This is a genomic window from Glycomyces sp. NPDC047010 (assembly GCF_040644205.1).
Lineage (GTDB): Bacteria > Actinomycetota > Actinomycetes > Mycobacteriales > Micromonosporaceae > Glycomyces.
The window spans coordinates 165,675-223,345 of the sequence record NZ_JBEYVY010000003.1 but is presented as its reverse complement, the minus strand read 5'-3'; the positions used below and the strand labels follow the sequence as shown (position 1 = coordinate 223,345).

The window sequence follows — 57,671 nt, the reverse complement described above, 5'->3', positions numbered from 1 at the left end:
CCAACTCTCCCTTTACTTCCGGGCCCGCACCCGACCCGAACCGCCCGCCGCAGGGCCCGGCCTTCCAGTACCGGCCGCAGGACCCCGGGGAGGTCCAGTACGGGCAGCCGTCCGGCCCGGTCCTGCCGCCGCCGCCCTCCTGGGGGCAGCGCTGGGGCGTCCTCGCGAAGGACGACCGGCCCCGGCAGGTCACGGTGATCCTCCAGACCCTGTGGATCCACTTGGCCGCCACGGTGGTCGCCACCCTGCTCGGCCTCACCGGCTCCGTGGGGCTGAGCGTCGCCCTCGGCGTCATCGCCGCGGCGGTGAACCTCGTCCTCATCTGGGCCGTGGCCCGGGAGGCCCTGGGCCGCTTCGGCACTGACGATCCGCGTCTCCCGATCTATATCGGACTCGGGGTACTGGCGCTCCTCGCATTGTTCCGGGTCTTCAACCCGTTCACGGTGGTGCCCGCGATCCTCCAGATCACGGCCGCCCTGCTGATCCTGGTGCTCGCGTTCACGAAGCCGGTGCGCGCCTGGCTGAAGGACCGCCCCGGCAACCGCCCGAAGGGCGCCGACACCCCGCCCCCGGCCGCACCGCAGGCCCCGCCCCCGCAGTGGCGCGACCCGGCGGGCCCGGCCGCACAGCCCCCGTACGGCTACCAGCCCCCGCAGCAGCCCGGCCCTTCCAGCCAGCACAACTGGCCGCAGCCGCCGCGCTGAACCCGCCTGCGGCCCTGCGTCAGTCGCACCCGCAGGGGCAGCAGTCGCATTCGCAGCAGTCGCATCCGTCCCGGCAGCACCCTTGGCGGGGCCGCCGGGACCACGGGCCCTCGTACCGCTCGCGGCAGCACATCTGGCAGGTGCAGCACAGCACGGTGAACGCGCACAGGCCCGCGAAGAAGTTCCGCGGCTCGGGCCGGTACCGGTCGTGGTCGTAGTAGTCCCTGCGATCGCGGCGGCGCTCCCGGTAGCGCCGGTACTCGCGCCGCTCGGCGGCCGGGTAGGTCGCGCAGGTCGAACCGAACGTCCGCGACACCGCATGGTGCGCATAGCGTTCCAGCAGCAGACCCGTCATGGTCCGGTCGAGCAGCGACGCCGACTCCAGTGCCGCCCGCAGGTCGGCGAGCGCCCCGCGCACCAGGGGCCGCGCGCCCTCGACGCCGGTCCCGGTGGCGGCCAGCGGGTTCCACGCGCCTTTCGCGGCGTCCTCGTCGAAGTCCTCTGCGGCGTCGAGCAGGTGCGCCAGGCGCCCGAACGCCGCGCCCGCGGCCCGGAGCGCCCCGGCGTTCTCGGGCCGGCCGGCGACGACCGCGGCGTGTGCGAACAGTCCGGCGGTGGCCGCCTCGGTCGGGGCCGTGATGTCGGTGAGCGCGGTGCCCGTGCCGCAGGCGGCCTCGGCCTCACGCTGGCCCGCGATGGCCGCGACGAGCGGCTCGACGTCCAGTCCGATCGACTCGCCGAGGCCGACGGCCTTGGCGCGCAGCCGGTCCGCGGTCATTCCGGCGAGGCCGCGGGCGCCGGGGCGGGAGGCGATGCCGTCGCCGTCCTCGACGTGGTCGCGCAGCTTCGCGGAGGCGAGCAGCAGCGAGGCCGTCGCGGCGAGCCGCGGACCGGCGCCGGTGGCGACGGTCTGGCGCCGCATCCCGCGCAGCGCGCACGGCCCGGCGTCGCGGGAGTCGGAGGCGTCGAGCTGGGCCTCGACGAGGACGGAGAGTGCGAGCGCGTCGTAGTTGGTGGTGAGGCGGGCGAGGTGCCCGGCGTCGTCGCGCAGTTCGAGGCACAGGCCGCAGAAGTGGCCCATCCAGCGGGGTTTGAGGTCGTCGGGGGTGCGGGACGGGCAGGGGGCGAGCATGCCGAACAACGGGTCTCCTAGCTCGTCGGCAGCGCCGGCGGGGCCGGGCTGAAGGCGGGTCCTGCCCGGGGATGCTACCGGCTCCCGTCGAGGCGGAGGGCCCTCGCGTCCCGTGCGGCCGGGTGCCCGGCACCCGGCCGCATCGCCACTAGCCCAAGGGCTTCAGGTTCGTCGGCATCTCCGCCCAGGTGAGGCGGACGTGCGCGAGGGTGCCGAAGCCGAGGGTGTCGAAGCCGCCGGAGGTGGTGCCGTAGTCCCCGCCGCCGCCCTCAGGGCTGTTGGTCCCCGCCATGGAGCCGACGTTCGGCATGGCGAAGCCCTTGCGGGCCGTGTAGTGGTGGAAGACCATCTCCCAGACCGGGCGGGCCTGGCCGCGGCCGCCCGAGCCGATGACCGTCTGCTCGCTGTAGGCGCAGTTCTGGCCGGTGCCCCAGCTGTACGTCGTGTACGGCACCGTGTTCCCGAGGTTGTAGCGCGCCACGTACTCCGCGGCCTTCGCGAACGCGTTGTTGTTGGCGCCGTACAGGTCGATCCCCTGGTTCCAGGCCATCTCCATGAACGTCGCCATGAGGCCGATGCCCATGATCGAGTGCCCCTGGTCCCGCCCGGACTCCTGCCACTGGGCGAGCCCGCCGGAGTACACGAACGGGATCGCGTTCTCGATGGAGCCGTTGCCCTCGCCGTTCCAGAAGTAGTCGATCGCCTGGTCCCGGATGGCGTTGTCGTCGCAGATGAGGCCGATCGCGAGCTTGGACGCCATGTTGCAGAGGTCCCAGTTCGCCCAGTAGTTCGTGATGCACGCGTCGTTGTGGTTGGTGAGGAACGAGTTGTTCATCGGCAGGAAGATGCTCGTCATCATGTCCTGGAACGCGCCCAGGTCGAACCCGGACTGGCCGCGCACGATGTCGGCCGCGCAGCACAGCTGGTACCCGTAGATGCCCGCCGCGAGGAACCGGTCCGCGTTGCCGTTCACGGCCGTCAGGGTGTTCGACCATCCGTTGAGGATCTCGATCGCCTTGTCGCGGTGCGCGGTCGTCCCGGCGACCCGCCACCGCAGCGCGTTCTGGTACGCCGCCGCGATGTCGTTGTACAGCTGGGGGTAGTTCTGGCCGTCGCCGCCGCGGATGATGACCGAGGTGGGTCGCGCGGTCCAGGTGCTCTGGGCGTGGGAGTTCGCGATGAGCTTGTTCCAGCCCGAGAGCCACGGGTCCAGGCCCGCGTTCACCTTCGCCTTCATGCGGTCGAAGTCGGCCTGGGTGTGCAGCAGGCCCGGGTGGACCGCCAGAGTAGAAACGTCCTCTGTGGACGTCTCCTGCGCGGCGGCGAGGCCGAGGCCGCCCGCTCCCGCGGCGGCGAGGCCGCCCGCGGCCACGGCGCCCTTGATGAGGCGCCGCCGGTCGAGGCCCGTCCCCGCCGGGGCGGGGTCGTCGGGCCGGATGGACTTGTCACGGTTGTGGAACGACATGGTGCTCCTATGCGCCATGCGGTGCGCGATGCCGGGGAATGCCACCGCCAACCTTGCGGCCGCCGGTCCGGAGACCGGTTGCCGAGTCACATCGTAACCGACCCATCAACATATTTCAATACAAACGAACGTCTGCGGACTGTGCCGGTGCGGGACCGGGGATCGGCCGGTCCCGCACCGGGGGCCGCCGCCTGTGGGGGCGGTCGGCCGGGCCGCGTACGGCCTGCGCGCGCGAGCGCCTCGGCTGGAGGCGGCTCAGTCCTCGTTCCTGCCGCGGGGCCCCCAATGCCCCGGAGCCGCGGCGCCGCGCGCGGGCATGACCCGCCCCTAGGCGATCAGGTCCTTGAACTCGTTGTCCTTGAGCCACGCCGAGACCCCGGCCTGCACGTCGCCGCCGTTCTCGGCGAACACCAGGTTCTCCAGGTCCGCGAGCTGGTCGTCGCCCATTGCGAACGTCCCCAGCGCGCCGGCCACGTCGGCGAACTCCTCGGTGAACCCGATGCGGCCCACGATGTTGATCGTCTCGGCCTCGCCGAGCGTGGTCTGCGGGTCCGCGAGGTTCTTCAGGTCGTACTTCGCGTACGCCCAGTGCGGCTGCCACAGGGTGACCACGATGGGCTCCTCGGCGGCGATGGCCGAGTCGAGCTCGGTGAGCATCGCCGTGGTGGAGGAGGTCTCCAGCGTCAGGTCGGTGATCCCGTACGCCGGGATCGAGCTGTTCTGCACGGCCTCGGTGAGGCCCGCGCTGGCCTCGATGCCGACGATGCGGCCGCCGAAGAGGTCGGCGTTGGCGTTGAGGTCCTCCAGCGAGTCCACGTCCACATAGGTCGGCACGGCGACGGTGAGCGAGGCGTTCTCGTTCCAGGTCCCGATCTGCTCCAGCTGGTCCCCGTACGTCTCCATGTAGGTGGCGTGGGTGATGGGCAGCCAGGTGTCGAGGAACAGGTCGATGTCGCCGGTGGACAGGCCTTCGTAGAGCGGCCCGGCCTCGGTGAACTCCTGGGTCGTCACGGTGTACCCGGACGCCTCCAGGGCCTGGCGCCACAGCTCGGTGGCGACGACGGCCTCGTCCCAGTTGATGTAGCCGATGACGAGTTCGCCCTCGCCCTTGGCCAGGCCGAAGTCGACCCCTTCGGACCCGGTCTCGCCGGGCTCCTCCTCGACGGAGCAGCCCGCCAGGGCCAGGGAGGCGGTCGCGCCGGTGGCGACGGCGCCCTTCATGATCGAACGTCGTTGCATGTCTCCTGCTTTCCGGCGCACGGGCGCGCATTCTTCTGGGGGGCGTTCGGCTTTCGGGAGTGCGTTAGCGGGCGAGCCGGGCGGCGCGGGCCACCGGCGTGCGGTCGGACAGGCCCTGCGTGACGCGGTCGAGGAAGATCGCGAGGAGGACCACGGCGAGCCCGGCGTTGAACCCGGCGGCGATGTCGAGGCGGCCCAGGGACCCGGAGATGACGGAGCCGAGGCCGCCGCCGCCGACGAGCCCCGCGATGACCACCATGGACAGTGCGAGCATGATGACCTGGTTGAGCCCGGCCATGATCGTGGGCAGCGCGAGCGGCAGCTTGATCCGCACGAGGATGCGCGCGGGGGAGGCGCCGAACGCCTGTCCGGCCTCCACGACCTCGCGGTCGACTTGGCGCAGGCCGAGTTCGGTGAGCCGCACGCCCGGGGGCATCGCGAAGATGATGGTGGCGATGATGCCGGGCACGACGCCGACGCTGAAGAGCATCACCACGGGGATGAGGTACACGAACGCGGGCAGCGTCTGCATGAAGTCCAGGACCGGCCGCGCGATCGCGGAGAACGTGCGGTTCTCGGCGGCGGCGATGCCCAGCGGGATCGCGAGGAGGATCGCGATGACGGCGGCGACGAGGACCATCGAGAGGCTCTGCATCGTCTGCTCCCAGTACGGGGTCCAGGCGACGGCGAACATGCCCAGGCCGATCCCGACGCCGAGCTTCCACCCCTTCGCGGCCCATGCGGCCGCGGCGAACAGCAGCACCATGACCCCCGAAGGGAGCCAGAGCAACCCGTCGGCGAGTTGCAGGTACAGGAACTCCAGGCCGGTGGACACGGCGTCGAACCCGGCGGCCCAGGCGTCCCGCGCCCAGCGGATGAAGGTCTCCATCCAGTCGCCGAACGGCATGTCGGGCAGGGGCTTCCAGATGTAGGTCCAGAGCCAGTTGCGGAGGTACTCGATCATGCGGGCTGGGCCTCCTGCTCGGGGTTGCCGACGGCGTCGGGGTCGGGCGCGAGCGACTTGATGATGGACCGGGGGGTGACCACGCCGAGCGGGTCGGCGTTGTCGTCGACGACGAGCAGCGGCGCCTTGGAGCTGAGCACGGACTCGTACAGCTCGTTGACCGGCACGTCGGACTCGACCTTCGGGAACGCGGAGGTGTCGCGGGTGCCGCACGGCTCCATGACCGCCTCGGCGGTGAGCACGCGGGTGCGGTCGACGTCCGCGGTGAACTCGGCGACGTACTCGTCGGCCGGGTGCATGAGGATGTCCTCGGCGGTGCCGAGCTGCTTGACGCGGCCGTCGCAGATGGCGATCCGGTCGCCGATCCGCATGGCCTCGTTCAGGTCGTGGGTGATGAACACGATGGTCTTGCCGAGCTTGCCCTGGAGGTCCAGGAGCTGGTCCTGCATCTCCTGGCGGATGAGCGGGTCGAGGGCGCTGAACGCCTCGTCCATCAGCAGGATCTCGGTGTCGGCGGCGAGCGCGCGGGCCAGGCCCACGCGCTGCTTCATGCCGCCCGAGAGCTGCGCGGGCAGCTTGCCCTCGTCGCCCGCGAGGCCGACGAGCTCGACGGCCTCCCTCGCGCGCTCCAGGCGGTCGGTCTTGTTCACGCCCTTGATCTCCAGGCCGAACGCGACGTTCTCGACGACGGTGCGGTGGGGGAGGAGGGCGAAGTGCTGGAACACCATCGAGACCTTCTCGCGGCGCAGGCGCCGCAGCGACGGGTGCGAGAGCGTGCTCAGCTCCTCGCCGCCGATCCGGACGGACCCGGCGGTGGGCCTGATGAGCCCGTTGAGCATCCGGATGAGGGTCGACTTCCCGGACCCGGACAGGCCCATGACCACGAAGGTCTCACCGGGCTCGATGGCCCAGTTGTGGTCGATGACGGCGGCGGTGACGCCTTTGGCGAGCTCGTCGCGGGGCACACCGCTCTTGAGCTGGGCTACGGCGCCTTTCGCGCCTTTGCCGAAGACCTTGTACAGGGACTCCACTTCGATCGCTGGCATTGCTTCCTTTCATGCCCGCGGCCTTTGGGGGAGGGGGCACGGCGCGGGTCGTCATCCGGGGGCGGCAACCCCTGCAACGGTAGTCAACAACTGTGGTTTTTCAACCCCGAGCAGCGGGTGAGAAGATCGACACGGGACGTTGCGGCCCGATGTTCCTGCAGGTAAAAGCCGTGATAATCCGCTTATGATTGTTTCCAGTTTGATTGTCTACAAACAGACATTCGACAGAATTGAGACCGTGCGGAGACCCCTCCGAGGCCGTGCCGTGACCTCCCGCCGCGGCCCTACGGCAGCCGCGACGCCTTCGCGCGCTGCGTCAGCTCCGCCAGGTCCGCGTCGCTCAGCCCCAGTCCCCGCGCCTTCTCGTACTCGCCGGCGATGTTCGTGCCCATCCGCATCGGCGAGTCCGTCCCCAGCACCACGGCGATCCCCGCCTCCAGGAACCGCGGCAGCGGATGCGCCTCCAGCGCCGGCACCATCCCCAGCACCACCGCCGACGTCAGGCACACCTCCACCGTCACGCCCCGGTCCGCCAGCAGCCGCATCACCCCCGGGTCGGTCGCCGCCCCCACGGCGTGCCCGATCCGCCCGATCTGCTCAATCTCCGCGAGCGACGCCAGGTTCGAGGCGTTGAACGCCCCCGCCGGCACGGTCACGCCCAGCCCCGCCGCGCCCGCCGCCTCGGCCACCACCCTGCCCCGCGTCCAGTCCGCCTCCGCCGCATACGGGACGTAGATGATCTCCACCCCCGACAGGCCCGCCGCCGCCGCGTCCACGAACGCGTCGCACAGCTCCCGCAGCATCGGGTCCCACAGGTTCATGCTCAGCACCGCGCCCGCGTCGAACTCCGGGTAGTCCTCCGCCACCCGCTCCCGCGCCGCCTCGAACCGCTCCATGAACTGCGGGTACACCACCGACTCCTGCGGCAGCCGCAGCTCCGTGTACACCGCGCCCCCGCGGGCCGCCGCCGCCAGCGCGTCCACGAGGATGCCCTCGTAGACCTCCGGGTCCACCGCGTCGAGGTCGAACCGCGGCACCGCGGACATCCGCTGGAGCCGCGCCAGCCCCGGCGAGACGTCCCGCACGCTCTCGCGCCGGTCGCCCCAGTCCACCGGGGAGGAGCTCAACACCTGATCGAGGCGCGCGGGCCATTCCGTGTTCTGGTGCAGGTCGATGAGGTCCATGTTGGGATGATCACATTTGGATCACGGAGGGGCCGGGCATTCGCGCGGCGTGTCCCTTTCGGGGACTGACCGCTTTCCGACAGTCACGCTCGATGTCCCCCCTTCGGATGAATTTCCGGTGCCCGGCCGCCGACCCGGCCGGACACGTGCCGCCGTGACCGCCGCCCGTGCGGCCCGTGACCGCCCCCCGGGCCCGGAATGACTCCCTGATCACGGCCCCCGCACGCCCATGAGACACGTCCCAGCGGCCCTCGCGGAGGTTCCCTCCGGGCGGTGCCGCGGATAGACTTCCGCGTTATGAACCCGCACGACGAACCCGAGATGGGCCCGCTGCTGTCGAGCATCGGCGCACTGGCCGATTTCAAGTCGCTGGACGAGGACGACCTCCCCGAGCTCGCCGACGAGCTCCGCCGGTTCCTCGTCGACGCGGTCGCCAGGACCGGCGGCCACATCGGCCCCAACCTCGGGGTCGTCGAGCTCACCATGGCGATCCACCGGGTCTTCGACTCCCCGCACGACCAGGTCGTCTTCGACACCGGCCACCAGTCGTACGTCCACAAGGCACTCACCGGCCGCGCCGGCGACTTCACCGGCCTGCGCGGGCGCGGCGGCCTCACCGGCTACCCCAGCCAGGCCGAGTCCCCCCACGACCTCGTCGAGAACTCCCACGCCTCCACGTCCCTCTCCTACGCCGACGGCCTCGCCAAGGCCCACGCGATCTCCGGCTCCGACCGCCACGTCGTGGCCCTCGTCGGCGACGGCGCCCTCACCGGCGGCATGTGCTGGGAGGCCCTCAACAACATCGCCGCCCGCGACGACCTCAAGCTCGTCATCGTCGTCAACGACAACGGCCGCTCCTACGCGCCCACCGTCGGCGGCCTCGCCAAGCGCCTCTCCGCCCTGCGCCTCAACCCCGGCTACGAGCCCGCGCTCCGCAAGATCCAGGAGCTCGTCGAGCGCATCCCCATGTTCGGCCGCGCCGCCTACGCGGGCCTCCACGCCGCCAAGACCGGCCTCAAGGACGCCCTCGCCCCCCAGGGCATGTTCTCCGACCTCGGCATCAAGTACGTCGGCCCCGTCGACGGCCACGACCTCGGCGAACTCACCGTCGCCCTGGAGCGCGCCAAGGGCTTCGGCGGCCCCGTCATCGTCCACGCCCTCACCGAGAAGGGCCGCGGCTGGGCCCCCGCCCGCGCCGACGAGGCCGAGCAGATGCACTCCCCGCCCGCGTTCGACCCCATCACCGGCGAACCCGTCGGCTCCTCCAAGCGCCGCTGGACCGGCGTGTTCGCCGACGAGCTCGTCGCCCAGGCCAACCTGCGCCCCGAACTCGTCGCGATCACCGCCGCGATGCCTGGCCCCACCGGCGTCGACAAGCTCATGAAGCTGCACCCGAACCGGGTCTTCGACGTCGGCATCGCCGAGCAGCACGCCGTCACCTCCGCCGCGGGCCTCGCCATGAACGGCATGCACCCCGTCGTGGCCGTCTACTCCACGTTCATGAACCGCGCGTTCGACCAGACCGTCCTCGACGTCGCCATGCACAAGCTGCCCGTGACGTTCGTCCTCGACCGCGCCGGGATCACCGGCCCCGACGGGCCCAGCCACTACGGCATCTGGGACACCTCGATCTTCCGCGTCGTCCCCGGCCTGCGCATCGCCGCGCCGCGGGACGCCGCCACCCTCCGCGAGGAGTTCGCCGAGGCGCTCACCGTGGACGACGGGCCGACGATGCTGCGCTGGCCCACTGGTGCCGTGCCCGAGAAGGACATCACCGCCGTCGACGTCCATGAAGGACTCGACGTGCTCGTCAAGCACGAGGACGACGAGCTCCTCCTCGTCGCCTGCGGCTCCCTCGCGGGCACCGCGGTCGAGGCCGCGGCCCTCCTTGCGGCCCAGGGCATCCGCGCCACCGTCGTGGACCCGCGCTGGATCTCCCCGGTCCCCGAGGCGCTCGTGAAGCTCGCGGGCCAGTACCCGCTGGTCGCCACCGTCGAGGACGGCATCCGCACGGGCGGGTTCGGCGACGCGCTGGCCCAGTCCCTGCGCGACTACGCCTCGGCCACGGGCGACGAGATCCCGCTCGTGGACTTCGCCGTCGAGCGCGGCTGGCACCCGCACGGGTCCCGCGCCGAGCTGCTCGAAGACCTGGGGCTCACGCCCGCGGCGATCGCCGAGCGCCTGGCCGCCGAGGTCCACCGCCGCGGCGAGGACGACGCGCACCACCACCACTAATGCTCTGAGCACGAAAGCGGCGCGGCGGTCCTGGTGGAACCGCCGCGCCCGGTGCTACTCATTCAGACGCCGCGGGGCGCCCGACGGTTGCATCCTCACCGCATCGCTTTCAGACCCTGCCTGATCCGGGCGAGGTCGCGGCGGCGCTTCTCGAACGTCGCGCCCGCTCCGATGAGGACCACGCCGCCGATCGCGGGCGGGATCCACACCGGGATGTAGTGCCACACCAGCGTCAGCTCGTTGATCGTCAGGACCGCGAGCGCGATCGACCCGAGCACCAGCGGCGCCTGCCAGCGGCGCCCCAGCCCGGCGATGATGACCGCGATCGCGGCGGCGCCGACGCCGACGCGGCGGGCCGGCTCCCCGTCCCCGAGCGCCAGCAGCAGCGAGGGCCCGATGCCGACGACGATCGGCGCGGCGAGGGCCGCCCACGACCCGGCGTTCGGGCGCTTCTCCAAGCGCCACAGGCCGATGGCGAACAGGATCGCGGCGGGCGGGCCGGTGAAGAACTCCAGGGTCGTCACGCTCTCCGCGGCCAGCAGCGCCCACCAGCCGAGCGTGCCGGTGCACAGGGCCGCGATCACGTAGCCCCACTTGCGGACCGGAGCCATGAGCGCCGCGCCGACGAGCGCGAGCGTGTACACCCCGATCTGCGCGGACAACAGGTACCGGGTCGGCGAGGAGCCGATGAGCCCCTCGACCCACGCCCACAGCCCCGCGAAGGCCGCGATCCCCGCGAGAACGTGCGCGAGCACGACCCCCAGGACCCGGTCGGGCCTGGAGCGGCGCGGCGCGCCGATCGCGACGACCAGCATGGCGGCTGCGGTGACGGTGAGCCAGAACGGGATCGCCCCCTCCCCAGGATCGAGGCTCGCGGTGTCCACTGCGGTCAGTGCGGCGACCCCCGACCACACGGCGATGGCGACCCAGCCCGCGCACCGGCCGCCGAGCGTGCGGGACGCGAACGCCGCGACGAGCCCGATGACCGCGCACAGCACGAATCCGGCGAACGGCACGGCGTCCCACCGCTCCGGGTCCCCGGCCCACACCAGGATCGACGCGGACACGACCGCGAACGTCACCGCCAGCGCCGCCCCCTCGGCCCGGAACCGGGCCGGGAGGAGCACCGAGGCGAAGCCCAAGGCCACCAGGACGATCGGGACCTCCCACGTGAACAGGCCCGCGGGCTCGTCCCCGGACCACAGGACCCCGATGCCGGTGATCGCCGTGATCGACGCGGCCAGCGCCGTCCCGGCGCCGGTGAGGTACGAGGCGAGCTTGAGCGGTTCGCCCAGCGGCTCGCCGAGGAGCGGCGCGACCAGGCGCGCGAGGAGGAACGCGACGAAGTAGGCGCTCAGGTCGGGGGCGCCGAACGCGACCGCGGCGATCGCCGCGAGCGAGGCGAGCCCGGCGGCCTGCGCGAGCGTGAAGGCCCACGTGTCGTCGCGGGACCCGAACGTGGCCAACGGGATCACGGCGGCGACGAGGAGCGCCAGCGACGGCACGATCAGCTCCGGGGAGCCCGAGCGGATCGCGAGGGTCCACGCGCACAGCACGAGCGACCCGGCCGCGGAGGCCGCGATGAGCATCGGCGTGCCGGTGACCCGCAGGCGGCGGGCGAAGCCGATGCCCACGAGGTTCGCGGCGGCCAGGAGCGCGACGACCGCCGCGGCGGTCGGGACCACCGGGTCGTCGAGCCCGAACGCGGCGCGCAGGCCGGCCGAGCAGGCGGCGACGACCGCGGCGCACGTGAGGAGGCGCGAGGCCCACAGGTCGGAGCGGGTGAAGCGCCCGGGGAAGCGGGCGGTCAGCCACGCGGCGAGGCCGAGGGCGAGGGCGATGGTGAGCATGAGGAGCACGGCCAGGCCGAGGCCGCTGGCGGCGGCGTACGAGGCGCCGATGGCGGCGAGCGGCAGCATGGCCCAGCTGGTGGCGCTGAGCCGGGAGGCGCCGCGGTAGGCGGCCAGGACGGCGAGGACCCCGGCGGTCCAGGCCGCGACGGTGTCGGGCCCGAAGTCGGTGCCCGGCGGGCGGTACAGGTAGTAGCCCGCGAGCGTGGTGCACCACAGGGCGAGTGCGCCGAGCGCGCCGAACGTCTCGGCGGTGGCCCACAGCTTGAACCGCTTGAACGGGAACGGGATCGCCAGGAGCAGGATCGTCGCGACGCTCAGGACCGCGGCGCGGCCGCCGTTCCCCATGTTCCGCCACGCCACGGCCGTGAAGATGATGAGCGCGGCGGCGACGAGCAGCCCGCCGAGGCTCAGCAGCACGGTCTGCACGGTCTTGTTCCCGACCTCCCCGCGAGGGGAAGGAGGCGGCGGGAGGTAGGACGCCACGGGGGCGCCGCCGGGCGGCGTATGCGGCTGCGACGGCTGGGCGGTCGGCTGCCCGTGCTGGGGCGTACCGGGCGCGGGCGAGCCGGCGGTGGTCGGCGCGCCGGGAGCGGCCGGGCTCGCGACCGGGGCGGCCTGCGCCAAGCCGTTCGCGGGCGTCTGCGCCACTTGCGGCGTCTGCGGCATCGGCGATACCGGTGACACCGGCGGCGCCTGCGGAGCCGGAGCGGCCTGGGCCTGCCGCTCGGCCTCGGCGAGGTACCCGGCGGCGACGTCGCGGAGGCCGTCGAGGACTTCGATCCGCTCGGCTTCGACGGCGGCGCGGCTGGTGAGGGCGGTGGGCATCGACGCCAGGACCGCGTCGAGGTCGCCGAGCCGCTGAAGCAGCGGCTCGGGGCCGCGCCCGCAGGCCGCGCACCCGGCGGCCGTCGAGGGGCGCCCGCAGCGGGGGCAGTTGTACGTCGTCATGTGCACAGTGTGCTGGGCCTGTCAAATCCTGTACCGAACAAAACCGGCATCAGTTGTGCACGTCCTACAACGCACCCGCCCCACCAGCCCGCTCCAACCCCCGGATTTCTCAGGTTTCCTCCAAACGGACCACCGTCGGCATCACCGCTGAATCCGAAGGACCGCAGCCTGAACTGCGCAGTCCGGGCAGCCGATGCCACTCGGTCGGGCATGCGCCGCCGGAGGCGGTGGTCGTGGTCGCCATGGTGTGTCACCTCCTGGAGGGTGTGGTCCGGATAGGCCCCTGGCTGCGGTGTGCGTGCGTGTGCGGAGGTGGTGTCGCGGTGCCGGGTCCTCAAATGCCCGGCCGGTTGCGGCACTGCCCACTCACCCGCGCTCGCACGGTGCGGCGTGTCTCGGCCTGATGGGTCGCGATGGCGTTCCGGTCATGTGCCTCGTAAGGAGCACTGCCTCCGGTCGGGGTGATCCCTCCCGGGGGTCTGCCGCCCGATCACCGTCTCCCCGAAGGGCGGTCGACTGCTGCGGGTCCCGATAGCACTTGAGGTTGAGATGAACAGTCCCTCAGCAGGGCCTGCACGCCTCGGAATCGGTATGGTCTGCCGGTCGGCCAGAGGCTTGGCTCAGTCTGCTTACACCGCCCGACACCTGTACGATTTCCATATCCTTGTGCGTACCACAATTCTCTCTCGCACCAACCCCACTGTCATCACCCACAAGCTGACAATGCCCTCACATTCCGCCCCGCGGCCCGCGCCCCAACCACCCACCGCCCCAAGGCAACCGACCCAACCTCACCCGGCCACCCACCCCATCGTCGCCGCCCGCACGAACCCCACCCACCGCCCCACCCCAACCCCGAAAGGCCCCCGCACCAATGGGAACGGGCCTCGCGATGTGGAGATCGCGAGGCCCGTTCCGTCGGGAGGAGGAATAGCTTTTAGGACGCGCTCTCGTAGGCGTCGATGATGGACCAGGCGAGGTCCTCCCACTGCGCGTAGTAGTCCGGGAAGGCCGAGACCTGGACGGCCTGGGCGGCGGAGGCGATGGACATGCTCTCCCAGCCGTCGACGTCCTCAAGGGTCCCGTAGAACTTGCTCGCGGAGGTCGAGACGTCCATGAGCTCCTCGACCGAGCCCCAGCCCATCGAGGTGCGCTGCTGGAAGATGCCGACCGAGTCGTGGTCCTCGTAGTGGACCGAGGAGTCGGTGTAGTCCCAGGACTCGGGGACGGAGTCGGAGGCGGCGTTGTAGAGCTTCGCCTCCTGCATCGCGGTGGCGAGGGCGACGGCCCAGCCCTGCTCGTCGAAGCCCATGTCCTTGCCGGTCTCGATGATCGTGACGGCGTTGGCCTCCTGCTCGTCGTCGATGTCGGAGACGTCGATGTCGACGGGCCCGGCGGGCTCCTCGGTGGTCTCCTCCACGACGGGCTCGGGGACGGGCTCGGTGGTGGCCTCCTCGGTCGGCTCCTCGGTCGCGGGGGCCGCTTCCTCGGTGGTCGCCTCCTCGGTGGTGGCCGGGACCTCTTCGACCGCGGCGGTCTCCTCGACCGGCTCGTCGGTGTTCGAGATCGCCCAGGCGGCGGTGGCGCCCGAGCCGGTGAACACGGCGGCGGCGAGGCCGACGGTGGCGATGCGGCGGAAGCGGTGGTGCTCGCCGGTCTCGTCATGGAAGGACAGCCGCTGGGAGAGCGCGGCGGCGGCGCTCCGGACCGGACCGGTCACGCCTTCGATGATCTTGCGAAAATGCACTGGGCAAACCTAGGGGCGAAAATCCCCAGGTAAAACCGGGTCCGATCCGCGGAAACCCAGGTGGCAAGGGGTTTCCTTACTCGCCGGTAGCCTCTATGGCATTTGCCCGGTACCGGACCTATCGTCGCCCCCGTCCGAGCGCGTCACCGCTGCCGTCCGGCCCTCTCGGTACACGGGACGAGCCCGGACTCGTCCTTTCGGAGGAGTCCGGGCTCGCCGCAAAGATAATGTGACCGGGCACACCTGACGCTACGAGGCGAAGGGCTTTCCGGTCACATCGGTAGAAATCCCCTCGCGGTCCAGGTACGGCGTGAGCCCGCCGAGCCAGAACGGGAAGCCCGCGCCGAGGATCATCGCGAGGTCGACCTGCTTCGCGGAGGGCACGACGCCCTCGTCGAGCATGAGGCCGATCTCCTCGGTCAGGCCGCGCAGCACGCGCTGCTTGACCTCCTCGGCGCTCTGCGGCGAGTCCCCGAGCGCGATCTGCGCCTTGGCCTCGTCCGTCAGCTTGCCCTTGCCCTTGGCGGCCGGGTCGAACACCGGGAAGCCGGCCTCCGCCATCCGCCGCAGGTTCTCCGAGGCGGGGAAGCGCGGCCCGAGGTCCTCGTTCAGGTGCTGGCACAGGTGCCAGGCGACCTGGAGGCCCACGAGCTCCAGCAGCGCGAACGGGCGCATCGGCAGGCCCAGCTCGTCCAGGGCCACATCGGCGGTCTCGACGGGCGTGCCCGCGTCGACCGCGCCGGTGACCTCGGCGAGCATGCGGCCGAGCAGGCGGTTCACGATGAACGCCGGCCGGTCCGCGGAGCCCACGGCGGTCTTCTTGAGCTTCTTCGCGACCGCGTAGGCGGTCGCCAGGGTCTCGTCGTCGGTCGAGGCGGTCGCGATGACCTCCACGAGCGGCATGACGGCCACCGGGTTGAAGAAGTGCATGCCCACGAGCCGCTCGGGGCGCTTCAGCTGCGAGGCCATCGCGGTGATCGACAGCCCCGAGGTGTTGGTGACGAGCAGGGCCTCGTCCGAGACGATCGACTCGACCTCGGCGAACACGGCCTGCTTGACGCCCAGCTCCTCGAAGACCGCCTCGATGACCAGGTCGCAGTCGGCGTACACCGACTTGTCCGAGCTGGCGGAGACCAGCGCGCGGAGCTTGGCGGCCTTGAGCTTCGAGGTGCGGCCCTTCGCTTCGAGCTTGTCGATCTCGGCCCGCACGTACGACAGGCCCTTCTGGGCCCGCTCCTCGTCGAGGTCGGTCATGACCACGGGTACTTCGAGGCGGCGCGCGAACATGAGCGCGATCTGCCCGGCCATGAGCCCGGCGCCGACGACGCCCACCTTCGTGACGTCCTTCGCGAGCCCGGGGCTCGGGGCGCCCTCGGGGCGCTTGCCGAGCGAGCGGACCAGGTTGAACGCGTAGATGCTGGCCTGGAACTGCGGCCCGGCCTCCAGGTCGGCGAGGGCCTCGTCCTCGGCGAGGGACCCCTCCTCGAACGTGGCGTGCTGCGCGAGTTCGAGCAGGTCCAGGGCCCGCACCGCGGCGGCGGAGGCGTTGTGGACCTTCTCGTCGACGAGCTTGCGCGCCCCCGCGATGACCGCGGGCCACGCGTCGCGGTCGACCGGCTCGCGCTCGACGGTGATCTCACCGGTGGCGACCTTGACGGCCCAGTCGAGGGACTCCTCCAGGAAGTCGGCGCCCTCGAACTGGGCGTCGGCGATGCCCAGCGGGACCAGGTCGGCGCCCTTGAGCATCCGGTTCTGGTTCAGCGGGTTCCCGATGATGACCTGCGCGGCCTTCTCGACGCCGATGAGGTTGGGGAGGATCTGCGAGCCGCCCCAGCCGGGGATGAGCCCGATGGAGACCTCCGGCAGGCCCAGCCCGATCGCGGTGGTCGAGACGGTCCGGTAGTGGCAGTGCAGCGCCAGCTCGAAGCCGCCGCCGAGGGCCGTGCCGTTCACGAACGCGAACGTGGGGACCGCGGAGTCCTTGAGCCGCTTGTACAGCGCGTGCCCGGCCTGCGCGAGGGCGAGGCCCTGCTCGCGGGTCTCCAGGCTCGGCATGAGCTTGATGTCGGCGCCGGCCAGGAAGATGAACGGCTTGCCGGTGACCGCGATGAGCTTGACGCCCTCCTCGGCCTCGACCTCGTCGATCGCCCGCCACAGGGCCTTGAGCCCGCCGGGGCCGAACGACGACGGCTTGGTGTGGTCGTAGCCGTTGTCGAGGGTGATGATCGCGGCCTTGCCACCGAGCCCGCGGGGCTCCAGGAAGCGCACGTGGGACTCGGTGACGACCTCGGACTCGAAGTCGGGAAGGTCGAGCGGCGTCGCGGACATTACTTGGCCCCCTTGAAGTTCGGGTTCTCCCAGATGACCGTGCCGCCCTGGCCGAGGCCGACGCACATGGTCGTGATGCCGTACCGGACCTCGGGGTGCTCGGCGAACTGGCGGGCGAGCTGCGTCATGAGGCGCACGCCCGAGGAGGCCAGCGGGTGGCCCATCGCGATGGCGCCGCCCCACGGGTTCACCCGCGGGTCGTCGTCGGCGATCTTGAAGTGGTCGAGGAACGCGAGCACCTGGACGGCGAACGCCTCGTTGATCTCGAACAGGCCGATGTCGTCGATGGTGAGCCCGGCGCGCGCGAGGGCCTTCTCCGTGGCCGGGATCGGCCCGACGCCCATGGTCTCGGGGTCCACGCCCGCGAACGCGAAGCCGACCATCCTCATGGCGACCGGCAGGCCCAGCTCGGCGGCCGTCTCGGCGTCCGCGAGGAGGCACGCGGTGGCGCCGTCGGTGTTCGGCGAGGAGGTCCCGGCGGTGACGCGGCCGTGGGGGCGGAACGGGGTGCGCAGGTTCGCGAGCCCCTCCATGCTGGTCGACGGGCGCGGCAGCTCGTCGCCGGTGGCGATAGTCCAGCCCTCGTCGGAGCGGGCGGCCATCGTGGTGATGTCCGCGGCCAGCTTGTCGACCGCGGCGGCGTAGCGCTGCTGGGTCTGCACGGCGTAGGCGTCGGCGCGCTCGCGGGTGAGCTGCGGGTACAGGTCGTGCAGGTTCTCGGCCGTGACGCCCATCTGGAGGGCGTCCGGGTCGACCAGCCGCTCGGCGACGATCCGCGGGTTCGGGTCCACGCCCTCGCCCATCGGGTGGTTCGACATCGACTCCACGCCGCCGGCGATGGCGATGTCGTACTGGCGGGAGGCGATCGCGGAGGCCACGCTGGTCACCGCGGTCATCGCGCCCGCGCACATGCGGTCGATCGAGTAGCCGGGGACGGACCGCGGCAGGCCCGACAGGAGCGCCGCGGTGCGGCCGAGTGTGAGGCCCTGGTCGCCGATCTGCGTGGTGGCCGCCAGGGCCACCTCGTCGACCCGCTCAGGCGGCAGCCCCGGGTTGCGGCGCAGCAGCGTCCTGATGGCGCGGATGATCAAGTCGTCCGCGCGGGTGTCCTCGAAGAGTTTGCCCGCCTTGCCGAACGGGGTGCGGACCCCGTCGACGAAGACGACATCGCGGATGGTGTCGTTCACGCCAGCCCCTCCTTTGGGTATGCAGCGTCGTTGAGAGTGCAACGTCACAAGCGATGTTACCCGTTAGTAGGTTCAGTGTCACGGCCCCCCGCCGCGTGTCGGGCATCCGTCTTCCGTGAAACGTTCTCCCAGCTCGCGAACGGACCCGGGGACGGCGAAGGCCCCGCCGCCGGCGGGGCCGCTCCGTGGTGAGGGGGTCAGTCCTTCAGGGCCTCGGCCAGGCCCTCGGCGAGGAGTTCGATCTGCCACTCGCGGGCGCCGCCCTCGGCGAGGACCGTGCGCACGTGCTTCTCGGAGACCTTCTTCGGCGGCTCCCACGCCAGGCCCCGCACCAGCGCGGGCGAGATGAGGTTCTCGGCCGGCAGGCGATGCTTCCCGGCGATCTCGGTGACGACCTCGCGGGCCGCGGCGAGGCGCTCGGCCGCGACCGGGTCCCGGTCGGCCCAGCGGTGCGTCGCGGGCGGGCCGTCCTGCGGCGGGGTCGTGGACGGCAGCTCGTCGGCCGGGACGAGGCGCGCGTCCGCGAGCGCCTGGAGCCACAGCCGCGCGTTCGTGCGCCCGCCGCGGCGGCGGAACCCGGGCAGGCCCATCAGCTCCGCGAAGTCCGTCGGGTCGGCCGTCGCGGCCTCCACGATCGCCGCGTCGGGCAGGACCTTCCCGGGCGCGCGGTCGAGCTTGCGCGCCAGTGCGTCCCGGGCCTCCCACACCGCGCGCACCCTGCCCAGGGCCTTCGCACCGCGGACTTTGTGGATGCCGCTGGTGCGCCGCCACGGCTCCTTGCGGGGCTTGGGCGGGCCCGCGGTGCGCACGTGCTCGAACTCGGCCTCGGCCCACGCGGACTTCCCCTGCTTGGAGAGCTCGGCGGCGAGCTTGCCGCGCAGCTCCGTCAGCAGCTCCACGTCGAGCGCGGCGTAGACGAGCCAGTCGTGGGGGAGCGGGCGCGAGGACCAGTCGGCCGCCGAGTGCTGCTTCTCCAGCCGGTATCCGAGGAGCTGCTCGGTGATCGAGGCGAGCCCGACCTTCTCGAAGTCGCACAGGCGCGCGGCCAGCTCCGTGTCGAACAGGCGTGTGGGATGCAGGTCCAGCTCCTCCAGGCACGGGAGGTCCTGGCTGGCGGCGTGCAGGATCCACTCGGGGCCTGCGAGCGCGCGGCGCAGCGGGTCGAGGTCCTCGATCGGGATGGGGTCGACGAGGATCGTGCCCGAGCCGGCGCGGCGCAGCTGGATCAGGTACGCCCTGCCCGAGTACCGGAAGCCGGAGGCGCGCTCGGTGTCCACCGCGATCGGACCGGACCCGGCTTCGAGCCGCTCGGCCGCCTCGGCGAGGTCCGCGGAGGTCTGGACGAGCGGGGGCATGCCTTCGCGCGGCTCGGTGAGGAGAACGGCTTCTGGTTCGGGCTGGGGATCGGTCACCTGTTCACCGTACGGGCAGGTAACCTGCGCGCGCTACTGCCCCGCCGCGCAGGAGACCGATTTCCACCCGATAGTGGGTTAATCACCCTATTTCTCCTCCATGGTGGACGGCCACCCCCGCCGACCTCCCTCACAGTGCCCCTCCCGATGCGGGCCACATCGCACTCGCCGCTGCGGGCGGCCCGCCCCGCCGCGTGCAAGGATGGCCCTGTGGTCAACGCCGTTCCTTCATCGCACGAGTCCCCGTTCCTCGCGGCCTGCCGCGGTGAGGAGCCCAGCCGCACACCCGTCTGGTTCATGCGCCAGGCCGGACGCTCCCTCCCCGAGTACAAGGCCGCCCGCGGCGACACCTCCATGCTCGAAGCGTGCCGCACCCCCGAGCTCGTCTGCGAGATCACGATGCAGCCGGTGCGCCGCTACGGCGTCGACGCCGCGGTCTTCTTCTCCGACATCGTCGTCCCCCTCGCCGCGATCGGCGTCGGCATCGAGATCGTCCCCGGCGTCGGCCCCGTCGTCGCCGAGCCCTTCGCCACCGAGGCCGACGTCAAGCGCCTGCGCAACCTCGACCCCTGCGACGTCCCCTACATCACCGAGGCGATCGGCCTGCTCGGCAAGGAACTCGGCGCCACCCCGCTCATCGGCTTCGCCGGGGCCCCGTTCACCCTCGCGTCCTACCTCGTCGAGGGCGGCCCCTCCCGCGACCACGCGAAGACCAAGGCGCTCATGAAGTCCCGCCCCGACGTCTGGCACGCCCTCGCCTCCCGCCTCGCCGCCATCTGCGGCGAGTTCCTCCGCGTCCAGGTCGACGCCGGGGCGAACGCCGTGCAGCTGTTCGACTCCTGGGCCGGGGCCCTCTCCGAGGCCGACTACCGCGAGTTCGCCCTCCCGCACTCCACCGCCGCGCTGGCGGGCGTCGCCGAGTCGGTGCCGCGCGTCCACTTCGGCGTCGGCACCGGGCACCTCCTCGAAGCGATGGCCGAGACCGGCGCCGAGATCTCCGGCGTGGACTTCCGCACCCCGCTCGACGAGGCCGCGAAGCGCCTGCCCGGCAAGGTCCTCCAGGGGAACCTCGACCCGGCGCTCATCCTCGCCGACGACGAGGCCCTCATCGCCGAGACCGACAAGGCCGTCGCCGCGGGCCGCGCTGCCAAGGGCCACATCTTCAACCTCGGCCACGGCGTCCTCCCGTACTCCGACCCCGCGAAGCTGAAGCTCGTCGTGGACCGCGTGCACGAGACCACGACCCGATGAGCCCCATGACGCCCGCCCGCGTCACGGGCACCCCGGGGCGCACCCGGGTCCTCGTCGCGGGCGGCGGCATCACCGGCATCGCCGCGGCGCACCGCCTGCGCGAGCGCCTCGGCCCCGACGCCGAGATCATCGTCGCCGAGCAGTCGACGCGCCTGGGCGGCAAGATCCGCACCGCCGACTTCGCCGGGCGCCCCGTCGAGACCGGCGCCGAGTCGCTCCTCGCCGCCCGGCCCGAGGCGATCAGGCTCGCCGAGGCGGTCGGCCTGGGCGACGCGATCGTCCACCCCGCGGCCCTCAAACCCGCGCTGAGCATCGGCGGCGAGCTCGTCGACTTCCCGGCCGGGCACATGATGGGCATCCCCGGGGACCCCGCCGACGTCGCCGCCATCGCGGACGCCAAGGAGCGCCCCGACAACGGCCTCCCGATCCTCGAACCCGGCCAGGACATGTCCGTGGGCGCGCTCGTGCGCTCGCGCCTCGGCGACGAGGTCCTCGACCGGCTCGTGTCCCCGATGCTCGCGGGCGTCTACGCCGGGGACGTCGACCGCCTCTCCGTGCGGGCCGTCATGCCGCAGCTCGCCGCCGCGCTCGAACGCCATGCGCGCCTGACCGAAGCGGTCGCCGAGATCAAGAGGCCCTCCACCGGCAAGCCCGTGTTCGCCACGATCGACGGCGGCCTGGACCGCCTTGTGACGGCCACTTCCGCCGCCGCGCGCGCGGAGATCCGCCTCGGCATGACCGTGCGCGAGCTGCGCCAGACCCCCGACGGCTGGGAGGTCATCACCGGCCCCGTGCCCGACCCGATCCGGGTCACCGCCGACGCCGTGATCGTGGCCGTCCCCGCGACCCCTGCCGCCGACCTGCTCCGCGCCGTCGCCCCCGAGGCCGCCGCCGCGCTCTCCGGGGTCGCCTACGCCTCGGTCGCGCTGGCCGCGTTCGCCTTCGACGACGTGCAGCTGCCGGAGCGCTCCGGGTTCCTCACGCCCGCATCGGAGGGCAAGACCGTCAAGGCCGCGACGTTCGCGTCCAAGAAGTGGCCGCACCTGGGCCGCCGCCGCCAGATCGTGCGCGTCTCCATGGGCCGCCTCGGCGAGGAGGCGCTCCTCCAGTACGACGACGCGACCCTCGCCAAGACCGCCCTGCGTGAACTCGGCGAGCACCTCGGGCAGCGCCTGCCCGACCCCGTCGAGCAGCGCATCGACCGGTGGGGCGGGGCCCTCCCGCAGTACTCGCCCGGCCACGTCACCCGCGTGGAGGCCGCGCGCGCCGCGCTCGCCCGCCACCGCGGCGTCGCCATCGCCGGGGCCGCCGTGGACGGCGTCGGCATCGCCGCGTGCATCGCCTCCGGCCAGGCCGCGGCCGACGACATCGCTCAACAGCTTTCACTGAAGTAGAAGGGCCGCACCGTGACCGAACGCCAGTCCAACAACCCCAACGCCGCGCGGATCAAAGAGCTGAACGACACGATCCGGTACACGCTGTGGTCGGTGTTCCGCGCCGAGGAGCCCATGCCGTCGATCCGGCAGGACCTCGCCAGCGACATGGAGGCGTTCTTCAGCAAGCACTGCGGCGACCAGGGCGTCACCGTGCGCGGCACGTACGATCTCACCGGGATGCGCGCCGACGCCGATCTCATGGTCTGGTGGCACGCCGAGTCCTCCGACCAGCTCCAGAAGGCGTACGCGGACTTCCGGCGCTCCCCGCTGGGCCGCCACCTCGCCCCCGTCTGGTCGAACATGGCCCTGCACCGGCCCGCCGAGTTCAACCGCAGCCACCTGCCCGCGTTCCTCACCGAGGACCCGCGCGGCTACGTGAGCGTCTACCCGTTCGTGCGCTCCTACGAGTGGTACCTCCTCCCCGAGGAGGAGCGGCGCGACCTGCTGCGCGAGCACGGCCAGATGGCCCGCGACTTCCCCGACGTGCGCGCCAACACCGTCCCGGCGTTCTCCCTCGGCGACTACGAGTGGATCCTCGCCTTCGAGGCCGACGAGCTCCACCGCATCGTCGACCTCATGCGCGAACTGCGCGCCTCGGGCGCGAGGCGCCATGTGCGCGAGGAGATCCCGTTCTTCACGGGCAGGCGCCGCTCGATCACCGACATCATCAACGACCTCCCGTAGGGCCGCCGATGGAACAGGCGAACGCCGGCGACGGCGGCCTCCTGCTCACGTACCTCCTCATCGGCGGCGGCGTGATCCTGCTGTTCGCCTGGGGCGTCCTCGCCGTCTCAGCGCTGCTCGGGCTGACGAGCTTCTCCGTGGCGCGCCTGATCCGCGGGAAGCGCGAAGAGGAACCGGAGGACGACGGCATCGATGGGCTCTTCTAACTGGTTCTTCCCGGTCCTGCTCATCGTCGCCGCGGCCCTGGTCGCCGAGAGCGTCAGGCAGCTGCGCCGCCGCTGGACCCTCGTCAAGGTCGAGGGCCGCTCCATGGAGCCCGCGCTCAAGGACGGCGGCGAGGTCCTCGCCAAGCGCACCAGGCGGATCGCGGTCGGCGACGTCGTCGTGGTCGCCGCCCCGGACCCGGCGCTCGGCTGGGCCGAGCTCCGGCGCGCCAAGGCCCCGTGGTGGATCAAGCGCGTCGCCGCCGGGCCCGGCGACACCGTGCCAGGAACGGACGAGACCGTCCCGGCCGGGCACTACTACCTGCTCAGCGACAACCCCGAGGGGGAGGACTCGCGGCGCCACGGCCCGTGCCCCGAGCAGATGATCTTCGGCACGATGGTGCACGGTTTCTGACGGGATAGGCGATCCTAACCACCGGGCGCGTCGTCCCGGTATGCGAGACGTGGCAGACTGGAGCCATGCCAGCGCTTCGTTCTCGCACTTCCACGCACGGCCGCCAGATGGCGGGCGCTCGCGCGCTGTGGCGCGCCACCGGTATGACCGACTCCGACTTCGGCAAGCCGATCGTGGCCATCGCCAACTCCTACACCCAGTTCGTCCCAGGGCACGTCCACCTCAAGAACATGGGCGACATCGTCGCCGAGGCCATTGCCGAGGCCGGGGGCGTCTCGAAGGAGTTCCACACGATCGCCGTCGACGACGGCATCGCGATGGGCCACTCCGGGATGCTCTACTCGCTCCCCAGCCGCGAGATCATCGCCGACTCGGTCGAGTACATGGTGAACGCGCACTGCGCCGACGCCCTCGTGTGCATCTCCAACTGCGACAAGATCACCCCGGGGATGCTCATGGCCGCGCTGCGGCTGAACATCCCGGTCGTGTTCGTCTCCGGCGGCCCCATGGAGGCCGGGAAGACCGTGGACGTCAACGGGGTCGTGACGCAGAAGCTCGACCTCATCGACCCGATGGTCGCGGCCGCGAACGACGACGTGTCGGACGCGCAGCTGCTCAAGATGGAGGAGGCGGCCTGCCCGACGTGCGGGTCGTGCTCGGGCATGTTCACCGCGAACTCCATGAACTGCCTCACCGAGGCCCTGGGCCTGGCCCTGCCGGGCAACGGCTCGACGCTCGCCACGCACACGGCCCGCCGGGCCCTGTTCGAGGAGGCCGGGCGCACCGTCATGGACCTGGCCCGCCGCTACTACGAGCAGGACGACGAGTCGGTCCTGCCGCGCAGCATCGCGACGAAGGACGCGTTCGAGAACGCGATGGCCCTCGACGTGGCCATGGGCGGCTCCACGAACACGATCCTGCACCTGCTCGCGGCCGCCCGCGAAGCGGAGCTGGACTTCAACGTCTCCGACATCGACGCGGTCTCGCGCCGCGTCCCGTGCCTGGCGAAGGTCGCGCCGAACTCCGCGAAGTACCACATGGAGGACGTGCACCGCGCCGGCGGCATCCCCGCGATCCTGGGGGAGCTGCGCCGCGGCGGCCTGCTCCACGAGGACGTCGGCTCGGTCCACTCGCCGTCGCTGGACGAGTGGCTCGCCAAGTGGGACATCCGCGCCGAGGCCCCGGCCCCGGAGACCATTGAGCTGTTCCACGCCGCGCCCGGCAACGTCCGCACGACGCAGGCGTTCTCGACCTCGAACCGGTGGAAGAGCCTCGACACCGACGCCGAGGACGGCTGCATCCGGTCGGTCGAGCACGCGTACACCAAGGACGGCGGCCTCGCGGTCCTGTTCGGGAACCTCGCCGAGGACGGCTCGGTCGTCAAGGTCGCCGGCGTGCCCGAGGAGAACTGGACGTTCACCGGGCCCGCGCACGTCTTCGAGTCCCAAGAGGACGCGGTGCAGGGCATCCTCGACAAGTCCGTGGTCGAGGGCGAAGTGGTCGTCATCCGCTACGAGGGCCCCAAGGGCGGCCCCGGCATGCAGGAGATGCTGTACCCGACGTCGTTCCTGAAGGGCCGCGGCCTGGGGCGCAAGTGCGCGCTCATCACCGACGGCCGCTTCTCGGGCGGCACCTCGGGCCTGTCGATCGGGCACATCAGCCCCGAGGCGGCCGGGGGCGGCGTGATCGCCCTGGTCGAGGACGGCGACGTCATCGCGATCGACATCCCGAACCGCAAGCTCGAACTCCAGGTGGACGACGCGGTGCTCCAGCAGCGCCGGGTCGCGCAGGAGAAGCGCGAGCAGCCGTACACGCCCGTCGCCCGCGACCGGGTCGTCTCCCGTGCGCTCCAGGCGTACGCGTCGATGGCGACCCCGGCGAGCGACGGCGCCGTCCGCAAGGTCCAGTAAGGACGCAGTCACCCGCGGCGGGGTCCTCCGAACGGAGGGCTCCGCCGCTGGCGTTCCCGGGGCAGAATGAATGCCTCTCATCCCCTCGCCCCCGGAGTGTGCCCGCGTGAGCGCATTGGACGACATCGCCAGGAACCGCTGGGTCTGGACCGACGAAGGCCGCGACAGCAGGCAGGAGCAGGCCATCAGCGAGCTCGTGCTCCGCCAGCGCCGCCAGGCCCGCGACGCCGAGGAGCGGCAGCGGGAGGCGCAGCAGCGCCTCGAAGGCCGCATCGAGGCGGCGTCCTCGCACCTCTCCGAACGCATCGAGACGCTGTTCACCTGGACCGAACTGCGGTTCCGGCTCCTCGAATTCGAGGAGTACGAGGCCCGCAAGCACGTGCGGAACGCGTTCCGCGCCTTGGCGGAAGGCCGCCCGGCCCGGCTCCCGGACCTGCACGACCTGCCCGGCTACTGGCTCCTGCCCGCGGCCTCGGCGACCCTGCCGCTGGTGCTGCGCGGGCGCCCCGGGACGGCGCCCGCGGCGGACCTGACGACCGGGCTCGCGGTCGCCCGCGACCGCGACGCGGTCCGCGCCGAGCTGTTCAACCTCGCGGTCGGGCGCTGCTTCGGGCAGGCCGTCCTCGTCGACGCCGCGTTCCTGCGGCTCATCGCCGACGCGCCCGACCTGGGCGCGGTCGAGCCCGGCCAGGTCGCCGACGGCTGGCGGGGCCTGTGGGAGCAGGCCGTCCTCGGCGTGTTCGGTCCCGCTGCGGCCGTGCAGCTCACGGGGCGCCTGCGGGAGCTGTTCGCGCCTGTCGCAAAGGACGCCGCCGCCGAGGACGCCGCGACCGGTGGCACTGCCGCCGCGGACACGGCCGCCCTCGGCATCGACGAGGCCGGCCTGAAGGAGTGGGACCTGGCGATCGAGACGTTCGGGTCCGTGGGCGCCGAAGCGCCGCTCGCCGAGGCCCTGGTCTCCCTGCGGCTGCACCTGACCGCCGAGACCGCGGGCCCGCTGCCCGACCCGGACGACCGCTGGCGCCGGTGCCTCCAGGAGCTCATCGAGGAGCCCAGTCCCGCCGAGCTGCCGCTCGTGCGGCGCCTGGAGGACCTCGCCGTCGGCGAGGCGCCGCTGCGCAGCCGCCCCGCGTGGGCCGAGCCCGCCGGGACCGTCGCCGAGCTGATCCGCCGCGACCTGTTCGACCCCGGGGCCCCTGTCGCGTTGCGCCGCTTGGCACTCGACCTCGCCGCGCCGCTCATGCGCGCCCGCCTCGACCGCCTCGGGCGGGCCATGGAGGCCCCCGCGCCCGCCGTCGTCGCCGTCAAGCGCCGCGGCGGGTCCGTGGACGTCACCGCCGCCGGGCACGACGCCGACGAGGTCGCCGCCCTCGAAGACCGCATCGCCCGCGGCTTCGCCGCCGACGGCCCCTCCAAGCCCAAGTTCGCCACGGCCGGAACCGCACTCGTCCTGGTCGCCGCCGCCGTCGCCGCGATCGGCCTGTGGGGCCTCGCGATCCCCGTCGCCTTGGGCGCCCTCGTCCCGGCCCTCATGTTCCGCGCCGACGCCAAGAAGGCCCGCCAGGAGGCCGAGAAGCGCGACGCCCAGATCGCCGAACTGCGCGCCGCGCTCTTCGCCGCCCGCGCCGACGCCTCCGCGGCCGACAAGGAGCGGGCGGCCGCCCACCTCGCCGACCGCACCGCACTCGAACGCCTCATCACAGCCCTGCCCGGGGCCGACTGACCGGACGCGAACGGGAATCACGGAGGGCCCGATACGGAAACGGCGGACCATGCGGCATCCTGTAATGCACGAGGCTTCCTACGATCGGACCAGTGGATGACGCCAACCCCCCGTCGCGTCCGGCAATCGCTGTCGTGGACCGCGACCGCCGCAGTGTGGTGCTCCGTGCTCGCCGCGGCCGTCGTGGTCGCCCTCGACACCTCGCCCCAGACCATCGCCCCCGGCACCGCCGCCGCCCTCGGCTCCCTCGGCGCCGCCTGCGCCGGCTCGCTCATGTGGCGCGCCGCCAAGCGGATCGAGCCCGGCCGCCGCACCACCTACCAGCTCATGGCCGCCGGGATCCAGACCATGGCCGCGTCCTTCGCCGCCGCGTGCTGGCTCCCCGACCCCGCCGGGGACGCCGTCGCCGGGTCCGGGTTCGCCGCCGCCGTCGTCCTCTGGGCCCTCGCCCTCCTGCGCCTGCCCGACCGCGGCTGGGCGCCCCAGGCCGTGCAGCGGCGCCTCGTCGACGGCTCCTTCGTCGGCCTCTGCGTGCTCTTCTTCGCCTGGACCCTGTTCGCGCGCCCCCTGTTCGCGCAGATGCGCGGCCCCCTCGGCGAAGGCGACCTCGCGATCGTCATCCCCGGGATGATGGGCATCGTCATGCTCGGCGTCGGCTTCACCACCACCTTCCGCATCCAGCGCTGGCGCCGCCGCCACGCCTCCGCGTACCTCGCCGTGTTCGCCGTCCACTTCACCGGCCTGTCCACGTTCGTGGCCTGGCAGTGGCTGCGCCCCGAAGCACGCGTCCTCTGGTGGTCCGTCGCCTGGGTCGCCACCTGCGCGGCCCTCCTCGGCGTCACCTACCTCGCCGCCCGCCACCAGAAGCCCGCCCCCATCGACAAGCCGAACTACCCCGGCGTCCACTACACCGTCATGGCCGGGGCGGGCGCGCTCGCCGCCGCCACCGTCCTCATCAACGGCGCCACCCGCGGCGCCCTCCCGCTCGACGCGACCCTCCTCGGCCTCGCCGCCGTCGGCGCCCTCGGCGCCCGCCTCGTCCTCACCTACTTCGACGTCAGGCGCGTCACCGGCGAGGCGACGGCCCGGCAGCGCCGCCTCGCCGCCATCGTGGGCGTCGCCTCCGACACCGTCCTCGTCCTGGACGAGGACCTCACCGTCACCTGGCACCCCGAGGACTCCGCGTGGCGCCCCGCCACCGACTCCGGCGAGTGCCTCGGCGCGTCCTTCCTCGACCTGGTCCACGTGGACGACCGCCGCCACACCGAAGAGGACCTCCACTCGCTCCTCAACGGCCTCAGCCACACCGGCCAGATCTCGCTCAACGTCCGCGTCCGCGACGCGACCCGCCGCTGGCGCCACACCGAGACCGTCGTCTCCGACCTCCGCGGCCGCCCCCAGGTGCGCGGCCTCGTCGCCCGCATCGAGGACGTGGGCGCCCGCAGGAGCCTGGAGACCGAGCTCGCCCGCATGGCCTACTCCGACCCCCTCACCGGGCTCGCGAACCGCCGGGCGCTCCTCCAGAGCCTCGAAGACGGCGTCGCCGCCGAGGAGTACCAGACCGCCCTGCTCCTGCTCGACCTCGACGGCTTCAAGAACGTCAACGACACCCGCGGCCACGACTTCGGCGACGAACTCCTCGTCGAGGTCTCCCGCCGCATCAAGGAGCTCCTGCGCCCCACCGACGTCGGCGCCCGCCTCGGCGGCGACGAGTTCGCGATCCTCCTGCGCGCCAGCCGCTCCGAAGCCGTCGCCACCGCCAAGGCCCTCGTCGACCGCCTCGCCGAACCCTACGAGTTCCACGACGAGTCCACCGTCTTCGTCACCGGCTCCGTCGGCATCGCCACCGCCGCAGAGGGACTCGGCGACCCCGAACTGCTCCTGCGCAACGCCGACCTCGCCCTGCGCGCCGCCAAGCAGGCCGGGAAGAACCGCTACGCCACCTACGACGCCGAGTTCGACCGCGTCGTCCGCCGCAAGAACGAGCTCACCCAGGAGCTCCGCGGCGCCATCGACCGCGACGAGCTCCACCTCGTCTACCAGCCCGTCTTCGCCACCGCCGACCGCTCGATCGTCGGCGCCGAGGCCCTCATGCGCTGGCACCACCCCCGCCTCGGCCAGGTCAGCCCCGGCGAGTTCATCCCCGCCGCCACCGAGTCCGGCCTCACCCAGGACCTCGCCGTGTGGACCGTCAACCGCGCCGCCGAGCAGCTCGCCCAGTGGCACTCCGCGGGCATCAAGGCGTGGATCTCCGTGAACGTCTCCGTCAAGGAGCTCCACACCGCCCTGTTCGCCACCGAGGTCAACACCGCGCTCATCGCCGCGGGCGTCCCCGCCAAGCGCCTCGTGCTCGAAGTCACCGAGCACGACTTCTCCCACCAGATGAACACCCTCATCGCCCAGCTCGGGGCCCTGCGCGGCGCCGGGGTGCGGATCGCCTTGGACGACTTCGGGTCCGGGTACTCCTCCCTCGGCCAGCTCGACCGCCTCCCCGTCGACATCCTCAAGATCGACCGCGACCTCATCGCCAAGGACGACGGCGGCGTCGGCCCCCTCGCCGCCGTCACCGTCGCCCTCGGCCGCATCCTCGGCATGGAGGTCATCGCCGAAGGCGTCGAGACCGACCTCCAGCTCAACGCCATGATCGCCGCCCAGGCGCCGCTCGTGCAGGGCTACCTGCTCGCCAAGCCCATGGACCCCGACGACCTGACGCGCTGGCTCACCGAGGAGCCCAAGGCCCTCACCACCGAGCCGTACGGCGTCCCCGGGCCCCGCGACACGCCGACCGACGTCCCGGAGTCTGAGAAAAGTTGACTCACGGGCCGGAATCGTGAATCATGGGGGGCGTGCCGCAGCAGAACTACGACCAGAACGCGACCGAGGCCCTCGCCGCCCGGCCGCTCGTCGTAGTACTTACCTAGCGCACCGTCGTTCCCTGACGGTGCGCTCGCCCCGTGCGTCTTAGCACGCGGGCGATTTTTTCTGCCCGGGGAACGACGCAGCATGTCGAACCAGCCACATCTCCCTATTGGACGAAGGACATGAGCACACCAGTGAAGGCACCCAAGCCAGGGCCGCAGGCCAAAACGGCAGGGACGCAGGCTGCCAAAGCTCAGCCCGCGAGGCCGAAGGCACCCAGGCCCGCACCCCCGCTCGGCGCTCCCGCCGCCGCGCCGGTCCTCACCGGGGCGCAGGCCGTCGTCCGCGCCCTCGAAGAGCTCGAAGTCGAAGCGGTCTTCGGCATCCCCGGCGGCGCGATCCTCCCGGCCTACGACCCGCTCCTGGACTCCGAGAAGGTGCGCCACGTCCTCGTCCGCCACGAGCAGGGCGCCGGCCACGCCGCCCAGGGCTACGCCCTCGCGACCGGACGGGTCGGCGTGTGCATGGCCACCTCCGGCCCCGGCGCGACCAACCTGGTGACCCCGCTCGCCGACGCCCACATGGACTCCGTCCCGATCGTCGCCATCACCGGCCAGGTCGCCTCCACGGCGATCGGCACGGACGCGTTCCAGGAGGCCGACATCGTCGGCATCACCATGCCGATCACCAAGCACTCGTACCTGGTGACCACCGGCGAGGAGATCCCGCGCGTGCTCGCCGAGGCGTTCCACGTGGCCGCCACCGGCCGCCCCGGGCCCGTCCTCGTCGACATCCCCAAGGACATCCTCTCTGGCACCGCGCCGTTCGTGTGGCCGCCCAAGATGGACCTGCCGGGCTACCGGCCCACCACGCAGCCGCACGGCAAGCAGATCCGCGAGGCCGCCGCGCTCATCGCCGAGGCCAAGCGCCCCGTGCTGTACGTCGGCGGCGGCGTCGTCAAGTCCGGCGCCCACGCCGAGCTGCGCGAGCTCGCCGAGCTGACCGGCGCGCCCGTCATCACCACGCTGATGGCCCGCGGCGCCTTCCCCGACTCGCACCCGCAGCACCTGGGCATGCCCGGCATGCACGGCACGGTGCCCGCCGTCCACGCGCTCCAGAAGTCCGACCTCATCGTCGCCCTGGGCGCGCGCTTCGACGACCGCGTCACCGGCAAGCTCGACACGTTCGCACCCGAGGCGAAGATCGTCCACGTCGACATCGACCCCGCCGAGATCGGCAAGAACCGCGAGGTCGACGTCCCGATCGTGGGCGACTGCCAGGCCGCCATCGCCGCCATGACCGAGGCGTACGTCGACCCCGGCAAGGAGCGCCTGAAGACCTGGTGGGAGACCCTCGACGACCTGCGCGGGCGGTACCCCCTGGGCTACACCGACATCGACGACGGGCTGCTGACCCCCCAGTGGGTCATCCAGCGCCTCGGCGAGCTCGCCCCCGAGGACACCATCTGGACCGCGGGCGTCGGCCAGCACCAGATGTGGGCCTCCCAGTTCATCAAGTACGAGGCCCCCGGCACGTTCCTCAACTCGGGCGGCCTGGGCACCATGGGCTTCGCCGTCCCGGCGGCCATGGGCGCCAAGCTCGGCGAGATGGACCGCACCGTGTGGGCCGTGGACGGCGACGGGTGCTTCCAGATGACCAACCAGGAGCTCGCGACCTGCGCGGTCGAGGGCATCCCGATCAAGGTCGCCGTCATCAACAACGGCAACCTCGGCATGGTGCGCCAGTGGCAGACCCTGTTCTACGGCAAGCGGTACTCGAACACGAACCTGTCGACGCACCACTCCGAGGCGTCCCCGCGCATCCCCGACTTCGTGAAGCTCGCCGAGGCCCTCGGCTGCGTCGGCCTGCGCGCCGAGACGGCCGAGGAGGTGGACGCGGTCATCAACCAGGCCAACGCGATCAACGACCGGCCCGTCGTCGTCGACTTCACCGTCGGCCCCGACGCCATGGTGTGGCCGATGGTCCCCGCCGGGGTCTCCAACGACGAGATCCTCTACGCGCGCGACGTGCGCCCGAACTTCGACGACGAGGGGGAGATCTAGATGATGAGCAAGCACACGCTCTCCGTGCTCGTGGAGAACAAGCCAGGCGTCCTCGCCCGCGTCTCCGCGCTGTTCTCCCGCCGCGGCTTCAACATCGAGTCCCTCGCCGTCGGACTGACCGAGCACCCCGGCGTCAGCCGCATCACCATCGTGGTGGACGTCGAGGCGGGCTCGCTGGAGCAGGTCACCAAGCAGCTCAACAAGCTCGTCCACGTCCTCAAGATCGTGGAACTCGAAGCGGGCTCCTCCGTGCAGCGCGAACTGCTGCTGGTGAAGGTCCGCGCCGACGCCGCCACCCGCGGCCAGGTGATCGCCGCCGCCGAGCTGTTCAAGGCCCGCTCGGTCGACGTCACACCCGACACGGTCACCTTCGAGGTCACCGGGAACCACGACAAGATCGAGGCGTTCCTGGAAGTCCTGGAGCCGTTCGGGATCAAGGAGCTCGTCCAGTCGGGGACGGTCGCACTCGGGCGGGGGGCCAAATCGATGGCCTCGCTGTCGCGCTACGTCTCACCGAATAGCTAGTCAAGAAGGAAGCATTTGCATGTCCGCTGAAGTGTTCTACGACGACGACGCCGACCTGGCCCTCATCCAGGGCAAGAAGGTCGCCGTCCTCGGCTACGGCTCGCAGGGCCACGCCCACTCGCTGAGCCTGCGGGACTCCGGCGTCGAGGTCGTCATCGGCCTCCAGGAAGGGTCGAAGTCGCGCCCCAAGGCCGAGGAGGCGGGCCTGAAGGTGCTCACCCCGGCCGAGGCCGCCGCGTGGGCCGACGTCATCATGATCCTCGTCCCCGACACCGTGCAGGCCAAGCTGTACGCCGACGAGATCGCGCCGAACCTGTCCGCCGGGAACTCCCTGTTCTTCGGCCACGGCTTCAACATCCGCTACGACCTGATCCAGGCCCCCGCGGACGTCAACGTCGCCATGGTCGCCCCGAAGGGCCCGGGCCACATGGTCCGCCGCCAGTTCGTCGACGGCAAGGGCGTCCCGGCCCTCGTCGCGGTCGAGCAGGACCCGTCCGGCGACACCCAGGCCGTCGCCCTCTCCTACGCGAAGGCCATCGGCGGCACCCGCGCCGGCGTCCTCAAGACCACCTTCAAGGAGGAGACCGAGACCGACCTGTTCGGCGAGCAGGTCGTCCTCTGCGGCGGCACCGCCGAGCTCATCCGCGCCGGCTTCGAGACCCTGGTGGAAGCGGGCTACGCGCCCGAGGCCGCCTACTTCGAGTGCCTGCACGAGCTCAAGCTCATCGTGGACATGATCTACGAGGGCGGCCTCACCAACATGTGGTACTCCGTGTCCGACACCGCCGAGTACGGCGGCGTCTCCCGCGGCTCGCGCATCATCAACGACGACACCCGCAAGGAGATGAAGCGCATCCTCGGCGAGATCCAGGACGGCACCTTCGCCAAGGAGTGGGTCGCCGAGTCCGAGAAGCGCGAGAACTTCAAGAAGCTCCAGGCCGTCCAGACCGACAACCAGCTCGAAGAGGTCGGCAAGAAGATGCGCGACCTCATGCCCTGGGTCCAGCGCAAGATCACGGAAACCGCCTAGGTTTCAGTACCTCGACCGATGGGCCGGGAGCCGCTTCGCGGCTCCCGGCCCATCGCCGTTTCGGCTGCTAGCATGCAGACCTCATCAGTCACGAGCTTTTCCGGTCCCCCGGAGGTACCGATGAACGAATTCGACGAGCTCGGTATGACAGAACTCGCTAACAGGCTGAAGCTTGAATCGCCTGAGAAGATGTCCATAGCCGGTGCATTTGCATTCGGATACGGGGCGCTCGGAATGCAGCAGACTGACGCGCGCGAGGATCTCTCCTGGTACAACGATCTCGGTCCTCTCGAAACACTCTTCCTCGGGATGATCTTTCCCAAGCGCTTCGCAGACGTCCATGAACTGTCGAACTCGCTCGCAACTTGGCTCCGCCAGGTTCGGGGCGAAAAGATCCACACCTGGATATGCGAATTCGTGACGCTGGTGGTAGATCAGAGTTTCGATGCGGGGGTTCCGGTCGATGACGGGGATTTCCTGCTCTCCCTCAACCACTTTCTGGAGAAGCAAGGCTTTCACCGGTACCGGATTCCCGGGAGGTTGCTCCCTGGGCGAGTCCTTCAAGGAAGTCGCGTGGCGACCGGGTTCGCGGATGTCGATCTCGGCGAGATCACCGTCGGCCCTACATCTGAATCCTGGCTGCGCTGGTTCTGGGAGGAAGCGGAGGAACCACGTGACAATCCGACCGTGTTGGAGGCGCTTCGGAACGGACTTCGGAGACTTCGCGGCGATGAACCGGAAATGCACGATGCAGAACCCGACATCATCGTTCTGGGCCTGTATCTCTCCCTGGTCGCCGACTCGGACGAGACGATATCGGACCTGCCCGGTCGAGCGTTCGCGTGGAGCGCGGGTCTCCGGGAGGACTCCCCGATCTGCCGCATCGTCGACATCGCATATGCGGCCACGCGCCAGGGCTGGACACTCGACGACGCGCTCCTCGCTGCGAAGGAGGCCCCCGGAGCGAACTCGGTGGTAGAGACGGCGGATCGGCGCTGGATGAGCTCACCGCTCATCATCTTCCGTGAGATGGCTGTTGAACTGGGGCACGGCGGAATCATTGCCCGGCACGAACCTGAATGGGCATCGGCGAGTGGTGGTGCCCGAGCGAAGACGTCGGCGATGGAACTACTGGAGGAGATCGAGTCTGATCTCCGCCATGCGGACCTGGTTGTGGAGCGGTCGAATGCGCCAGAGCTGAATCAGCGACGGATAAACTACGACGGCAGCACCATGGTGTCGCTCTCCCCTCAAGCGGCGGCGAAGGTGAGGCCGATCATCGAAGAGCAGCGCAGGATGTTCGAAGCGACGTTCGGAAGAAGTCCCGGCCCAGGGGACCCGGTCTTCTGGGATCCCGACCGGTCGGACGAGCCGACTCCTATCGACCCGAAGGTCTTCCAGTCCGAGTTCCATCAGGGGCTCCGGGATTTTGCGATGCGGTCGGAGGACCCGACAGAGCGGGCGATGTTCTTGGCCTGCGCTGATGTCGGCATGCTCATTGCCGAAGAGAACCTTCATACTCTGACGACCGCAGAGCTCGCAGAGTACGACCGTCGTTTCGCGCACCACCTGACAGAAGAGCAATCGCGAGTGCTCCTTCTGGACCCGGCCGACGAGATCCGGCTGCGAGGTGTCAGTGAGGACAACATCGAGCGGAAGCAGATGAGAAAGGTCATCGAAGCGGTCAAGCGTCGGGCTTCGGAGTTCGACCGGGACAGAGTTGCGGTGCTGGCGGCGTTGCAGGCCACGGCACTCGCGGCGATCGCCAGGGAACTTCCTCAGTTCCAACGTCGTTGGGGCGATGGAACTCCCGATGAGACGCTCCGGTCGTTCGTCGACGAAGCCGTCATTGACCTGCGTGACCCCTCGATCCTCGCGCTGACGGTCGATGAGGTCGTAGCTTTCGGTTCGCGACAGCCTGCGGGACCGGTCGACGAAGAGGTGCTTGTTGACTGGATGCAGGTCCTGAACGAGGTAGTGGGATTCGATGAGGATCGATGATCCGGTCACGAGTCCCCACCTCCCAGCCCGAACCTCCGGTCGCGTGATTCGAGCGCTTCGATGAGGTCTCTCAGTTGGCCGGTCATCTCACGAAGTGTCTCCCGCTGGGTCTGCGGTGATCGCGCTACAAGTTCACGCTGGAGTCCGATTGCCGAAGTCAGGACTTCCATCGCACCGTCGAGATCACCGGTGAGAGCGAGGCCCTGAGCCAGGTTCGCCTGGATCTTGGCGTAGGAGGATCTGATCGCCTGGTCTGCTTCGACCCGATCCTCGATCAGTTGGAGGGAGCGCTCGATGACTGGAATCGCTTCCTCAAATGCCCCGGTGGCCAGGAGATCGATTCCGAGATTATCGAGCGCTCCTGCCAGCAGGCCGACATATGCATTCGCATTGAGGTCATGAAGTTGCTGCGCGTGTCCGGCTGCCTCCTTCGAGGCTTCCAATGCGTCCGTCCGACGGCCCAGTCGACTGTACGTCCCGCTGAGGTTCTGAAGGACTTCCACCAAGAGCTGGCGATGTTGTGCCAGTCGTTGTCCGGCGAGGATGCGGCACACCGAAGCCGCCGCTTCAAGCAGGGTCAGGCTCTCGTCCAGATCACCGTTCTGTTGATGAAACAACCCGCGGTTGTTCAAGAGCTGAATGCGGTGCTGTGGGCTCTCCGCCTCAGACTCCTCCTGCAGCAACTGGAGCATCTCCAATGCGCTTGCCGCATCCCCGGTCTCGGACAGTACTCGTGCCAGATTCGCTGACAGCTCTACATGAATTCCGTCGAACTTGTCAGGATGATCGGCACGGTGCTCAGCGGAGATTTCGAGACCGGCCTTCAACGCGGACGCGGCTTCTGCGGGCCGATCGAACCTGCAGAGGCCCGCTCCGAGCAGATTCAGATTCAGCGCCTTCATCTGAAGGTGGTCGACATCGTGCTCGGGAAGGTCGTCGACGATGCCGATCGCCCTGCGAGCGCTCATCATGCTCCGACTCCATTCCCCGCAGTCGGCTTGGAAGAGGCCCAGCCGATGGAGCATCGCCACGATCGCCTTCCTGTCGGGAACCGTCTCGGCGTACTCGATGGAACGCTCCGCCAGCACCAATGACAAGTTAGAAATCTCCGGATTCGGCCTTGGCATCCAGATCGATGCCTCCGAGCATCGCTCGGCGAGATCCGGATTCGCGTCGCAGTACTGGATCGCGCTGGCAAGGTAGTTGGCGACTTGATTGCCTTCATTCTTGCGGATCTTGACGGCTGCCCCTTCGATGAGCTGGGGCATCGAGGCGACCAGCAGTTCCCCAACGGTCAGCTTGTCCGCATCCTCATCGTCGACCAGGCTGGACAGGATGCTCCCGATGTAGTTCTGGAAATCGCCCTCCACGGACGGATAGTGATCCCGGGTGAGCGCCAGGACCTGCAGGAATCTTGCTCGATGCGGGGCGCGAAGCGCCTTGTGGTCGTGCAGCTCCCTCAGTAGCCGGTTCCGGTCGGGGAACGTCGCCAGCAGGTGTTCCAAGAGCAGGTCGGGCTCGAGAGCACCGATACGGGTCTCGTTGGACGGGGCGGTGATCGCCGGAGTCTCAGGGGACGGGTACAGGTGGCTGGTGGCTTTGGCGGCATCGCGGCGGTCCAGGACACTTGCGCCTTCCCAGCTCGGGCTGGCAGACAGGAGTGTGCCGGCCTCCTCGATCTGCGGCCGGGCGAGCGAGAGGATCAGCACGGCAGCGGAAGCCTGCTCCCGGGAGCGAAACGTCCTGTCGCCGTATTTATTCGCGAGTTCGAGCCAGATGTCCCCCTCCCTCTGGAGAAGCTGGGTGAGCAGCGTGGACTGGATGTCGGAGCTTCCGGGGCGCGGAACGGAATCACCCTGCGATCCGAAGTACGCGGCGATATGGACGAGCAGCGGACTGCTGTACTGGGCGTCCTCGACATCCGGCAACGTCGGGGTCGATGCAGGACCGAACTCAGGCGAGCAGAACATCCGAAACGCGGCTTCGAGATGGGCCCGCCGCCGGTCGCCGGTGAAGCCGGAAGTCTTGAGCTCAAGGGTGAACCCGAGGTCGCGCTGGCGGAGCGTCGCCAGAACACTGCGGTGATCACAGCGCTCGATGAGATCGCCCGTAGACCGCGAGAGCAGCAGGACCCTGACCTTCGACCTCAGCCGACCCTCGTCCAACAGCGTCGTGATCTGCCTCAGAAACGCCTGGATCTCCTGCTCCCACTGCTGCGCGTAATCGAAGACGATCAGCAGGTGCCGGTTCGGCACGTAGACGTCCCAGTGTTCTTGCGCCCCCTCGTGGCTGAACCCGGCGATCCATCCGGACTCGTGCTCCATTCGTTGACAGAGCTCTGCTGCGAGACGGGTCTTGCCCGAACCCGCGGTCCCGACCAGGTGTTTCACGCCGAGTGGCTCCGCTGCCTCGCACCATGAACGCAGTGCGTCCATGGTTTCGGCCTGTCCCTCCTCGACGAACGGGACTACTGCGCGACGAGACTGGAAGTACCAGGAAACAGGCACATGAGGTGCCTCCAGGTCAGTGGCGATGTGCGCGGGCTTGACGATCGGGCAGTCGAAGGACGCCTGAGGTGCCGCGTCCGCTTCGGCGAGGACCTGAGCGACTTCGGGACGAAGCACGGCCTGAGCCGGAATGGCCTGGAGCCGGTCGTGTCTCCAACCCGACTTGGTCCTGACGAGCATGCCCGCGACTCTCCCGTCGGCTGAGAGGAGCACGGCACCTGAGAGCCCTTCCCATCCCGCCGGTGTGAGCGGCAGCGAACCTTGGACGTCAAGCTGGAGAAGACCTGGCTCGTTTTCAGTGAGGAGGATGGCGTCGGCGTCGATCGCTTCGAGTTCGCTCGAACGCAGAGTCCCGTCGGAGGATGCCGATGGAAACCCGAGCATCCGGACCTGCAGCCGCTTGTGGGCCAAAGGTTTGACCCACCGAACATGATGTCCGGGAGACTTCTGGGCATCGAACGAGAGCACGGCGATGTCTTCCAGTGGGCCGCCTTGCTCGAAGTCTCCGCACCACACCAGGCGGGCCGGGTCCGAGGTCGACTCCCCGGGGCGGCGGATGCTGACCTCAGTGTCCGGATCAATGCCGTGTGCTGCGGTGATGACCACCCCGGGCGCCGCGATGAATCCGCTTTGCGTCTTCTGCGATGTCACCTGGACGGGAATCAATGATTCGAAAGCGGTCAATCTTCCCCCACGTCAGATCCGGCGCTCGTCGGAAAGGAGCAACTCCTGCGGTCGGCCGGAGTCGTCGATCCCGACGGGTTCCAGGACGAGCCGCACCTTGTGCGTCTGTGCAGTGCTGTCGGAGCCGGAGGCCCTGCCGGTCACGACGCTCCAGATGCTGACCCCGGCTTCTGCCGCGGTGCTCGCAGTCACCTGCAAGGTCAGCTCAACCTCGATTTCTTTGGCACGGAACCGAATCTGCGAATCGGACGAGTCGTAGACGGCTTGTGCGACTTCTTGCCTGAGGGATTTCAGCGCTTGGCCGAGTGTTACGGGGGACTCCATCGACCGATGGTATTCGTGAAGTCCGACATCGGGGGTACTGCGAAGCGTGACTCTGCCGGTGCGTCCAGATTGTCGGCCCGCAGGTTCACGCGCCTGGCAAGTATTATAGGTCTATAGTTTTGTAAACTGCAGACCTATAAAACGGAGGCGACGTGCGGAAGCCGAAGGAGATGTTCGACCGAGAGGTCGAATGGGCGGCGCTGGAGCAGTTCGTGTCGAGCGAGCGGGAAGGGGCGACGCTCGGGGTGGTCTCGGGGCGCAGGCGTCAAGGGAAGACCTTCCTGCTGGATGCGGTGGTACGCGCTGCCGGTGGGTTCTACTTCGGGGCTACTGAGGCAGCCGACGCCGAGTCGCTCAGACGATTCAGCGACTCGCTCACCCGGTACGTGAGCCCTCCGAGCGCCTACCATTTCGCTGACTGGTTCGAAGCCGTGGACGCGGTCCTCGCACTCGGGCGCGAACGCCCCGTCCCGGTCGTCATCGACGAGTTCCCGTACCTGGCCCGTGCGAACCCTGAACTCCCATCGATCCTCCAGCAGGCGTTCGGCCCGCTCCGACCTGAACGCACCGGCTCCCGGACCCGCCTCCTGCTGTGCGGCTCCGCGATGTCGTTCATGGGCCGACTCCTGTCCGGCGGCGCGCCGCTCCGCGGCCGCGCTGGACTCGAACTGCTCGTCCCGCCACTCGACTACCGAATGGCAGCCGAGTTCTGGGGGATCGGCGACCCTGCGCTGGCAGTGCGGACGCACGCCATCGTCGGCGGCACCCCCGCCTACCCGAACGAGTTCCTGCGCGGCGACACCCCGCAGAGTCTCGACGACTTCGACGACTGGGTCGTCCGAACCGTCCTCAACCCCCAGACGCCGCTGTTCCGCGAGGGGCGCTACCTGCTCGCCGAGGAAGCCGACGTGCGCGACCCCGCGCTCTACCTCTCGGTCCTCTCCGCCGTCGCCGATGGCAACGCCACGCGCAGCGGCATCGCCTCCTACCTGGAACGGAAGGCTGTCGACATTGCGCACCCGATCCAGGTCCTGGAGGACATCGGGCTCCTGCGCCGCGACGCCGACGCCTTCCGCCGCAACCGGTCGGCCTACCGCATCGCCGAACCGCTCATCGCCTTCTACGCCGGGGTCATGCGACCCGTATGGGATCAGCTCCAACGCCAGGGCATGGCTGAGCGCGTCTGGGCAGCCAGCCGTCACCGGTTCGCCAGCAAGATCCTCGGCCCGCACTTCGAGGAACTGTGCCGGGAATGGGTGCTGTACCACGCCGACCCCGACCTGTTCGGCGGTCTGCCCACGACCGTCGGCAGCGGTGTGGTCAACGACCCCGCAGCGAGAACCTCACATGAAGTCGACGTCGCCGTCATCGCCGCCGCCGACCATGGACCGCCTCGCCTCCTCGCGATCGGGGAGGCCAAATGGCAGGACGTCATGGGCCGCGGCCACTTGGAGCGGTTGGAGCGGATCCGGGCGCTCATCGGTGCCGCCGGCACGTTCAACACTGACGAGACCCGGTTGATGTGCATGTCGGGCAACGGCTTCAACGAGCACCTGACCGCACTGGCCGCTTCGCGGGATGACGTCCTCCTGGTCGGGCTCGCCGACCTGTACGGCTGAGGCGCTAGCGAAGAGGCCGGGCCCCGCGTAGTGCGGGGCCCGGCCTTCTTTGTGCGGGTCAGCGCTGCTGGTACTGGGCGGCGTACATCTGGCGGGCGGCCGGGGTGAGGGCCGGGCCGACCTGGTTGATGAGGTTGGCGAGCTCGTGGCCCACCTGGCCGATGTCGCAGTTGAGGCCGGCGAGGGCGAGGATGCTCGCCCCGCTCGACACCGACATCGAGAACATGAAGCCGCCGTTCATCTCGGTCAGGTTGCTGATGACCGGGTCGGCCTGGAGCGACCTGGCCGCACCGGCGAGGAGGCTCGTCAGACCGGACGCGATGGCCGACAGGCGCTCGGCCTCATCGCGCGGCAGCGTGTTGTTCGAGGCGATGAGCAGCCCGTCCGCGGCCACGGCGATCACGTGCGTCACGTGGGGCACCCGGCCGACGAAGTCGTTGAGAAGGAAGTCCAGTTGCGCACTAGTGGTGTTCATGATCGTTCTCCGGGTCATTTCTCATTTTGGGGTCCAGCGGTCCTGCTGCTCGAAAGGCCGCGGGCGTACGCGGAGTACGTCGCGCCGATGCTCCGGGGATTGCGCTCGATGACCATCCCGTCCTGACCCGGGCTGGGGGCGACCGCGCCGGGGACCAGATTCGTCATCGGGTCCCGCCGCGGCAGGCCGTTCGGCCCGAATGTGGGGGGCTTCTTCGGTTGGGGGAGTGCGTGACCGGCCCGCAGGGACGGGTCGGCGTGCACCACGGTCACGTCGAACTTGATCTCCGGGAGCTCGGAGAGCACGGCCGTCGTCGATGAGGAGAGTACCGGGAGCGGACGGGTATCGTCCACAGCGGATACTCGCGGGCTCGGACCCGCAGGTAGCGCCTTCGGTTCGGGCGCAACGTGCTTGGCGGGCTGGCGCTGCCCCGGGACCTGGGCGGCCTGCGGGTCGGCGCCGTCGGCGCGGCCGAACAGCGGGGCGTTGCGCCGCGGGCGCGGCACCGGGACGGTCCGGGCCCCGGCGGTGCCGCCCATCAGGCTCGCCTGGCGCTGGCTGCGCGGCGGCGGCGTGAACGACAGCAGCGTGCCGGGCACGGCGATCTCGGCGACGACGCCGCCGCCGATCGACGGCCGCAGCTCCACCTCGATGCCGTGCCGCCCCGCGAGGAACCCGACCACGGTGAGCCCCATGGCCTGCATGGCCTCCAGGTCCACCGGGGTGTCGCGGCGGAGGCGGTCGTTGAACCGCTCCATCCGGTCCGGCTCGATCCCGATGCCGTGGTCGCGCACCTGGATGATGACCTTGCCGGTCAGCACCCGCGCGGTGATCTCGGCGGCCGACTCCGAGTAGCGGGTCGCGTTGTCCATGAGCTCGGCGAGGAGCTGCACGACGTCGTCCACGTGGTCGGCCTTGACCCACGCGCCCTCGTCGGCGGCGGCCTCGATGCGCGTGTAGTACTCGATGCGGCTCTGGGCCGCGATGAGCACGTCGTCGAGCGAGGCGTCGGTGGTGCGGACCTTCGCGGCCGAGGAGCCGCCGAGGACCAGCAGGGAGTCGTTCGCGCGCCCGATGAGCGAGGCGAGGTGGTCCAGGCGGAACAGCCGCTGGAGGCGCTCGGGGTCCTGCTCGTTCTGCTCGGCCGCGTCCAGTTCGGCGGTGAGCCGCCCGGTGAGCGAGTGGCCGCGGCGGGCGAGGCGCACGAAGATCGCGCCGACGTGGTACCGCAGGAGGGCCTGCTGCGCCGAGACGCGGATGGCCTCGCGGTGGACGATGTTGAACGCCTCGCCGACCTCGCTGAGCTCGTCGTCGCCGCGCACCTGCATGGGCGGGGTCGTGCGGGCGGCGTACTCGAACGGGCTGAGCCCGCCCAGGCCCTGCTGCTGGTCGACGCGCTTGACGGCCTGCGGGAGGTCCACCATGGCGATCTGCCGGGCCGAGCCCGAGAGGTCGCGCAGACCCCGGGTGACCGAGCGGCCGATCGTGAACGCGATGAGGAACGCGATCGCGAGCGCCACGACGGCGATGATCGATTCCGTTGCGAGCCTTCGGATGGCGGCGGCGCTGACGGCCTGGGCCTCGGCGGTCGCCTCGTCGAGCGAGGCGGTCACCAGCTCGGCCGTGGCCGAGTGCCGGGCGTCGTAGGCGGCCATGAGCGCGTAGTGCTCGACCTCCTGCTCCTCGTCGGAGCGGGAACCCGCGATGGTGCTCTCGAACGCGTTGGCCTCGCGGGCGTCGGCGGCGCCGAGCCCGCCCACCTCGAAGACGGCGGCGTCGGGGTCGGTCTGGGCCGCGATGCGGCGGTACTCCGCGAGCGACTCCTCGCGGGCGGCGGTGAGCCGCATGAAGGTCCGGTGCTTGCCCGCGAGCGGCTTGCCGTCCTCCAGCGAGAGCACGAGCATGCGGATCTGCTCCGACGACTCGTCGATGGCGGCCAGGAGCGCCGCGGTGCGCACGATCCGGGTCAGCTCCGAGGTCCCGGCGAGGTCGACGGCGTGGTCGAGGACGGCCGCGAGACGCGAGACCACGGAGTTGTACACCGTGAGGTGGACCGCGGCGACGGAGCCGTCGTGGACGGCTTCACGGGCGATGCCGAGCCGCTCCAGGGGCGCGTCGGCGCGGTGCAGGAGCGCCTGGGACTCGGCGTCCAGGCTCAGCGCGGCGCGGGTCGCGGCGAGCGATTCGAGCGCCGCCCCGGTGTCGGTCTCGTTGCCGCTGAAGGAGTTCTGGATCGACTCGACGTCGGTGACGCCGGTCTGCTCCTGGTACACGAGCCGGGCGGCGTCCTTGCGCTCGGCCTGGATCGCGACGATCACGTCGTTGACGTCGCGGGCGAGTTCGACCGCGTCGGCGGTCGCCCCGATGTCGCGGGCCTCGTCGGCGGACTCGACCAGACGGAGCGCTACCATCCCGGCCAGGGTGAGCGCCGGGACGAGCAGCATGATCGTCAGTTTGGTCCGGATTCTCATGCGGGACCAGGGACCGCCGCGCTGGCGCCGCTTGGACTGCGACGGCGGGGACTCGGCTAGCTCATCGTTCATCTCAGGGGTTCCTTCGGCGGGCGCCGGCGCTATTCGACGCCCAGATAGGCTTTCACGACTCGGGGGTCTTGCAGGAGTTCGGAGGCGGGGCCGCTGTGCGCGATCTCCCCGGTCTCCAGGACGTGTCCGGTGTCGGCCGCGCGCAGCGCCCGGCGGGCGTTCTGCTCGACCAGGACGACGGTCACGCCCGAGGCGCGGATCTTCTCGATGACCGTGAACACTTCGTCGACCATCTTGGGGGCCAGCCCCATCGAGGGCTCGTCCAGGAGGACGACCCGCGGCCTGGCGATCATCGCGCGTGCGATCGCCAGCATCTGCTGCTCGCCGCCGGACAGCGATCCGGCGGGCAGGGCCCGCCGCTCGGCCAGGACGGGGAACAGGTCGTACATCTCGGATTCGGGGGCCGCCTGGCGGCGGCGCCGGTGCGCGCCGAGGAGCAGGTTCTCGGCGACGGTGAGGGTGCCGAGGATCTGGCGGCCCTCGGGGACGAGGACGAGTCCGGCGGCGACGCGGCGGTGCGCGGGGCGGCGGGTGACGTCCTCGCCCTCGTAGCGGATGCGGCCTGAGGAGGGGCGGACCAGGCCGGAGGCGGCGGCGAGCACGGAGCTCTTGCCCGCGCCGTTGGCGCCGACGAGCGCGAGGAGGCCGCCTTCGGGGACGCTGAAGGACACGTCCCTGACGGCCTGCACGCGCCCGTAGGCGACCTTGAGCGACTCGACTTCGAGGATCGGTTCAGACATGTTCGGACTCCTCGTGCTCTGCCTCGGTGCCCAGGTACGCCTCGATGACCCTCGGGTCGGCGGCGACCTCGCGCGGCTCGCCCTCGGCGATGACCTCGCCGAAGTCGAGGACGACGAGGCGGGTGCAGGCTTCGAGGACCATCTTCACGTTGTGCTCGATGAACAGGACGGTGACGCCGTCGTCGGCGAGGCCGCGGATGAGCGAGGCGAGCTCGGCCGCCTCGACGTGGTTCATGCCGGCCGCGGGCTCGTCGAGGATGAGCAGGGTCGGGTGGGCGGCGAGGGCGCGGGCGATCTCCAGGCGGCGGCGGTCGCCGTAGGAGAGGGCGCTGGGGCGCACGGCGGCGCGCTCGGCGAGGCCGACGCGCTCCAGCTGGGCCCAGGCGAGGGCGAGGGCGCGGCGCTCGTCGCGGCGGGCCGAGGGGAGCCACAGGAGGCGGCGCAGGTAGGTCGGGCGGCTGACGACGTGCGTGCCGACGAGGACGTTCTCCAGGACGGTGAGGCGCTCGAACAGCTTGGAGTGCTGGAAGGTCCGGCTCACCCCGGCCTGCGCGAAGCGGTGCGGTCGCGAGCCGATCGGGACTCCGAGGACGGTTCCCTCGCCGGCCGTGGGGGGTTCGAGGCCGGAGACCATGTTGACGAGGGTGGTCTTCCCGGCGCCGTTGGGGCCGATGATGCCGAGGACCTCTCCGGCGCGGATCTCCAGGTCGACGCCGCGCACGGCCTTGACGGCGCCGTAGGTCTTGGCGAGGCCGGTGACCGACGCGAGCGGCGTGCCGGGGTCGGGCAGCGGGTCGAGGGCGTCGAGCGGGGCGTAGTCGGGGCCGGGCCGCTCGGGCGCGCGGCGCAGGCGCGCGAACAGGGTGGAGAGGCCGCCGGGGAGGAACAGGATCACCGCGAGCAGGAGCACGCCGGTGACGAGCGGGTGGATCCAGCCCGCTTCGAGGCCGAGGAGGTTCTGCACCTCCGGTACGGCCCAGAGGAACCCGGCGCCGAGGATGGGCCCGAAGAACACCAGGTAGCCGCCGAGGACGGCGGTGACGAGGCCGTTCACCGTGAGGCTGAAGTCGAACGTGACGGGCGTGATGCGCCCGAAGAAGTACGCGAACATGACGCCGTAGACGCCCGCGATGGCGCCGGAGGCGACGAACGAGGCCATGCGGGTGCGGGCGACATCGACGCCCATGGACCCGGCGGCGAGCTCGTCCTCGCGGACGGCGGCGAACGCGCGGCCCGAGCGGGAGGGCCCGAGGCGCCAGAACAGGTACGCGAGGACCGCGACGACGGCCCACGCGAAGTCGAAGGTGACCCACCGTTCGAGGCGCATGCCGAGCGCGCCGTTCGTCCACTCCGCGTTGTTGATGAACACGCGGATCATCTCGGCGGACGCGATGGTCGCGATGGCGAGGAACACCCCGCGCAGGCGCAGCACGGGCAGGCCGACGACGAACGCGGCGGCGGCGCCCACGATCGCCCCGAAGGGGAGCCCCACGAGGACGGGGGAGATGGACCCGGCGATGGGCTCGGTCGGGACGACGAGCGTGGAGGCGTAGGCCGCGAGGGACGCGAACCCGGCCTGGCCGAGGCTGAGCTGCCCGGCCATGAGGACCACGTGGAACGAGTAGGCGAGGATCGCGCCGAGCGCGATCGTGGTGATGAGGGCCTCGTATCCGGCGAGCATCAGACCTCCCTGACCTTGACGTGGCCGAAGAGGCCGCGCGGGCGCAGCACGAGTACGGCGAAGAGCAGCGCGAACGCGACCATGCTCTTCCATGTGGAGTCGAACAGGTGGATGGTCATGGCCTCGGCGATGCCGAGGACCACCCCGGCGGCCATGGCGCCCCACAATGAGCCGAGGCCGCCGAGGATGATCACCGCGAATCCGACCAGCTCGATCGAGGCGCCGAGGTCGCGCCCGGCCTGCCCGAGGTTGAGCGCGAGGAGGGCCCCGGCGACGGTGCCGAGCGCCGACGAGAGCGCGTACGTCCCGGCGGTCACCCGCCCCACGTTGACGCCGAGGACCTTCGCCGCGGTCGGGTTCTCCGCGACGGCCCGCATGGACCGGCCCAGCGAGGTCGCCGAGACGAGCCACGCGAGGCCGAGCATGAGGACCAGCGCGAGGCCGAGCGTCACCAGCTGCGTCAGGGTGACCCTGACGCCGGCGAACTCGAAGAGCCGGTTGGGGAAGTAGTCCGCCGCGAAGTGCTGCGGGTCGGTGCCGTACCGCGCCTGGAGGAGCGCGATCACGATGCCGCCGAGCGCGACGGAGGAGATGAGCCCTGCGAAGTGCTCGTCGTCGCGGCCGCGCAGCGGCCGGAACGCGATGCGCTCCACCAGGACCCCGGCGAGCGCCCCGAACAGCGCCACCACCGGGAACAGGATCCAGATCGGGATCGCGGTCCGCGCCGCGACCTCGATGCCGACGAACGCGCCGGCCGTGAACACCGCCGGATGGGCGAGGTTCAGGTGCCTGAGCACGCCGAACACGAGCGTGAAGCCGATCGCGAAGAGCGCGTAGATCGAGCCTGCGAACACGCCGTTCGCCAACTGTTGCAGCATGTCTGGATTCCTGTACGGGGGATGGGGACGGGGGTCCGCCGGGGTTCCGGCGAAGCGGTTACAGCAGGGTGAAGGCGCCGTCGTGGACGATCTGGACGACGGCCTCCTGGGTGACCTCGCCGTTCTCGTCGATCGAGATCGGGCCGAGGATGGAGTCGTATTCGAGGATCTGGCCGAGGTTGTCCTTGATGGCCTCGCGGTTCGCGTCGCAGTCGGCGCGGATCGCCTGGTCGAGGAGGTACGCGGCGGTGTAGGCCTGGGCGGCGAACTGGTCGGGCGCGCGGCCGTACTTCTCGGTGTAGTTGGCGATGAACTCGGCGTTGCCGGTGGTGTCGGAGGCCGCGCTCCACGCGCCGCCCACGATCAGGCCCTCGGAGGCGTCTTCGAGCGCGCCGACCAGGACGGGGGAGTTGAAGGCGTTGCCGCCGACGATGGGGGCCTCGATGCCCAGGTTGCGGGCCTGCTTCACGAGCGGGACGGTCGCGCCGGGCAGGGCCGAGAGGATGACGGCGTCGGGCTCGGCTTCGAGCACCGTGGTGAGCTGCGCCGCGAAGTCGGTGTCGGCGGTCTCGAAGGTCTCCTCGGCGACGATCTCGATGCCCTCGTCGTTCAGGACGTCCTTGATCGTGTTGGCTGCGGAGGTGGTGAACTCGTCCGCGTTGTCGTAGAGGACGGCGACCTTGGTGAGGCCCAGGGCCTCCTTGGCGGCCGGGATGGACGCGGCGAGCGCGACCTCCTCGGGCAGCGAGGCGCGGAAGATGTAGTCGCCCATCTCCGGGATGCCCTCGGCGGTGGTGGAGACGCCGAGCGCGGGCACGCCGGCGGACTCCGCGTCGGTGTAGGTCGTGAAGGCCATGTTGGAGAGGGTCGGGCCGACGATGGCGCTCACCTCGTCGCGGTCGATGAGCTTCCCGAAGGCGGCCACGGAGTCCTCGACGCTGGTCTTGTCGTCCTCCTGGATCACCTCGTAGGTGATGCCCCCGGCGGCGTTGAGCTCCTCGAAGCCCATCGCCAGTCCCTCTTGCTGGTAGGTGCCGGCGAATGCGGCTGCCTCGGTGAGGCTGAAGACGGCGCCGATCTTGACGGTCTCGTCGATGGTGCAGTCCGCTCCCGTGCCCGAGCCGGAGAGGGCGCTGTCGGAGGAGGCTTCGTTCGTGTCTTCTGAGACACAGGCACCGGTCGCGAGCAGTGCGGCAGCGGCCAAGACCGCGCCGGTGGTGGATTTGAGGCGCATGTTCTTCCTTGAATGGAAATGATGATGAGAGAGGCTCGTGGGGTCTTTGGTGGGGAAGCCACCGTCTCGTGGGGGATCAGGCGGCACGCAGGCCACCTTATAAGGACGGTGGGGGCCGCACAAGACCGGACAAGGATAAGTTTGGGCGACTAGCGGGCTTTACCGTGAACAATCAGGGTGAACATCGCGCACTCTGTGAAAGGTTGTGAACGGGCGGACGAACGACAGTGCACTGTGGGCGGTGTGGCGACTGCGCAGCGTCACCGACCGGTCGCGCTCCCGGCCCTGATCGTGTGACCGGCCTCGCGTCTATCCTGGGGGAGTGGTTGCGAACGGTGTGAAGACGTACCAGGTGAAGACGTACGGCTGCCAGATGAACGTGCACGACTCCGAGCGCATCGGGGGCCTGCTCGAAGCGGCGGGCTACGTCCCGGTCGAGGGGGAGTCGGCGCCGGACCTCGTCGTGTTCAACACGTGCGCGGTGCGCGAGAACGCCGACAACAAGCTGTACGGCAACCTGAGCCACCTCGCGCCCGCGAAGCGCGCCAACCCGGACATGCAGATCGCCGTGGGCGGCTGCCTGGCGCAGAAGGACCGCGGCGAGATCGTCAAGCGCGCCCCCTGGGTCGACGCGGTCTTCGGCACGCACAACATCGGCTCCCTCCCGGTCCTGCTGGAGCGCGCCCGCCACAACCGGGCCGCCGAGGTCGAGATCCTGGAGTCCCTGGAGACCTTCCCCTCGACGCTGCCGACCAAGCGCGAGTCCACCTACTCCGGGTGGGTGTCGATCTCCGTGGGCTGCAACAACACCTGCACGTTCTGCATCGTGCCCGCGCTGCGCGGCAAGGAGAAGGACCGCCGCCCCGGCGAGATCCTCGCCGAGGTCGGTGCGCTGGCGGCCGAGGGCGTCTCCGAGGTGACCCTCCTGGGCCAGAACGTGAACACGTACGGCGTCGAGTTCGGCGACAAGCTCGCCTTCGGGAAGCTCCTGCGCGCGTGCGGGGAGATCGAGGGCCTGGAGCGCGTCCGCTTCACCAGCCCGCACCCGAAGAACTTCACCGACGACGTCATCGCCGCCATGGCCGAGACCCCGAACGTCTGCCACTCGCTGCACATGCCGCTCCAGTCCGGCTCCGACCGCGTCCTCAAGGAGATGCGCCGGTCCTACCGGTCTGGGAAGTACCTGGAGATCCTCGACAAGGTCCGCGCGGCCATGCCCGACGCGGCCATCACCACCGACATCATCGTGGGCTTCCCCGGCGAGACCGAGGAGGACTTCCAGGCCACCCTCGACGTGGTCGAGGAGGCCCGCTTCTCCAGCGCCTTCACGTTCCAGTACTCGATCCGCCCCGGCACGCCCGCCGCGACCATGGCCGACCAGATCCCCAAGGCCGTCGTGCAGGAGCGGTACGAGCGGCTCGTGGCCCTCCAGGAGCGCATCTCCTGGGAGGAGAACCGCAGGCTCGAAGGGACCGAGGTCGAGGTCCTGGTGACCGCCGGGGACGGCCGCAAGGACGAGGCCACCGGCCGCCTCTCGGGCCGCGCCCGCGACGGCCGCCTCGTCCACTTCAACGTCACCCCTTCCGAGACGGACCCTGCGGGGAACGCGGAGGGCGTGCGCCCCGGCGACGTGATCACCACCGCGATCACCTACGGCGCCCCGCACCACCTCGTCGCCGACGGCCCGGTCCTGAGCCACCGCGCGACCCGCGCGGGCGACGCGTGGGCCTCCGGCAAGGCCACGAAGCTCCCCGGCGTCAGCCTCGGGATGCCCTCGATCGGCCGCAAGCCGCTCCCGCAGCAGGAGGCCCCCGGCTGCGGGTCCTGCTGACCCGGCGCATGATCCGGACCGCCGCCGCCCGTGCCAGAATCGGGCGATGGAACAGGAAATCGACGTACAGGCCAAGCGGGACCAGATGTACGGGGAGCTGGACCTGGGCTCGCTGACGCTCTTCTCCGGGTCCTTCATCAACTACGGGTACTGGGACGCCATCGCCCCCGACCGCGACATCACCCTCGCCGAGCGCACCGCCAGCCAGGCCGAGCTGTACCGGCAGGTGCTCGCGCGCCTCCCCACGCCGCCGGGGGTGGAGCTGCTCGAACTCGGCTGCGGCATCGGCGTCGGCACCGCCCTCGTCGCCCGCGAGTACGCCGCCTACACCACCGGCCTCGACCGCTCGAAGGCCCAGCTCGCCCGCGCCGCCGACGTCAACGCCGAAGCCCTGAAGATCCTCTCGGGCCGCCTGGAGTTCCAGGAGGGCTCGGTCACCGACCTCCCCTTCCCCGACGCCTCCTTCGACGGCCTCTACTCCGTTGAGGCCCTCCAGCACGTCGACGACCTCGCCGAAGTCGCACGCGAAGCCCACCGCGTCCTGCGCCCCGGCGGCCACTTCGCCGCCGCCACGTTCTTCACCACCGGCGACGCACCGGCCGACGCCCCGCTCGCCGACCTCATCGAGACCGTCGCCTCCGGCATCGACGTCCTCCACCCGGTCGACGCCTTCGCCGCCGACCTCGACGCGGCCGGGTTCGCCCAGGTCGCCGTCGAACCCGTCGGCGACCACGTCTGGCACCAGTTCGACCGCTGGATCGCCCAGACCGAGTACCGCAACTCCTGGGGCCGCAACTGGCTGCGCTGCTACGAGAACGGCTGGATCGACTACTACATCCTCAGCGCCCGCCGCTGAACCCGGCCGCGCCCGGACACGCCGCGGGGCCGGGCCCCCGGCCCGGCCCCGCAGCACGCCTCAGACGAGCGAGTCCTCCCACTGGCGGTGGAGGGTCGCGTACTCGCCGCCGTGGTCGATGAGCTCGTCGGGGCGGCCGTCCTCGATGATGCGGCCGTGCTCCAGGACCAGGACGCGGTCCGCGATCTCCACAGTGGAGAGGCGGTGGGCGATGATGATCGCCGTGCGGTCGGCCAGGATCGTGCGCAGGGCCCGCTGCACCAGGCGCTCCGACGGGATGTCGAGCGACGACGTGGCCTCGTCCAGGATCAGCACCCGCGGGTCCGCCAGGAACGCCCGCGCGAACACCACCAGCTGCCGCTGCCCCGCCGAGAGCCGCCCGCCGCGCTTGCGCACGTGCGTGTCGTACCCGTCCGGCAGCGCGTCGATGAACTCGTGCGCACCGACCACCTTGGCCGCCTCCACGATCCGCTCCCGCGGAGCGCCCGGCATCCCCAGCTCGATGTTCTCCGCGATCGTCCCGTTGAACAGGAAGTTCTCCTGCGTGATCATGACGACGTTCCCGCGCAGGTCCGCCTCCGACAGGTCCCGCAGGTCCACGCCGTCGAGCGACACCGAACCCGAGCCCGGGTCGTAGAACCGGCTCACCAGCTTCGCGATCGTCGTCTTCCCCGCGCCCGTCGCGCCCACCAGCGCGAGCGTCTGGCCGCCCGGGACGCGCAGGTCCAGACCCGGCAGGACCACCTGGTCCTCCCGGTACCGGAACTCCACCGCGTCGAACCGCAGCTCACCGCGCGCCGACTCGATCCGCTTGGGCTCCAAAGGCTCCGGCACCTCCACCGGCTCGTCCAGGACGCCCGAGAGCTTCTCCAGCGCCGAGGTCGCCGACTGGAGCACGTTGTAGAACTGCACCAGCTCGTTCAGCGGGTCGAAGAACCGCTTCATGTACAGCAGGAACGCCGCCAGCACGCCCAGCTCCGTGTTGCCCTGCATGACCTGCCAGCCGCCGAACAGCAGCACCACCACCGTCGCCAGGTGCCCGATGCCGCGCATCCCGCCCGACATGAACGCGTTCTGCTGGTGCCCCTTCGCCTGCGCGAACTGGTTGTCCGTGTTCAGGCCCGCGAACAGCTCCCGGTCCCGCGGCTCGCGCCGGTACGCCTGCACCGCGCGCACCCCGCCCATCGACTCCACGAAGTACACGATCAAGAGCGCCACGGTCTCGCGCGCCTTGCGGTACGCCACCGCCGACACCTTGCTGAACCACCGGCCCAGCAGCAGCATCAGCGGGAACGTCAGCAGCGACACGGCCGCCAGCAGCGGGTCGATCACCAGCATCACGATCGTGATCGTCACGACGTTCAGCGCCGCCAGCACCAGGTCGTCGACGCCGTTCTCCGTCATCTCCCGGATCGACTCCATGTCCGAGGACTGCCGGGCCGTCACGCGCCCCGACGTGAACCGCTCGTGGAACGACACCGACAGGTCCTGGAACTTGCGGAACACCCTGCCGCGCAGCGCGAACAGCATCGCGTTGCCGACCTTCGCCGACTGCGCGACGTACAGCCGCACGCACACGTACTTCAGGACCGACACGAACGCGAACACCACGCCGATCCCGATGATCATCGAGTAGTCGCCGCGCTCGGAGATCGCCGGGATCGCGTTGTCGATCCCGAACATGACCAGCAGCGGCGTCGCCATGCTCGTGAAGTTCTGCACCACCAGGATCGCGCACAGGAACGCGATCCCCTTCTTGTGCGGGCGCATCATCCACCCCAGCAGCGCGCGGCTCTTCAGCCGCAGCTCCCTGATCGACTCCGCGTCGTCCACTTCGGCGCTCGTGCGGTCCGCCTCCGCGGACTCCGCGCGACCGCGCCACGCCGCGTGCTTGTCGGGCTTCTCGGTCTCGGTGACGGTCACGCCGCAACCTCCTCGGACTCGGCCGACAGCACGTCGACGTACTCGGGACTGGACGCCATCAGGTCGGAGTGCCGCCCGAACGCCGCGATCCGGCCCTCGTGCAGCAGCGCCACCTTGTCCGCCAAGGCGACGGTGGACGGCCGGTGGACCACGACCAGCGCGGTCGTGTCCCGCAGGACCTGCGCGAGCGCCCGCTCCACGAGCTCCTCGGTGTGCACGTCGAGCGCGGACAGCGGGTCGTCGAGGACGAGCACCGCGGGCCGCACGACCACGGCGCGGGCGAGCGCGAGGCGCTGGCGCTGGCCGCCGGACAGGGACAGGCCCTGCTCGCCGATGCGGGTGTCGAGGCCGTAGGGCAGGTCGTAGACGAACTCGGCCTGGGCGACGCGCACGGCCTCTTCGAGGTCCGCTTCGCCGGCGCCGGGGCGTCCGAGGGCGAGGTTCTCGCGCACGCTCATGGAGAACAGCGTGGCCTCCTCGAACGCGGTGGTCACGACCGAGCGGAGGTTCTCCAGCTTGAGGTCGCGGATGTCGGTGCCGTCCAGGAGGATCCGTCCGGCGGTGGGGTCGTTCAGGCGCGAGGGCAGGGACACGAGCGTGGTCTTGCCCGAGCCGGTCTTCCCCGCGATGGCGACGGTCTCGCCGGGCTTGACGCGCAGGTCGACGCCCGCGAGCACGTCCTTCGTGTCGTCCTCGAACGCGAAGCGCACGCCCTCGAAGACGAGTTCGCCGCGGACCTCGCTGCGCTCGATCACCTTGGCGTTCGGGCGGTCCTTGATCGCCGGTTCGGTGTCGAACACGTCGTAGACGCGGTCGGCCGCCGTCATGGCCTCGTTGCCGTGGGCCATGACCCAGCCCGATGCCTCGATCGGCCACAGGAGCGCGAGCTGCAGCATGATGAACGCGGTCAGGTCGCCCACGGACATCGAGCCGTTCGCGACCATGACCGCGCCGAGCACGAGGACCCCGCCGACCGCGGCGGTGGCGATGGCGTCATAGCCCGACCAGGACCGGGACGCGATCATGCTCTTGAAGATCGAGCGCGACCGCAGCTCCTCGGCCTCCTTCTCGAAGCGCGCGGCCATGAGCGGCCCGCGCCCGAGCGCCTTGATGGCGCGGATGCCGAGCGCCGACTCCTCCGCGGCGCTGGAGACCTCGCCGGACTGGTCCTGCTCGGACCTGGCCGCGGGGAGGTACTCGCGGAAGAACTTGCGGCCGATGAGGAACAGCGGGACCGCCGAGGCCGCGACGATGAGGGCCAGGCGCCATTCGATGAACAGCAGCTGCCCCATGATGATGGCGATCATGCCGATCGAGGTGATCGCGAAGACCAGGCCGCCGGCGAAGAACCGGCGGACCATGCCGAGGTCGGAGGTGACGCGGGCGAGGAGCTGCCCGGTCTGCCACCGGTCGTGGAACCCGGTGTGGAGCACCTGGAGGTGCTCGTACAGGGCGCCGCGGATGTCGGCCTCGATGGCCATCGCGGTGGTGGTCTGGAAGTAGCGCCGCACGAGGTTGAGCACTGCGTCGGCGAGGCCGAGCACCGCGATCACGGCGACGATCGCCCACAGCGCCTGGACGTCCTTGTGCGCGATCGGCCCGTCGATGGCCCGGCCGACGAGCGGCGGGATCGCGAGGCCGGAGACGATGTTCAGCAGCACCATCGACCACAGCAGTGCGAGTCGGTACCGGTACGGGTGCAGGTACTTCTTCATCCGCCAGAGGTTCGTCAGCGCCGTCTGACGTTCGGGGGGATTGTCGGATTCTTCTGGAGTTTTCAACCGCTCTGAGCCCACCGTTCAAAGCTACGAGCCGCCTACGACATTGTGCAATCGATTTCCCACCTGCCGACCGGTAAGGAGCGGGCGGGGTGCGGGCCCCGCCCGCGCCCGGCCGGTGGAGGAGCCCTAGTGGAGGAGCTGCTCGCGCAGCGCCTCGGACCGGTCGAACCCGGTGGCCGTCACGTAGTCGCGCATCGACCCGAAGCGCTCCTTCATCTCCGCGATCGTCTCCGCCATCGCCTCGGCGGGGGTGGTGAGGCCGCTCTCGGCGGCGGGCTTGCCGAGGTTCGCGTCCCGCCACGCGCGCCAGCGGGCGATGCCGACGTTCGACAGCGCGTAGTCCGCGGCGATGTCGGCCTCGTCCACGCCGAGCACCGACAGGAGCGCGGCCGCGACCAGGCCCGTGCGGTCCTTCCCGGCCATGCAGTGGAACAGGACCGGTTCACCGGAGGCGATCACGTCGAGCGAGTCGCGCACCGACAGGTACCCCGACTCGAACATGCCCGTGTACCGCTGCCGCAGGAACGGGACGACGTCGGCGCCCTCGGGGTACTCGCGCCCGATCGCCTCCCACCTGACGTGCATCAGCTCGAAGTGGTGGAACTCGACGCCCGCGGTCTCGGGGAACCGCCCGGCGATGTCCCACTCCTCCGCGCGGCGCAGGTCGATGACGTGGCGTACCCCGAGCCGGTTCACCAGCAGGTCCACGTCCGCTTCGGTGACCATCCCGAGGTTGTCGGAGCGGAAGACCCGGCCGGTCCTGACCTTCTTCCCGTCCGCGGCGTCCCAGCCGCCCACGTCGCGGAGGTTGAAGACCTTCTCGGCGTCGATGAACTGGTGGGGGAGCGTTTCAAGTGCGGTGCTCTTGAACGACATGATGCCGCCTTCCTGTCTGGGGGACATGGTCGGTTGCGGGCAAAGCGAACGGCGCGGACCGGTGCGGTCCACGCCGTCGTAGCCCTGCTCCATTATCCCGACCGGTGGCGGAACGCCCTCATGCGTCCCAGCGAACCCCGGGGAAACGGCAGTAGTCGTCTACTTCGAGCCCTCGGCCAACGTCAGGAACTGCTTCTTCCCGGCCAGCTCCGACTCGGCCTTCTTGATCCGGCCGGCGTTCCCGTCGGCCTTCGCGCGGGCGAGCTTCTCCTCGGCCTCGGCGACCTGCTGGCGCATCTGGAGCAGCAGCGGGTTCTCCTCGACCGGGACCTTGCGCCACGCGGTGTCGAGCGCGTCGCGGAGCTTGTCTTCGACCGTGCGCAGGCGCCGCTGGAGCTTCGCCTGGTTCTTGCGCGGGACCGCGCCGATGTCGTGCCAACCGGCCTGGAGGTCGCGGAACGCGTTCTGCGCGGCCTTCGGGTCGGCCTCGATGTCGAGGGCCTCGGCCTGCTTGAGCAGCTCCTCCTTGGCGGCCTGGTTCGCCTCCAGCTCCGCGTCGCGGGCCGAGAAGACCTCGGAGCGCGCGTTGAAGAAGACGTCCTGCGCCGCCCGGAACCGCTTCCACGCCTTCTGCTCGGCGTCGGGCGCGAGCCGCCCCGCGTCCTTCCACTCGGCCATGAGGCCCTTGAGCGCGTCGGCCGTCGGCCCCCAGTCCTGGGAGGTCGACAGCGCCTCGGCCTGCGCGATCAGCTCCTCCTTCTTCGAGCCGATCACCTTGCGCTCGGCGTCGAGCTGGGAGAAGTAGGCCCCGCGGTGGCGCGTGAACGTGTCGCGCGCGGCGGAGAAGCGCCGCCACAGCTTCTGATCGGTCTTCCGGTCGACCCCGTGGATCGCCTTCCACTCCTCGATCATCTCGCTGAAGCGCTGCCCGGACGCCTTCCAGTGGCTGTCGCGGGACGCCAGGTCCTCCGCCTCGGCCACCAGGGCCTCCTTGGAGGCGACGGCCTCGGCGCGCTCGGTCTCCTTCGCGGCCTTGAACTCGCCGAGCTTGTCCTCGGCGTGCTTCGACAGGCCGTCGAGGCGGGTCGCCAGGCCCTCGACGTCCCCGACCACCGCGGCCGTGTCCAGGCCCTCGCGGAGCTTGCGCAGCTGCGAGGCGGCCTGCTCGACGTCGGCGGACTCCGAGTTCAGGCGGGCGGCGATGAGATCGACCTCGACCACCAGGTCGGCGTACTTGCGCGCGAAGTGCGCGAGGCCCTCATCGGTGGAGCCGGCCTGCCAGGAGCCGACCGCGCGCTCGCCCGACGAGGTCTTCACATAGACCGTGCCGTCGGCGTCGATGCGGCCGAAGCTGGTCCAGTCTCCGAGGTCACTCATCGCGGTAATCTCAAATCCTTCACACGAACTTAGGGACGTATTTCCCGTACCTTACGGTGGTCGGCGGGTCGCCGCCAGCCGGGTGGGGGCCGCGCGAACCGAGGGGGTCATTCAATTGAGGAGCGTAGTCGGCGGCAACCCAACCCTACAACCGCCGGTGATCGCCGTCGTAGGCCCCACCGCGGCCGGGAAGACCGCCCTGTCGGTCGCGCTCGCCGAGGCCCTGGGCGGCGAGGTCGTCAACGCCGACTCGATGCAGCTGTACCGCGGCATGGACATCGGCACCGCGAAGATCACCGCGGCCGAGCGCCGCGGCGTCCCCCACCACGTGTTCGACGTCCTCGACGTCACCGAGGCGGCCGACGTCGCCGGGTACCAGCGCCTCGCCCGCGAGGCGATCGACGCGATCCGCGCCCGCGGCAACCGGCCGATCCTCGTCGGCGGCTCCGGCCTCTACGTGCAGGCCGCGCTCGACGAGATGGACTTCCCCGGCACCGACCCCGAGATCCGCGCCCGCCTCGAAGCCGACCTCGAACGCGACGGCTCCGCCGCCCTCTGGGAGCGCCTCAAGGCCCGCGACCCCGAGGCCGCGAAGGCGATCCTGCCCTCGAACGGGCGCCGCGTCGTGCGCGCCCTCGAAGTCGTGGAGCTCACCGGCTCCTTCACCGCCTCGCTCCCCGAGCCGAAAGCCCACTTCGACGCCGTCCGCATCGGCGTCGACCTCGACACGGCCCTCCTCGACGAGCGCATCGAGCGCCGCGTGCGGACCATGTGGGACGCGGGACTCCTCGCCGAGGT

At 70.6% G+C, this 57,671-nt stretch carries 41 protein-coding genes (2 of these 41 cut by a window edge); 18 read left to right on the top strand and 23 right to left on the bottom strand.

Annotated features, from left to right (window positions below; genetic code table 11):
• Nucleotides 1-704: the 3' portion of a hypothetical protein gene (locus tag AB0A65_RS07435; RefSeq protein ID WP_359947799.1), read on the top strand. The gene continues 4 nt to the left of window position 1, outside the view; 704 of the gene's 708 nt are visible here — the last part of the coding sequence; its start codon lies off the left edge, out of view; the stop codon is at nt 702-704.
• 19 nt (nt 705-723) lie between these two features.
• Here AB0A65_RS07435 and AB0A65_RS07430 read toward each other — a convergent pair whose 3' ends face one another.
• The 6 genes from AB0A65_RS07430 to AB0A65_RS07405 form a co-directional block, all read right to left on the bottom strand.
• Nucleotides 724-1,836, bottom strand: a complete 1,113-nt coding sequence (locus AB0A65_RS07430; protein ID WP_359948683.1) for a DUF5685 family protein — start codon at nt 1,834-1,836, stop codon at nt 724-726.
• Nucleotides 1,837-1,984: 148 nt separating this feature from the next.
• Complete coding sequence (locus AB0A65_RS07425; protein ID WP_359947796.1) at nt 1,985-3,301, bottom strand: alginate lyase family protein; 1,317 nt, start codon at nt 3,299-3,301, stop codon at nt 1,985-1,987.
• A 327-nt stretch (nt 3,302-3,628) separates the two neighbouring features.
• Nucleotides 3,629-4,540 carry a glycine betaine ABC transporter substrate-binding protein gene (locus AB0A65_RS07420; RefSeq protein ID WP_359947793.1) on the bottom strand — a complete coding sequence of 304 codons (912 nt, stop codon included), beginning with the start codon at nt 4,538-4,540 and terminating at the stop codon, nt 3,629-3,631.
• A 64-nt stretch (nt 4,541-4,604) separates the two neighbouring features.
• Nucleotides 4,605-5,504, bottom strand: a complete 900-nt coding sequence (locus AB0A65_RS07415) for an ABC transporter permease subunit (RefSeq protein ID WP_359947790.1) — start codon at nt 5,502-5,504, stop codon at nt 4,605-4,607.
• Entirely contained in the window at nt 5,501-6,550 is a 1,050-nt protein-coding gene (locus AB0A65_RS07410; protein WP_359947787.1) for a glycine betaine/L-proline ABC transporter ATP-binding protein, read from the bottom strand. The genes AB0A65_RS07415 and AB0A65_RS07410 overlap by 4 nt, the downstream gene beginning before the upstream one ends.
• 284 nt (nt 6,551-6,834) lie before the next feature.
• Nucleotides 6,835-7,734 carry a hypothetical protein gene (locus AB0A65_RS07405; RefSeq protein WP_359947784.1) on the bottom strand — a complete coding sequence of 300 codons (900 nt, stop codon included), beginning with the start codon at nt 7,732-7,734 and terminating at the stop codon, nt 6,835-6,837.
• 297 nt (nt 7,735-8,031) lie between these two features.
• On the opposite strand from AB0A65_RS07405, the gene dxs reads away from it, so the two are divergent.
• Entirely contained in the window at nt 8,032-9,969 is a 1,938-nt protein-coding gene (gene dxs / locus AB0A65_RS07400; protein WP_359947781.1) for a 1-deoxy-D-xylulose-5-phosphate synthase, read from the top strand.
• A 95-nt stretch (nt 9,970-10,064) separates the two neighbouring features.
• Here dxs and AB0A65_RS07395 read toward each other — a convergent pair whose 3' ends face one another.
• The 5 genes from AB0A65_RS07395 to AB0A65_RS07375 form a co-directional block, all read right to left on the bottom strand.
• Complete coding sequence (locus AB0A65_RS07395; RefSeq protein ID WP_359947778.1) at nt 10,065-12,770, bottom strand: hypothetical protein; 2,706 nt, start codon at nt 12,768-12,770, stop codon at nt 10,065-10,067.
• A 937-nt stretch (nt 12,771-13,707) separates the two neighbouring features.
• Nucleotides 13,708-14,517, bottom strand: coding sequence for a hypothetical protein (locus AB0A65_RS07390; RefSeq protein WP_359947775.1), 810 nt, complete (start codon nt 14,515-14,517; stop codon nt 13,708-13,710).
• 249 nt (nt 14,518-14,766) lie between these two features.
• Nucleotides 14,767-16,845 (bottom strand): 3-hydroxyacyl-CoA dehydrogenase NAD-binding domain-containing protein, encoded by a 2,079-nt coding sequence (locus tag AB0A65_RS07385; protein WP_359947772.1) that lies wholly within the window; start codon nt 16,843-16,845, stop codon nt 14,767-14,769.
• Nucleotides 16,845-18,032, bottom strand: coding sequence for a thiolase family protein (locus AB0A65_RS07380; RefSeq protein WP_359947769.1), 1,188 nt, complete (start codon nt 18,030-18,032; stop codon nt 16,845-16,847). Before AB0A65_RS07380 ends, AB0A65_RS07385 begins: the two co-directional genes overlap by 1 nt.
• Before the next feature lie 197 nt (nt 18,033-18,229).
• The gene (locus AB0A65_RS07375; RefSeq protein ID WP_359948680.1) at nt 18,230-19,387 is read right to left on the bottom strand and encodes a ribonuclease D; all 1,158 of its coding nucleotides are present in this window, start codon (nt 19,385-19,387) and stop codon (nt 18,230-18,232) included.
• 267 nt (nt 19,388-19,654) lie between these two features.
• On the opposite strand from AB0A65_RS07375, the gene hemE reads away from it, so the two are divergent.
• The 12 genes from hemE to AB0A65_RS07315 all read left to right on the top strand — a co-directional run bounded on the left by hemE (nt 19,655) and on the right by AB0A65_RS07315 (nt 35,544).
• Entirely contained in the window at nt 19,655-20,695 is a 1,041-nt protein-coding gene (gene hemE, locus AB0A65_RS07370) for a uroporphyrinogen decarboxylase (protein ID WP_359947766.1), read from the top strand.
• The gene (gene hemG, locus AB0A65_RS07365; RefSeq protein ID WP_359947763.1) at nt 20,692-22,089 is read left to right on the top strand and encodes a protoporphyrinogen oxidase; all 1,398 of its coding nucleotides are present in this window, start codon (nt 20,692-20,694) and stop codon (nt 22,087-22,089) included. The genes hemE and hemG overlap by 4 nt, the downstream gene beginning before the upstream one ends.
• Nucleotides 22,090-22,101: 12 nt before the next feature.
• A complete protein-coding gene (gene hemQ / locus AB0A65_RS07360; RefSeq protein WP_359947760.1) occupies nt 22,102-22,815 on the top strand; it encodes a hydrogen peroxide-dependent heme synthase in 714 nt (237 codons plus the stop codon).
• Nucleotides 22,816-22,823: 8 nt separating this feature from the next.
• Entirely contained in the window at nt 22,824-23,021 is a 198-nt protein-coding gene (locus tag AB0A65_RS07355; RefSeq protein ID WP_359947757.1) for a hypothetical protein, read from the top strand.
• The gene (locus AB0A65_RS07350; protein WP_359947754.1) at nt 23,008-23,433 is read left to right on the top strand and encodes a S26 family signal peptidase; all 426 of its coding nucleotides are present in this window, start codon (nt 23,008-23,010) and stop codon (nt 23,431-23,433) included. The genes AB0A65_RS07355 and AB0A65_RS07350 overlap by 14 nt, the downstream gene beginning before the upstream one ends.
• 65 nt (nt 23,434-23,498) lie before the next feature.
• Nucleotides 23,499-25,343: a dihydroxy-acid dehydratase gene (ilvD, locus tag AB0A65_RS07345; protein WP_359947751.1), complete on the top strand. Its 1,845-nt coding sequence runs from the start codon at nt 23,499-23,501 to the stop codon at nt 25,341-25,343.
• 106 nt (nt 25,344-25,449) lie between these two features.
• Nucleotides 25,450-27,066, top strand: coding sequence for a hypothetical protein (locus tag AB0A65_RS07340; protein ID WP_359947748.1), 1,617 nt, complete (start codon nt 25,450-25,452; stop codon nt 27,064-27,066).
• A 96-nt stretch (nt 27,067-27,162) separates the two neighbouring features.
• Nucleotides 27,163-29,880: an EAL domain-containing protein gene (locus AB0A65_RS07335; protein WP_359947745.1), complete on the top strand. Its 2,718-nt coding sequence runs from the start codon at nt 27,163-27,165 to the stop codon at nt 29,878-29,880.
• Nucleotides 29,881-30,107: 227 nt separating this feature from the next.
• Entirely contained in the window at nt 30,108-31,988 is a 1,881-nt protein-coding gene (locus AB0A65_RS07330) for an acetolactate synthase large subunit (protein ID WP_359947742.1), read from the top strand.
• A gap of 3 nt (nt 31,989-31,991) precedes the next feature.
• Nucleotides 31,992-32,513, top strand: coding sequence for an acetolactate synthase small subunit (gene ilvN, locus AB0A65_RS07325; protein WP_359948678.1), 522 nt, complete (start codon nt 31,992-31,994; stop codon nt 32,511-32,513).
• A 19-nt stretch (nt 32,514-32,532) separates the two neighbouring features.
• Nucleotides 32,533-33,543: a ketol-acid reductoisomerase gene (ilvC, locus tag AB0A65_RS07320; protein WP_106364847.1), complete on the top strand. Its 1,011-nt coding sequence runs from the start codon at nt 32,533-32,535 to the stop codon at nt 33,541-33,543.
• A gap of 120 nt (nt 33,544-33,663) precedes the next feature.
• The gene (locus AB0A65_RS07315) at nt 33,664-35,544 is read left to right on the top strand and encodes a hypothetical protein (protein WP_359947739.1); all 1,881 of its coding nucleotides are present in this window, start codon (nt 33,664-33,666) and stop codon (nt 35,542-35,544) included.
• A gap of 5 nt (nt 35,545-35,549) precedes the next feature.
• Here AB0A65_RS07315 and AB0A65_RS07310 read toward each other — a convergent pair whose 3' ends face one another.
• The gene (locus AB0A65_RS07310; protein ID WP_359947736.1) at nt 35,550-38,735 is read right to left on the bottom strand and encodes a tetratricopeptide repeat protein; all 3,186 of its coding nucleotides are present in this window, start codon (nt 38,733-38,735) and stop codon (nt 35,550-35,552) included.
• 12 nt (nt 38,736-38,747) lie between these two features.
• On the bottom strand, nt 38,748-39,059 hold the full coding sequence (locus AB0A65_RS07305; RefSeq protein WP_359947733.1) for a trypco2 family protein: 312 nt from the start codon (nt 39,057-39,059) through the stop codon (nt 38,748-38,750).
• Nucleotides 39,060-39,211: 152 nt separating this feature from the next.
• Between AB0A65_RS07305 and AB0A65_RS07300 the strand changes: the two genes are divergently transcribed.
• Complete coding sequence (locus AB0A65_RS07300) at nt 39,212-40,678, top strand: ATP-binding protein (protein WP_359947730.1); 1,467 nt, start codon at nt 39,212-39,214, stop codon at nt 40,676-40,678.
• 58 nt (nt 40,679-40,736) lie between these two features.
• Here AB0A65_RS07300 and AB0A65_RS07295 read toward each other — a convergent pair whose 3' ends face one another.
• Genes AB0A65_RS07295 through AB0A65_RS07270 form a run of 6 tightly spaced genes read right to left on the bottom strand, consistent with a single transcriptional unit; the run spans nt 40,737 to nt 48,229 of the window.
• Nucleotides 40,737-41,153, bottom strand: a complete 417-nt coding sequence (locus tag AB0A65_RS07295; protein ID WP_359947727.1) for a roadblock/LC7 domain-containing protein — start codon at nt 41,151-41,153, stop codon at nt 40,737-40,739.
• Between the two features lie 14 nt (nt 41,154-41,167).
• Entirely contained in the window at nt 41,168-43,696 is a 2,529-nt protein-coding gene (locus AB0A65_RS07290; RefSeq protein WP_359947724.1) for an ATP-binding protein, read from the bottom strand.
• A gap of 29 nt (nt 43,697-43,725) precedes the next feature.
• Entirely contained in the window at nt 43,726-44,436 is a 711-nt protein-coding gene (locus AB0A65_RS07285) for an ABC transporter ATP-binding protein (RefSeq protein ID WP_359947721.1), read from the bottom strand.
• On the bottom strand, nt 44,429-46,117 hold the full coding sequence (locus AB0A65_RS07280) for a branched-chain amino acid ABC transporter ATP-binding protein/permease (RefSeq protein WP_359947718.1): 1,689 nt from the start codon (nt 46,115-46,117) through the stop codon (nt 44,429-44,431). Before AB0A65_RS07280 ends, AB0A65_RS07285 begins: the two co-directional genes overlap by 8 nt.
• A complete protein-coding gene (locus AB0A65_RS07275; RefSeq protein WP_359947715.1) occupies nt 46,117-46,995 on the bottom strand; it encodes a branched-chain amino acid ABC transporter permease in 879 nt (292 codons plus the stop codon). The genes AB0A65_RS07280 and AB0A65_RS07275 overlap by 1 nt, the downstream gene beginning before the upstream one ends.
• 58 nt (nt 46,996-47,053) lie before the next feature.
• Nucleotides 47,054-48,229, bottom strand: coding sequence for an ABC transporter substrate-binding protein (locus AB0A65_RS07270; RefSeq protein ID WP_359947712.1), 1,176 nt, complete (start codon nt 48,227-48,229; stop codon nt 47,054-47,056).
• A 322-nt stretch (nt 48,230-48,551) separates the two neighbouring features.
• Between AB0A65_RS07270 and miaB the strand changes: the two genes are divergently transcribed.
• Both miaB and AB0A65_RS07260 read left to right on the top strand, forming a co-directional pair.
• Nucleotides 48,552-50,060 (top strand): tRNA (N6-isopentenyl adenosine(37)-C2)-methylthiotransferase MiaB, encoded by a 1,509-nt coding sequence (gene miaB, locus AB0A65_RS07265; protein WP_359947710.1) that lies wholly within the window; start codon nt 48,552-48,554, stop codon nt 50,058-50,060.
• A gap of 46 nt (nt 50,061-50,106) precedes the next feature.
• Complete coding sequence (locus AB0A65_RS07260) at nt 50,107-50,916, top strand: class I SAM-dependent methyltransferase (protein ID WP_359947707.1); 810 nt, start codon at nt 50,107-50,109, stop codon at nt 50,914-50,916.
• A 60-nt stretch (nt 50,917-50,976) separates the two neighbouring features.
• Here the strand turns inward: AB0A65_RS07260 and AB0A65_RS07255 are convergent, their stop codons facing one another.
• The 4 genes from AB0A65_RS07255 to AB0A65_RS07240 all read right to left on the bottom strand — a co-directional run bounded on the left by AB0A65_RS07255 (nt 50,977) and on the right by AB0A65_RS07240 (nt 56,873).
• A complete protein-coding gene (locus AB0A65_RS07255; RefSeq protein ID WP_359947704.1) occupies nt 50,977-52,839 on the bottom strand; it encodes an ABC transporter ATP-binding protein in 1,863 nt (620 codons plus the stop codon).
• Nucleotides 52,836-54,554 (bottom strand): ABC transporter ATP-binding protein, encoded by a 1,719-nt coding sequence (locus tag AB0A65_RS07250; protein ID WP_359947701.1) that lies wholly within the window; start codon nt 54,552-54,554, stop codon nt 52,836-52,838. The genes AB0A65_RS07255 and AB0A65_RS07250 overlap by 4 nt, the downstream gene beginning before the upstream one ends.
• A gap of 192 nt (nt 54,555-54,746) precedes the next feature.
• Nucleotides 54,747-55,496, bottom strand: a complete 750-nt coding sequence (locus AB0A65_RS07245) for a tyrosine-protein phosphatase (protein WP_359947698.1) — start codon at nt 55,494-55,496, stop codon at nt 54,747-54,749.
• A 159-nt stretch (nt 55,497-55,655) separates the two neighbouring features.
• The gene (locus AB0A65_RS07240) at nt 55,656-56,873 is read right to left on the bottom strand and encodes a DUF349 domain-containing protein (RefSeq protein ID WP_359947695.1); all 1,218 of its coding nucleotides are present in this window, start codon (nt 56,871-56,873) and stop codon (nt 55,656-55,658) included.
• Between the two features lie 109 nt (nt 56,874-56,982).
• Between AB0A65_RS07240 and miaA the strand changes: the two genes are divergently transcribed.
• A protein-coding gene (miaA, locus tag AB0A65_RS07235) for a tRNA (adenosine(37)-N6)-dimethylallyltransferase MiaA (RefSeq protein WP_359948675.1) crosses the window boundary here: on the top strand, nt 56,983-57,671 show its 5' portion. The gene runs 271 nt beyond the window's last position; 689 of the gene's 960 nt are visible here — the first part of the coding sequence; its start codon is at nt 56,983-56,985; its stop codon lies beyond the right edge, outside the window.

Bases quoted from the DNA above. Each gene is read 5' to 3' on its own strand.
- AB0A65_RS07430 (WP_359948683.1), bottom strand. From the start codon at position 1,836: ATGCTCGCCCCCTGCCCGTCCCGCACCCCCGACGACCTCAAACCCCGC.
- AB0A65_RS07425 (WP_359947796.1), bottom strand. From the start codon at position 3,301: ATGTCGTTCCACAACCGTGACAAGTCCATCCGGCCCGACGACCCCGCC.
- AB0A65_RS07420 (WP_359947793.1), bottom strand. From the start codon at position 4,540: ATGCAACGACGTTCGATCATGAAGGGCGCCGTCGCCACCGGCGCGACC.
- AB0A65_RS07415 (WP_359947790.1), bottom strand. From the start codon at position 5,504: ATGATCGAGTACCTCCGCAACTGGCTCTGGACCTACATCTGGAAGCCC.
- AB0A65_RS07410 (WP_359947787.1), bottom strand. From the start codon at position 6,550: ATGCCAGCGATCGAAGTGGAGTCCCTGTACAAGGTCTTCGGCAAAGGC.
- AB0A65_RS07405 (WP_359947784.1), bottom strand. From the start codon at position 7,734: ATGGACCTCATCGACCTGCACCAGAACACGGAATGGCCCGCGCGCCTC.
- dxs (WP_359947781.1), top strand. From the start codon at position 8,032: ATGAACCCGCACGACGAACCCGAGATGGGCCCGCTGCTGTCGAGCATC.
- AB0A65_RS07395 (WP_359947778.1), bottom strand. From the start codon at position 12,770: ATGACGACGTACAACTGCCCCCGCTGCGGGCGCCCCTCGACGGCCGCC.
- AB0A65_RS07385 (WP_359947772.1), bottom strand. From the start codon at position 16,845: ATGTCCGCGACGCCGCTCGACCTTCCCGACTTCGAGTCCGAGGTCGTC.
- AB0A65_RS07375 (WP_359948680.1), bottom strand. From the start codon at position 19,387: ATGCCCCCGCTCGTCCAGACCTCCGCGGACCTCGCCGAGGCGGCCGAG.
- hemG (WP_359947763.1), top strand. From the start codon at position 20,692: ATGAGCCCCATGACGCCCGCCCGCGTCACGGGCACCCCGGGGCGCACC.
- AB0A65_RS07355 (WP_359947757.1), top strand. From the start codon at position 22,824: ATGGAACAGGCGAACGCCGGCGACGGCGGCCTCCTGCTCACGTACCTC.
- AB0A65_RS07350 (WP_359947754.1), top strand. From the start codon at position 23,008: ATGGGCTCTTCTAACTGGTTCTTCCCGGTCCTGCTCATCGTCGCCGCG.
- ilvD (WP_359947751.1), top strand. From the start codon at position 23,499: ATGCCAGCGCTTCGTTCTCGCACTTCCACGCACGGCCGCCAGATGGCG.
- AB0A65_RS07335 (WP_359947745.1), top strand. From the start codon at position 27,163: ATGACGCCAACCCCCCGTCGCGTCCGGCAATCGCTGTCGTGGACCGCG.
- AB0A65_RS07330 (WP_359947742.1), top strand. From the start codon at position 30,108: ATGAGCACACCAGTGAAGGCACCCAAGCCAGGGCCGCAGGCCAAAACG.
- ilvN (WP_359948678.1), top strand. From the start codon at position 31,992: ATGAGCAAGCACACGCTCTCCGTGCTCGTGGAGAACAAGCCAGGCGTC.
- ilvC (WP_106364847.1), top strand. From the start codon at position 32,533: ATGTCCGCTGAAGTGTTCTACGACGACGACGCCGACCTGGCCCTCATC.
- AB0A65_RS07315 (WP_359947739.1), top strand. From the start codon at position 33,664: ATGAACGAATTCGACGAGCTCGGTATGACAGAACTCGCTAACAGGCTG.
- AB0A65_RS07305 (WP_359947733.1), bottom strand. From the start codon at position 39,059: ATGGAGTCCCCCGTAACACTCGGCCAAGCGCTGAAATCCCTCAGGCAA.
- AB0A65_RS07295 (WP_359947727.1), bottom strand. From the start codon at position 41,153: ATGAACACCACTAGTGCGCAACTGGACTTCCTTCTCAACGACTTCGTC.
- AB0A65_RS07290 (WP_359947724.1), bottom strand. From the start codon at position 43,696: ATGAACGATGAGCTAGCCGAGTCCCCGCCGTCGCAGTCCAAGCGGCGC.
- AB0A65_RS07285 (WP_359947721.1), bottom strand. From the start codon at position 44,436: ATGTCTGAACCGATCCTCGAAGTCGAGTCGCTCAAGGTCGCCTACGGG.
- AB0A65_RS07280 (WP_359947718.1), bottom strand. From the start codon at position 46,117: ATGCTCGCCGGATACGAGGCCCTCATCACCACGATCGCGCTCGGCGCG.
- AB0A65_RS07275 (WP_359947715.1), bottom strand. From the start codon at position 46,995: ATGCTGCAACAGTTGGCGAACGGCGTGTTCGCAGGCTCGATCTACGCG.
- AB0A65_RS07270 (WP_359947712.1), bottom strand. From the start codon at position 48,229: ATGCGCCTCAAATCCACCACCGGCGCGGTCTTGGCCGCTGCCGCACTG.
- AB0A65_RS07260 (WP_359947707.1), top strand. From the start codon at position 50,107: ATGGAACAGGAAATCGACGTACAGGCCAAGCGGGACCAGATGTACGGG.
- AB0A65_RS07250 (WP_359947701.1), bottom strand. From the start codon at position 54,554: ATGAAGAAGTACCTGCACCCGTACCGGTACCGACTCGCACTGCTGTGG.
- AB0A65_RS07245 (WP_359947698.1), bottom strand. From the start codon at position 55,496: ATGTCGTTCAAGAGCACCGCACTTGAAACGCTCCCCCACCAGTTCATC.
- AB0A65_RS07240 (WP_359947695.1), bottom strand. From the start codon at position 56,873: ATGAGTGACCTCGGAGACTGGACCAGCTTCGGCCGCATCGACGCCGAC.